The 52915-nt window shown below is 36.4% G+C and carries 54 protein-coding genes and 7 pseudogenes; 40 read left to right on the top strand and 21 right to left on the bottom strand.

Annotated features, from left to right (window positions below; genetic code table 11):
- Window positions 1–244 precede the first annotated feature (244 nt).
- From thrA to L950_RS36315, 6 genes are all read left to right on the top strand, one after another.
- Entirely contained in the window at window positions 245–2692 is a 2448-nt protein-coding gene (thrA, locus tag L950_RS06910) for a bifunctional aspartate kinase/homoserine dehydrogenase I (RefSeq protein ID WP_031289915.1), read from the top strand.
- Between the two features lie 55 nt (window positions 2693–2747).
- Window positions 2748–3728: a homoserine kinase gene (locus L950_RS06905; RefSeq protein WP_021192494.1), complete on the top strand. Its 981-nt coding sequence runs from the start codon at window positions 2748–2750 to the stop codon at window positions 3726–3728.
- Window positions 3729–3735: 7 nt separating this feature from the next.
- Entirely contained in the window at window positions 3736–5043 is a 1308-nt protein-coding gene (gene thrC / locus L950_RS06900; RefSeq protein WP_021192493.1) for a threonine synthase, read from the top strand.
- 141 nt (window positions 5044–5184) lie between these two features.
- Window positions 5185–6372: a class I SAM-dependent rRNA methyltransferase gene (locus tag L950_RS06895; RefSeq protein WP_021192492.1), complete on the top strand. Its 1188-nt coding sequence runs from the start codon at window positions 5185–5187 to the stop codon at window positions 6370–6372.
- A 46-nt stretch (window positions 6373–6418) separates the two neighbouring features.
- Window positions 6419–7270: an MFS transporter gene (locus L950_RS06890; protein WP_316930559.1), complete on the top strand. Its 852-nt coding sequence runs from the start codon at window positions 6419–6421 to the stop codon at window positions 7268–7270.
- Window positions 7267–7620: a hypothetical protein gene (locus L950_RS36315; RefSeq protein ID WP_316930558.1), complete on the top strand. Its 354-nt coding sequence runs from the start codon at window positions 7267–7269 to the stop codon at window positions 7618–7620. The genes L950_RS06890 and L950_RS36315 overlap by 4 nt, the downstream gene beginning before the upstream one ends.
- A gap of 51 nt (window positions 7621–7671) precedes the next feature.
- On the opposite strand, the gene L950_RS06885 is transcribed toward L950_RS36315, so the two are convergent.
- From L950_RS06885 to L950_RS06835, 11 genes and pseudogenes are all read right to left on the bottom strand, one after another.
- Window positions 7672–8433, bottom strand: a complete 762-nt coding sequence (locus tag L950_RS06885) for an SGNH/GDSL hydrolase family protein (RefSeq protein ID WP_021192491.1) — start codon at window positions 8431–8433, stop codon at window positions 7672–7674.
- A gap of 35 nt (window positions 8434–8468) precedes the next feature.
- A complete protein-coding gene (locus L950_RS06880) occupies window positions 8469–9656 on the bottom strand; it encodes an aspartate aminotransferase family protein (RefSeq protein ID WP_021192490.1) in 1188 nt (395 codons plus the stop codon).
- A 56-nt stretch (window positions 9657–9712) separates the two neighbouring features.
- Complete coding sequence (locus L950_RS06875) at window positions 9713–10141, bottom strand: hypothetical protein (RefSeq protein ID WP_021192489.1); 429 nt, start codon at window positions 10139–10141, stop codon at window positions 9713–9715.
- Window positions 10141–10935: a hypothetical protein gene (locus L950_RS06870; protein WP_132770952.1), complete on the bottom strand. Its 795-nt coding sequence runs from the start codon at window positions 10933–10935 to the stop codon at window positions 10141–10143. The genes L950_RS06875 and L950_RS06870 overlap by 1 nt, the downstream gene beginning before the upstream one ends.
- A gap of 64 nt (window positions 10936–10999) precedes the next feature.
- Entirely contained in the window at window positions 11000–11545 is a 546-nt protein-coding gene (locus tag L950_RS06865; protein ID WP_021192487.1) for an RNA polymerase sigma factor, read from the bottom strand.
- 26 nt (window positions 11546–11571) lie between these two features.
- Window positions 11572–12524: pseudogene (locus L950_RS06860) on the bottom strand (transketolase family protein).
- A gap of 114 nt (window positions 12525–12638) precedes the next feature.
- Window positions 12639–13487, bottom strand: a complete 849-nt coding sequence (locus L950_RS06855) for a transketolase (RefSeq protein ID WP_021192485.1) — start codon at window positions 13485–13487, stop codon at window positions 12639–12641.
- Between the two features lie 358 nt (window positions 13488–13845).
- Entirely contained in the window at window positions 13846–14400 is a 555-nt protein-coding gene (locus tag L950_RS06850; RefSeq protein ID WP_021192484.1) for a NifU family protein, read from the bottom strand.
- A gap of 74 nt (window positions 14401–14474) precedes the next feature.
- Window positions 14475–15822, bottom strand: a pseudogene (purB, locus tag L950_RS06845) (adenylosuccinate lyase).
- A 125-nt stretch (window positions 15823–15947) separates the two neighbouring features.
- Complete coding sequence (locus L950_RS06840; protein ID WP_021192480.1) at window positions 15948–16166, bottom strand: hypothetical protein; 219 nt, start codon at window positions 16164–16166, stop codon at window positions 15948–15950.
- 148 nt (window positions 16167–16314) lie between these two features.
- Complete coding sequence (locus L950_RS06835; protein ID WP_021192479.1) at window positions 16315–16539, bottom strand: hypothetical protein; 225 nt, start codon at window positions 16537–16539, stop codon at window positions 16315–16317.
- Window positions 16540–16772: 233 nt separating this feature from the next.
- On the opposite strand from L950_RS06835, the gene L950_RS06830 reads away from it, so the two are divergent.
- Window positions 16773–18122 carry an acyl-CoA dehydrogenase family protein gene (locus L950_RS06830; protein WP_021192478.1) on the top strand — a complete coding sequence of 450 codons (1350 nt, stop codon included), beginning with the start codon at window positions 16773–16775 and terminating at the stop codon, window positions 18120–18122.
- 192 nt (window positions 18123–18314) lie between these two features.
- Here L950_RS06830 and L950_RS06825 read toward each other — a convergent pair whose 3' ends face one another.
- From L950_RS06825 to L950_RS06805, 7 genes and pseudogenes are all read right to left on the bottom strand, one after another.
- On the bottom strand, window positions 18315–19010 hold the full coding sequence (locus L950_RS06825; protein ID WP_021192477.1) for a ZIP family metal transporter: 696 nt from the start codon (window positions 19008–19010) through the stop codon (window positions 18315–18317).
- Between the two features lie 588 nt (window positions 19011–19598).
- Window positions 19599–20278, bottom strand: a pseudogene (locus L950_RS35115) (cation:dicarboxylate symporter family transporter).
- Between the two features lie 20 nt (window positions 20279–20298).
- Window positions 20299–20790 carry a cation:dicarboxylate symporter family transporter gene (locus L950_RS35110; RefSeq protein ID WP_021192474.1) on the bottom strand — a complete coding sequence of 164 codons (492 nt, stop codon included), beginning with the start codon at window positions 20788–20790 and terminating at the stop codon, window positions 20299–20301.
- Window positions 20791–21432: 642 nt separating this feature from the next.
- A complete protein-coding gene (gene arr / locus L950_RS06815) occupies window positions 21433–21843 on the bottom strand; it encodes an NAD(+)--rifampin ADP-ribosyltransferase (RefSeq protein WP_021192473.1) in 411 nt (136 codons plus the stop codon).
- A gap of 177 nt (window positions 21844–22020) precedes the next feature.
- Complete coding sequence (locus L950_RS06810) at window positions 22021–22350, bottom strand: aminoacyl-tRNA deacylase (protein ID WP_021192472.1); 330 nt, start codon at window positions 22348–22350, stop codon at window positions 22021–22023.
- Between the two features lie 14 nt (window positions 22351–22364).
- Window positions 22365–22505, bottom strand: coding sequence for a hypothetical protein (locus L950_RS32280; RefSeq protein ID WP_021192471.1), 141 nt, complete (start codon window positions 22503–22505; stop codon window positions 22365–22367).
- A gap of 697 nt (window positions 22506–23202) precedes the next feature.
- The gene (locus L950_RS06805) at window positions 23203–24258 is read right to left on the bottom strand and encodes an outer membrane beta-barrel protein (RefSeq protein ID WP_021192470.1); all 1056 of its coding nucleotides are present in this window, start codon (window positions 24256–24258) and stop codon (window positions 23203–23205) included.
- A 328-nt stretch (window positions 24259–24586) separates the two neighbouring features.
- Here L950_RS06805 and L950_RS06800 point away from each other — a divergent pair.
- The 11 genes and pseudogenes from L950_RS06800 (at window position 24587) to L950_RS35100 (ending at window position 31843) form a co-directional block, all read left to right on the top strand.
- Window positions 24587–25889 (top strand): annotated as a pseudogene (locus tag L950_RS06800) (ammonium transporter).
- A 312-nt stretch (window positions 25890–26201) separates the two neighbouring features.
- The gene (locus L950_RS06795; protein WP_021192469.1) at window positions 26202–26426 is read left to right on the top strand and encodes a hypothetical protein; all 225 of its coding nucleotides are present in this window, start codon (window positions 26202–26204) and stop codon (window positions 26424–26426) included.
- Between the two features lie 89 nt (window positions 26427–26515).
- Window positions 26516–27178 (top strand): histidine kinase, encoded by a 663-nt coding sequence (locus L950_RS32275; protein ID WP_231576943.1) that lies wholly within the window; start codon window positions 26516–26518, stop codon window positions 27176–27178.
- Window positions 27175–27591, top strand: a complete 417-nt coding sequence (locus tag L950_RS32270; RefSeq protein WP_021192467.1) for a hypothetical protein — start codon at window positions 27175–27177, stop codon at window positions 27589–27591. Before L950_RS32275 ends, L950_RS32270 begins: the two co-directional genes overlap by 4 nt.
- Entirely contained in the window at window positions 27566–28204 is a 639-nt protein-coding gene (locus L950_RS06785) for a LytR/AlgR family response regulator transcription factor (RefSeq protein WP_231576942.1), read from the top strand. Before L950_RS32270 ends, L950_RS06785 begins: the two co-directional genes overlap by 26 nt.
- The gene (locus tag L950_RS32265; protein ID WP_316930560.1) at window positions 28144–28320 is read left to right on the top strand and encodes a LytTR family DNA-binding domain-containing protein; all 177 of its coding nucleotides are present in this window, start codon (window positions 28144–28146) and stop codon (window positions 28318–28320) included. Before L950_RS06785 ends, L950_RS32265 begins: the two co-directional genes overlap by 61 nt.
- A gap of 612 nt (window positions 28321–28932) precedes the next feature.
- Entirely contained in the window at window positions 28933–30174 is a 1242-nt protein-coding gene (locus tag L950_RS06780; RefSeq protein ID WP_021192466.1) for a glycine betaine/L-proline ABC transporter ATP-binding protein, read from the top strand.
- A gap of 2 nt (window positions 30175–30176) precedes the next feature.
- Window positions 30177–30332, top strand: a complete 156-nt coding sequence (locus L950_RS32260) for a hypothetical protein (protein WP_231576941.1) — start codon at window positions 30177–30179, stop codon at window positions 30330–30332.
- Complete coding sequence (locus tag L950_RS06775; protein WP_231576940.1) at window positions 30326–31003, top strand: ABC transporter permease; 678 nt, start codon at window positions 30326–30328, stop codon at window positions 31001–31003. The genes L950_RS32260 and L950_RS06775 overlap by 7 nt, the downstream gene beginning before the upstream one ends.
- Before the next feature lies 1 nt (window position 31004).
- The gene (locus L950_RS35105; protein ID WP_021192465.1) at window positions 31005–31340 is read left to right on the top strand and encodes a glycine betaine ABC transporter substrate-binding protein; all 336 of its coding nucleotides are present in this window, start codon (window positions 31005–31007) and stop codon (window positions 31338–31340) included.
- A 44-nt stretch (window positions 31341–31384) separates the two neighbouring features.
- Window positions 31385–31843 carry a glycine betaine ABC transporter substrate-binding protein gene (locus L950_RS35100; protein ID WP_021192464.1) on the top strand — a complete coding sequence of 153 codons (459 nt, stop codon included), beginning with the start codon at window positions 31385–31387 and terminating at the stop codon, window positions 31841–31843.
- A gap of 93 nt (window positions 31844–31936) precedes the next feature.
- Here the strand turns inward: L950_RS35100 and L950_RS06765 are convergent, their stop codons facing one another.
- The 3 genes from L950_RS06765 to L950_RS06755 all read right to left on the bottom strand — a co-directional run bounded on the left by L950_RS06765 (window position 31937) and on the right by L950_RS06755 (window position 36226).
- Window positions 31937–34348, bottom strand: coding sequence for a TonB-dependent receptor (locus L950_RS06765; protein ID WP_021192463.1), 2412 nt, complete (start codon window positions 34346–34348; stop codon window positions 31937–31939).
- Between the two features lie 450 nt (window positions 34349–34798).
- Window positions 34799–35332, bottom strand: a complete 534-nt coding sequence (locus tag L950_RS06760; protein ID WP_021192462.1) for a dihydrofolate reductase family protein — start codon at window positions 35330–35332, stop codon at window positions 34799–34801.
- A gap of 180 nt (window positions 35333–35512) precedes the next feature.
- The gene (locus tag L950_RS06755; protein ID WP_021192461.1) at window positions 35513–36226 is read right to left on the bottom strand and encodes an SDR family NAD(P)-dependent oxidoreductase; all 714 of its coding nucleotides are present in this window, start codon (window positions 36224–36226) and stop codon (window positions 35513–35515) included.
- A 425-nt stretch (window positions 36227–36651) separates the two neighbouring features.
- Here L950_RS06755 and L950_RS06750 point away from each other — a divergent pair, with 425 nt between their 5' ends.
- From L950_RS06750 to L950_RS06650, 22 genes and pseudogenes are all read left to right on the top strand, one after another.
- Window positions 36652–37074 (top strand): lipocalin family protein, encoded by a 423-nt coding sequence (locus tag L950_RS06750; RefSeq protein ID WP_021192460.1) that lies wholly within the window; start codon window positions 36652–36654, stop codon window positions 37072–37074.
- Window positions 37075–37360: 286 nt separating this feature from the next.
- A complete protein-coding gene (locus L950_RS06745) occupies window positions 37361–37750 on the top strand; it encodes a hypothetical protein (protein ID WP_156169574.1) in 390 nt (129 codons plus the stop codon).
- 100 nt (window positions 37751–37850) lie between these two features.
- Window positions 37851–38198, top strand: a complete 348-nt coding sequence (locus L950_RS06740; protein ID WP_021192458.1) for a hydrogenase maturation nickel metallochaperone HypA — start codon at window positions 37851–37853, stop codon at window positions 38196–38198.
- 6 nt (window positions 38199–38204) lie between these two features.
- Complete coding sequence (gene hypB / locus L950_RS06735) at window positions 38205–38927, top strand: hydrogenase nickel incorporation protein HypB (RefSeq protein WP_021192457.1); 723 nt, start codon at window positions 38205–38207, stop codon at window positions 38925–38927.
- Window positions 38928–38937: 10 nt separating this feature from the next.
- The gene (locus L950_RS06730; RefSeq protein ID WP_021192456.1) at window positions 38938–39420 is read left to right on the top strand and encodes a hypothetical protein; all 483 of its coding nucleotides are present in this window, start codon (window positions 38938–38940) and stop codon (window positions 39418–39420) included.
- Window positions 39404–39778 carry a hypothetical protein gene (locus L950_RS29635; protein ID WP_197086294.1) on the top strand — a complete coding sequence of 125 codons (375 nt, stop codon included), beginning with the start codon at window positions 39404–39406 and terminating at the stop codon, window positions 39776–39778. Before L950_RS06730 ends, L950_RS29635 begins: the two co-directional genes overlap by 17 nt.
- Window positions 39706–40404: an ABC transporter substrate-binding protein gene (locus L950_RS06725; RefSeq protein WP_197086293.1), complete on the top strand. Its 699-nt coding sequence runs from the start codon at window positions 39706–39708 to the stop codon at window positions 40402–40404. The genes L950_RS29635 and L950_RS06725 overlap by 73 nt, the downstream gene beginning before the upstream one ends.
- A 2-nt stretch (window positions 40405–40406) precedes the next feature.
- Window positions 40407–41417: a FecCD family ABC transporter permease gene (locus L950_RS06720; protein ID WP_021192455.1), complete on the top strand. Its 1011-nt coding sequence runs from the start codon at window positions 40407–40409 to the stop codon at window positions 41415–41417.
- Between the two features lie 88 nt (window positions 41418–41505).
- Entirely contained in the window at window positions 41506–42192 is a 687-nt protein-coding gene (locus tag L950_RS06715; RefSeq protein ID WP_021192454.1) for an ABC transporter ATP-binding protein, read from the top strand.
- Window positions 42192–42755 (top strand): GNAT family N-acetyltransferase, encoded by a 564-nt coding sequence (locus L950_RS06710; RefSeq protein ID WP_021192453.1) that lies wholly within the window; start codon window positions 42192–42194, stop codon window positions 42753–42755. The genes L950_RS06715 and L950_RS06710 overlap by 1 nt, the downstream gene beginning before the upstream one ends.
- A gap of 79 nt (window positions 42756–42834) precedes the next feature.
- On the top strand, window positions 42835–45273 hold the full coding sequence (locus tag L950_RS06705) for a TonB-dependent receptor (protein WP_021192452.1): 2439 nt from the start codon (window positions 42835–42837) through the stop codon (window positions 45271–45273).
- A 123-nt stretch (window positions 45274–45396) separates the two neighbouring features.
- The gene (locus L950_RS06700; RefSeq protein ID WP_132770926.1) at window positions 45397–45783 is read left to right on the top strand and encodes a hypothetical protein; all 387 of its coding nucleotides are present in this window, start codon (window positions 45397–45399) and stop codon (window positions 45781–45783) included.
- Between the two features lie 177 nt (window positions 45784–45960).
- Complete coding sequence (ureA, locus tag L950_RS06695; RefSeq protein ID WP_021192450.1) at window positions 45961–46263, top strand: urease subunit gamma; 303 nt, start codon at window positions 45961–45963, stop codon at window positions 46261–46263.
- A gap of 21 nt (window positions 46264–46284) precedes the next feature.
- Window positions 46285–46590 (top strand): annotated as a pseudogene (locus L950_RS06690) (urease subunit beta); the annotation flags it as partial.
- Window positions 46591–46655: 65 nt separating this feature from the next.
- Window positions 46656–48377, top strand: a complete 1722-nt coding sequence (gene ureC / locus L950_RS06685; protein WP_021192448.1) for an urease subunit alpha — start codon at window positions 46656–46658, stop codon at window positions 48375–48377.
- A 61-nt stretch (window positions 48378–48438) separates the two neighbouring features.
- Window positions 48439–49029: a hypothetical protein gene (locus L950_RS06680; protein ID WP_021192447.1), complete on the top strand. Its 591-nt coding sequence runs from the start codon at window positions 48439–48441 to the stop codon at window positions 49027–49029.
- Window positions 49030–49031: 2 nt separating this feature from the next.
- Window positions 49032–49529 carry an urease accessory protein UreE gene (locus tag L950_RS06675; RefSeq protein WP_021192446.1) on the top strand — a complete coding sequence of 166 codons (498 nt, stop codon included), beginning with the start codon at window positions 49032–49034 and terminating at the stop codon, window positions 49527–49529.
- A 5-nt stretch (window positions 49530–49534) separates the two neighbouring features.
- A pseudogene (locus L950_RS37145) lies at window positions 49535–50223 on the top strand (urease accessory protein UreF).
- A 14-nt stretch (window positions 50224–50237) separates the two neighbouring features.
- Window positions 50238–50852 carry an urease accessory protein UreG gene (gene ureG, locus L950_RS06665; RefSeq protein ID WP_021192445.1) on the top strand — a complete coding sequence of 205 codons (615 nt, stop codon included), beginning with the start codon at window positions 50238–50240 and terminating at the stop codon, window positions 50850–50852.
- Between the two features lie 24 nt (window positions 50853–50876).
- Window positions 50877–51667 (top strand): annotated as a pseudogene (locus L950_RS37140) (urease accessory protein UreD).
- Between the two features lie 50 nt (window positions 51668–51717).
- Window positions 51718–52614, top strand: coding sequence for an urea transporter (locus tag L950_RS06655; RefSeq protein WP_021192444.1), 897 nt, complete (start codon window positions 51718–51720; stop codon window positions 52612–52614).
- 106 nt (window positions 52615–52720) lie between these two features.
- Window positions 52721–52915: hypothetical protein (locus L950_RS06650; protein WP_031289906.1), on the top strand; the 195-nt coding region annotated here is incomplete at its 3' end.

Raw genomic sequence — 52915 nt, 5'->3', positions numbered from 1 at the left:
TTTGATAGTTTGATAAATAATGCATTATATTTACGAAGTAAGCAACAGCAATGAAAAATTCTATAATTATTACATCGATTATTATTACCACCGGGATAAAACTTAGGAGGAGGTAGTTTCGTTGTATAGAAATGTAGACAAGATATTTCATAAACGCCTTCCTCTCAGAGTGAAGCGTTTTTTATGCTTAAAACAAACAAACAAACAAACAAACAAACAAACAAACAAACAAACAGTATATATTATGAAGATTTTAAAATTTGGAGGAACGTCGGTGGGCTCTGCAGCTAGTATCAAAGCAGTACTTAGCATTGTGAAGAAATCGTACAACTCTGGAGAGCAACCGTTGGTCGTCTTGTCTGCCATGTCAGGAGTTACTAATTTACTTTGTAAAATGGCTATTGATGCTTCTGAAGGCAAGTCTTTCCAAGAAGATTTAGCTTTGATAGAAACTAAGCATTTCGATGTTATTAAGGCATTAATAGTTGTGCGACACCAAAATCCTGTTTTTACTAAACTCAAATTGTTTTTCAACGAGATCGAAGAATTATTGCAGGGCATCTATGCATTAAGAGAGTTAAGTGAGCAAAGTAAGGATTTGATTGTAAGTTATGGTGAACGTTGCTCTACCTTCATGGTATCTAAAATTTCGGAACAGGATTTAGAAGCATCTTTATTTGTTGATGCATCTCATTATATTAAAACAGATTCTCATTTTGGACATGCTCATGTTAACGATCAGTTGACAGAACAACTTGTTAAGTCATTGTATTTAACAAACAATGATAAACTTATGTTCGTCACTGGATTTATAGCTTCTAATGAGAACGGACGTATGACAACCTTAGGTAGGGGAGGATCAGATTATACTGCCGCTATTTTTGGTTCTATTTTGAATGCTACTGCAATCGAGATATGGACAGATGTTAATGGTATGCTGACTGCGGATCCACGGATTGTAAAAAAAGCATTTTCGTTGCCTGTTCTTTCTTATACAGAAGCTATGGAGCTTTCTTATTTCGGCGCCAAGGTCATCTATCCGCCAACGATGATTCCTGCTTTTCTAAAGAAGATACCTATTGTGATACGTAATACGTTTGAGCCAGATTTCGCAGGTACTTTTATTCAGTTTGAAAGTGGAAAAACAACTTTACCAATTAAAGGTATTTCTTCGATAGGAGAAATATCTGTTATTAACCTGAGCGGTTCAGGAATGATCGGTAAATCTGGATTTAGTGGCAGGTTGTTTACTTTATTAGCGAGAGAGCAGATTAATGTGGTCTTAATCACCCAGTCTTCTTCCGAACATAGTATCACTTTTGCGGTCAATCCAGAAGATGCATTACGTGCTAAGAGTTTAATTGAAAATGAATTTGAACTGGAAATACAGGCTAATAAATTAATCAATCCGGAAATCGAAAATGACCTGTCTGTATTGGCTATTGTTGGTGAGAATATGAAGAAAACTCCAGGTATGTCAGGAAGATTATTTTCTTCATTGGGCCGCAATGGAATTAATGTGCGTGCAATTGCACAAGGATCTTCGGAATATAATATATCTGTTATTATTTCGAAGAATGATTTATCAAAATCCCTGAATGCTGTTCACGATGCTTTTTTTGCTGAACTTAAGAAGACACTTTATGTTTTTAATCTGGGAACTGGAAATATTGGTTCTACTTTATTCAAGCAATTGGAGAGTCAATACGATTTCTTGCTTAGTAAAAATGATCTTGAAATCAAGGTGGTTGGTATTTCAAACAGTAAGAAAATGTTGTTTAATCTAGATGGTATTGATTTGGCAAATTGGGACAGTGAACTTTTAGAACAGGGCGAGGATGCGGATTTAGCGGTATTCGTAGAACGTATGAAAGGTTTCAATCTTCCTAATTGTGTATTTATAGATAATACTGCTAGTCGATTGCCTTCTAGTTATTATGAGGGTATTTTCCAATCTAATATTTCAATTGTTACCTGTAATAAAATTGCTAATTCAGGAAAATATGAACAATACAAAACATTGCGGGAGACGGCTCATAAGCATGGTGTTGATTTCTTCTATGAGACCAACGTTGGTGCCGGTCTTCCGATTGTGCGTGTTTTGAAAGACCTGATGTTAAGTGGTGACCGTATTGTTAAAATCGAAGCTATACTTTCTGGAACAATCTCTTACATCTTTAATAATTTTAAAGATGAGGTATCTTTTTATGATGTGGTAAAACAAGCGCAGGCTCTAGGTTATACTGAGCCGGATCCTCGTGATGATCTAGGTGGAGTTGATTTTATGCGTAAAATGTTGATTTTAGCACGTGATGCAGGTTATCCAATCGAAGCTGAAGATGTCAATTTAGGCGCAATATTACCTGAACCATGCTTGAAAGCAGATTCAGTGGAGTCTTTTTATGAAGAGCTTAAAAACGAGAACAGTTATTTTGAAGCATTAAAAGAAAAGGCTCGTCTTGAAAATAAAGTGATCCGTTATATTGGAAAATTAGAAGATGGAATTGTTTCTATTTCTGTACAGATTGTAGACGACAAGCATCCTTTTTATGCACTGTCTGGAAGTGATAATATTATCTCATTCACGACAGAACGTTATAAGGAAAGACCACTGGTAGTCAAAGGACCTGGTGCCGGAGCTGAAGTAACAGCTGCAGGAGTATTTGCGGATTTAGTAAATGTTGGCGCATAATCAAAAGTTTCACTAGACCTGTTATTGCATTGGATAACAGTAATAAATATTAAATATGAAAACTTCTCTATCGAAGAAAAAGATAAATCTGGATAATATGTTGGATCACATTCATGTTTTCGCTCCGGCGACAGTCGCGAATATGATTTGTGGTTTTGATATTTTGGGCTTTGCTTTAGAAGAACCAGGAGATGAAGTAATCATGCGAAAAACGAGTGTACCAGGAGTTGTGATCACTAAAATCACAGGTGATGATGGACGTCTTCCGGTGGATGCCGACAAAAATACGGTGTCCGCTTGTGTACAGTTTCTATTGCAGCATCTGGGTTTAGAAGATCGAGTGGGAGTCGAAATTGAATTACATAAGCATATGCCTATTGGATCAGGTTTGGGATCAAGTGCTGCGAGTACTGTGGCAGGTCTATTTGCTATTAATAAAATGCTGGGCGATCCCCTTTCTAAAGAAGAACTATTACCTTTTTGTGTGGAAGGCGAACGATTAGCATGTGGACATGGTCATGCTGATAATGTTGCTCCTTCTTTATTTGGCGGTATTACCTTGATTAGAGGACATGATCCTCTGGATCTCATTCCTTTGCCTGTACCGGAAGAATTAGTTGCTGCTGTGGTATTTCCACAGGTTGATGTTCCTACCCGTGACGCACGCCAATTGATTAAAGAAAAGGTGTTGTTAAAAGATGCCGTAATTCAATGGGGGAATATTGCAGGACTTGTAGCAGGGCTCTTTAAAAATGATTATGATCTCATATCGCGAAGTATGCAGGATGTATTGATCGAACCGACTCGGGCCATTTTGATTCCTCAGTTTTATGAAATGAAGCAAATTGCATTAGAAAATGGTGCATTGAGTTTTGGCATTTCTGGCTCAGGTCCTTCTGTTGTGGCAATCACAAGGGATAAGGCTATGGCGAAGCAGATCGTTGAACAGATCAAGGCTCATCTAGCTGAATCAGAGATTGAAAGTTATGGATATGTATCGGGTGTTAATGTTGATGGACCTAAAGTATTAAATTAAGATTATTATGAAATTTTACAGTACCAATAATAAAGCATTACGTGTTTCTTTTAAAGATGCAGTTTTTAATTCACTACCTGCAGATAAAGGACTTTATATGCCTCTGGAGATTCCACAATTGGATCCCTATTTTATCAAAAATATACAACAATATTCGCTTCAAGAAATTGCATTTACAATAGCTCAAGCTTTTATTGAAGATGATATCCCTGCTGATGTGCTTAGAAATATTATAGCCGATGCTATTAATTTTGATGCTCCTGTTAAGTTTTTGAGTTCTGATACTGCGGTATTAGAATTATTTCATGGGCCTTCTTATGCCTTTAAAGATTTTGGTGCGCGCTTTATGAGTCGTGTTATGGCGTATTTTTCGGGTGCAGATGATAAGTTATTGGATGTACTGGTTGCGACATCTGGAGATACGGGCGGAGCAGTTGCTTTGGGTTTCTTGGGTGTTGCAGGTACACGTGTTACCATTTTGTATCCAAAAGGTAAAGTGTCTGATATTCAGGAGTTACAATTAACTACTAATGGCCAAAATATAAGAGCCATTGAAATTGATGGAACTTTTGATGATTGTCAAGCATTGGTTAAACGAGCTTTCAATGATCCGGAGCTTAATGAACAACTGAGATTAACATCGGCTAATTCCATTAATATTGCACGTCTGATCCCGCAGACATTTTATTATTTCTATGCTTATGCACAATTGAAAGCGCAAGGCTCGGACAGAGTTGTGTTTACGGTGCCAAGTGGTAATTTTGGTAATATCGGTGCCGGCTTATTGGCTTTCAAAATGGGACTTCCTGTAGAGCAGTTTGTTGCGGCTACAAATGCAAATGATACTGTTCCACGTTTTATTAAATCTGGAAAATATGAACCCAAGCCATCTGTACAAACTTTAGCAAATGCGATGGATGTCGGTGATCCGAGTAACTGGGTTCGTATTCAAGATTTATTTGATTATAATCTTGATAATTTAAAAGGCATGATCACCACATACACGTATACAGATAAGGAAACTCGGGCAGCGATGGAACAGTTGCACCATACTTATCATTATGTGGCTTGTCCGCATACGGCTATTGCTTGGTTGGGATCACAGGCTTACCGTGGTGAACATCCAGGTTCTTATGGATCTGTATTTTTATCTACAGCACACCCTTGTAAATTTCCAGATGCTATTTCGGAGCAGGTATTCAGTAAAATTAAATTGCCTTTAGGCGTTGAACAATTACACAATAAAGATAAGGTTGTAGAAGCTTTTCCTGTTGATTATGCTGTTTTTAAAAATTACTTAATCACGCATAAATAGTTGAATAGGCTCATTTAAATGGGCCTATTTAATTTATATTCTTTTTTTGAAGAGTTTTAGATAAACATCGAGATTTAAACTTATGATAAATTTAGGTGGCAAGATGTTTCAAATAAGTTGAAAACCTGTACTTTTGTTCCGATGAAAAAAATTATTCTGAATAAAGGAAAAGATAAGGCAGCTTGGCAACTTCATCCTTGGGTCTTTTCTGGTGCAATAAAGCGTATAGATGGTGCACCCGATAACGGGGATGTTGTTACTGTTTTTAATGCAGAAAATGAGTTTATTGCTTTCGGACTTTTTCACGATTCATCTCGTGTAGCTGTTCGTTTATTAGAATGGCATCCTGATCAACAGATCAACGAACAATGGTGGCGCAAGCGTATTCAAAAGGCTGTTGAAGCACGCCGTCATTTATTGATTGAAGGAAAGAATGATACTGCAAGGTTGATTTTTGCTGAGGCAGATTTTGTTCCTGGATTGATTGTGGATAAGTATGCTGATTATATCTCAATACTAGTGCATGCTGCAGGAGTTGAGAGAATCAAGGATGTGGTTATTGATGAGCTGAATAAATTATTAAGTCCTAAGGGAATTTATGAGCGTTCAGATCTTAAATCACGAGAGCATGAGGGATTGCCGGATACAAATGGTTTACTTTTTGGAGAACTTCCACCTGAGTTTGTTGAGATTATTGAAAATGGTATTCGTTATCAGGTGAATATTATAGATGGTCAAAAATCAGGCTTTTATTGTGATCAAAGAGAGAATAGAGCTTTAACAGCTCAATATGTGAAGGGTAAAAAGGTGCTGGATTGCTTTTGTTATTCTGGCGGTTTTACTTTAAATGCTTTCCATGAAGGTGCGGCAAGCGTTACTTCTGTGGACAGTTCCGCTTTAGCAATTGAAACGTTGAGACGTAACATTCTGTTAAATGGATATAGTGAAGAAGCACATGTTGCTATCCAATCTGATGTGAATAAGCAATTGAAAGTATTTGCTGAAGAGCAGCAAAAATTTGATGTCATTGTATTAGATCCACCAAAGTATGCTCCTTCAAGATCTTCGTTAGAACGTGCTTCACGTGCGTATAAGGATTTGAATAGGAGAGGATTACTGCTTTTGGAATCGGGAGGTTTATTGGCCACTTTTTCATGTTCTTCTGCTATGGACATTGATACTTTTAAGCAAGTATTAGCATGGGCAGCATTGGATGCCGGCAAAGAAATACAGTTTATTAGACAATTTCATCAACCAGATGACCATCCGGTAAGAGCATCATTCCCAGAAGGGGAATATTTAAAAGGATTATTAGTAAGAGTTATTTAAAAAAATAAAAGAGGTTTCTAAATGTGGGGAACCTCTTTTTTACGTTATGGAAGTACAAAATAATAAGATTAGGCCCGAGTTTTCTATTTTACTCGCAGTTAGTTTCGCTCATTTATTAAATGATATGATTCAGGGTGTTATTCCGTCAGTTTATCCTTTATTAAAAGAAGAACATCATTTGAGTTTTTCTCAGATTGGAATTATAACGCTTGTATATCAGATCGCGGCATCTATTTTTCAACCTGTTGTAGGGTCGTTTACAGATAAGCGACCAATGCCTTATTCGCAGATTATCGGTATGACTTTTTCGATTTCGGGCATGGCACTTTTTGCTTATGCGCCAAGTTATGCTTTGATTTTGTGTGCTGTATTTTTGGTTGGGATAGGTTCTTCGATATTTCATCCTGAATCTTCCCGAGTTGCTTATATGGCATCTGGCGGGAAACGAAGTATGGCACAATCTATTTTTCAGATCGGAGGTAATGCAGGTACTGCTCTGGCTCCAATTATCGTCGCATATCTTGTTTTACCGAAAGGACAATCATCTATTGCCTGGTTTTGTGTGATTGGAATCATAGGGCAGATTGTTTCTTATTATATTGGCAGTTGGTATAGTGAAAAGCTTAAAAATAGAGCTAAAAATGCAAGTGCTGGTATGCGTATACCGGATCTATCGGAAGCTCGTGTGGTGCTAACAGTTGTTGTCCTGATGCTATTAATTATCTCGAAGTACTTTTACATTGCTAGTATTACTAATTATTTTCAGTTTTATACCATGGAGAAGTTTGGTTTAACGGAAATTCAAGCGCAAGTGTATCTATTTTACTTCTTAATTGCTGTTGCGGCGGGCACATTGTTAGGTGGAATTTTTGGTGACCGTTTCGGAAGAAGTATGTGATTTGGTTTTCAGTTTTGGGAGTCGCGCCTTTTTCTTTACTATTGCCCTATGCAGATTATACCATGACTGGTGTATTAGTGGTTATTATAGGTTTAATCTTATCATCGGCATTCCCAGCTATCATTGTTTATGCACAGGAGCTGTTGCCTAAAAAATTAGGTATGGTTTCTGGCTTATTCTATGGTTTCGCATTTGGTATGGGTGGTTTGGGATCAGCGTTATTAGGCTGGCAGGCGGACCATACATCGATTGAGTTTATTTATCATGTATGTTCTTATCTACCGCTTATTGGCGTCGTTGCATATTTCTTGCCGAATCTACAAAAAACACCTTATAAAGATGTTATGTAAATCTTCTTTGCTTTACATAAAATAAATAAAGTGCTCCATGGAGCGCTTTATTTATTTTATAACATCGAGCCATCCTTTTGCCATTAAACTGGCTCCAGCTAACGAAGTGTGAACTCCATCTGTTGTCCAATAAGAGCCTGAGGCCTTTTGTTCGGCATTATCAAATATTGATTGATATGGAATTAATGAAGCATTAAATTCTTTTGAGATATCAACACAAGCTTGTTGGTAACCTGCGAAGTCGGGAAACCAGTCCTCTGTAACATGTTGTACATTTTTAACGCCGAATGGCTCTCCTATAATCAGCTTTACGTTCGGTAATTTTGATAGCGTCTGCTGTAATAAAGTCTGGTATTGTTTCTTAAACTGTTCTGGTGTATTTGTTGCACCACTATCCTTTGTTCTCCAAAAATCGTTTACACCGATCAGAATACTTAGAATAGTGGGTTGAATATCGATGGTATCTTCTTGCCATCTATTTTGCAAATCTGGTATTCGATTTCCACTGATACCGCGATTGTATATCTTGAGATTTTTATCGGCATATTTTTCTAACAGCACCGCGGCGGCTAGATTTGCATAACCAGAACCTAACGCCCAGTTGTCATTTGCATTTTTATTTTTTCTATCCCGACCATTATCCGTGATTGAGTCTCCTTGAAATAAGATTACATCGTCTTTGCTTATACTTATTCTTTTTGATTTATTTAGGTTGTCCAGGCTTTCAGCCTGAGCAGAAAATAAATTGGCGTTAGTTAATAAACTAGCGCCAATAATACTTTTTGTAATAAATGATCTGCGATTCGTTTTCATATTTAGTTATACGTTGATAGACTAAATATAAAAAACTAAGTATATTTTTCTATACCATCAAGGATAATTTTACAAGATTTTTCAATTTCATCGTTTGTGATGGTCAAAGGAGGAGCTACACGCAATGCTGTTTCACAATGTAAATACCAATCAATCATGATTCCTTGTTGTGCGCAATAATTACTCACATTATAAACCTGGTCAAAAGTTTCAAGCTGTAGACACATCATCAATCCTTTTCCTCTAATTTCTATAATTTTAGGATGTTGTAATAGTGTTCTGAATAGTTGTTCTTTCTCAGCAACTTGTTCTACCAATTGATTTTCTCTGATGACTTCTAAAGATGCTTTTGCGGCCGCACAACTAACAGGATGTCCGCCAAAAGTCGTGATATGACCGAGCATCGGATTGTCTTTGATTACATCCATCACTTGCTTCGATGCAACGAATGCTCCTAAAGGCATACCGCCACCAATACCTTTGGCAAGCATGAGAATATCAGGTACGATATCATAATGTTCGAATGCAAATAACTTTCCAGTTCTACCAAAACCTGTTTGAATCTCATCAAAGACTAGCAATGTTCCTGTTTCATTACAACGTTTACGTAGAGCCTGCATATATGAAATATCAGGAACACGTACTCCAGCTTCTCCTTGTATAGCTTCAATAATTACAGCTGCAGTCTTTTCTGTGATCAGCGATAAGTCATCACTATTATTGAATGTTATGAATTCTATTTCGGGAAGTAATGGTGCGTATGCAGTATGATATTCTTCATTTCCGATAAGGCTTAATGCTCCCTGTGTACTGCCGTGATATGCTTTTTTTGCTGCTATAATCTGTCTTCTTCCAGTAAAGCGCTTTGCTACCTTCATACTTCCTTCGACGGCCTCTGCGCCTGAATTGGTAAAATAGACTGATTCAAATTGTTTTGGAAGTACAGCTAATAAGTCAGTTGCAAATTCAACTTGTGGAGCTTGTACAAATTCACCATATACAGTAACATGTAAGTATTTTTCAAGCTGATCTTTGATTGCCTGGATAACTTTTGGATTTCTATGCCCAATATTACTGACATTGAATCCTGATACCAAATCCATATATTCTTCACCATTTGGTCCATATAAATAGACTCCTTCTGCTTTTGCTATTTCAATCATCCTTGGTGAATTTGATGTTTGAGCCGTATTTAGCAGAAAAAGTTCCCGATTATTTAGCATCTTATTAGTTGTTTAAAAAAAAGAAGAAGTCTTTTGGACTTCTTCTTATATGCGTATTAATTATTGTTTTTTCGATTATTGAGCGATTTAATCAAGTATTCTCGAAACTCCTGTTCGACTTGAAAAAATTGAGAGGAGCGTGAAGTTCCAATAACTTTGGAAAATTTTTCACGATAATTTTTCTTGATCTCTAGTTCTTTTGCATCATAAGCGATAACATCGCGAGAATTTCCACGGAGATTATTTCTCGAAGGACTATTTCCTGTTTTAGCTTTTTTAACATTCCACATTTCCTTTGAATATTCATTATAAATAGGAAAAAAATCTTGAGCTTCTTTTCGTGATAGATTTAATTCTCTTGTAATAAAAGCAATTTTTTCATTTTCAATGATTTGAAAACGTTCATTGTCCTGTGCATAAGTGGTTGATAGACCTACAATACAGAAACAAAATATGATAATTATATTCTTAATCTTTGACATCATTATAACGTGTATTTAAGATAATCCTCAATATCTTTGTCCTTAATTTTACCATTTGTTCCTACTATGTCTTCATCATCGATATATTTTGCAACATATAATAAATCATCACTATTTCCTGTTTGTGCTAGGTAATTAATGATTTCCTGGTCTGACACATGTGTAAGATTCTTCTGTTCTTGAGTGCTATTTTGGAATCCAAAATAACTTCCAATACCCAAAATGGCCACTAGAGATGCTGCTACAGCATATTTATTCCAAGGAATTTTCCTTTTAATAGAATGAATAGGAACTTCAGCTGGAAGATCTGATGGCAAGCCTGCATGAATCGATTTAGTAATTTTAGCAGTTAATGATTCAAAATATTTATTAGGAGCTTCAAAACCATCTGTAATAACTACTTGTTTTAAATTGTCCGTAATTATTTTTGCGGCTATCTGCTCGTTAAATTCATTGAAATATAAAGATGGGGTTTCAAATCCATCTTGAGTCACTTTAGATTTTAAATTATCTTCTGTTACTTTTAGTAATATATTATTTTGTAAAGACGAAAAGTAATCATCTGGATGACTAAAGCCATCGGTTTTAATCTGATCTTTTAGCTTTTCTTCAGCTACTTTGCCTAAGATATTTTGTTGAAGTTTTTCAAAATAGCCAACGGGTACATCTCGGATTTCTTTTGGTGATGATTCCAATTTGACTTGAGCAATCAAAGATTCATTTAAATCTTTGAAGTAATCTTTGGGCACGTCAAAAGGATTTACACGCAGTGAATCGGGTAGATTATTAGCTTCCATTCCCTCATGATATGTGTTATTTTCCTTCATTATAAATCATTAGAGTACCTAAATCAAAAAAGGTTTAATCGTTGTTATGAAAAAAAGCTTCTATTTTTTTTACAGCTAAATGATATGATGCTTTCAAGGCACCAACACTTGTTCCTAGTACTTCTGAGATTTCATCATATTTCATATCATCAAAGTATTTCATGTTAAAAACAAGTTTTTGTTTTTCTGGAAGTGTTAATAAAGCCTGTTGTAATTTCATTTGTGCTTTATCACCACTAAAGTAACTACCACTTGATAAAGAGTCTGCTAAATAAGCAGAACTATCGTCATCCAACGATACGTTCTGCTTAAGTTTTTTCTTATTCAAGAATGTAATACATTCATTGGTCGCAATGCGGTACAGCCAAGTGTATAATTGGGAATCCTCACGGAAGTTCGCCAAATTTCGCCATACTTTAATGAATATGTCTTGGACAACATCATCAGCATCATCATGATCAATGACCATTCTTCTCACATGCCAATATATTTTTTGCTGATATTTGGTCAGCAGCTGATTAAATGCTTCTTCGCGCGTACTTTCGTTAGCAAATTTTGAAATAATTAAAGCATCTTCCATATATTGACGTTGTGATGTTTGTTTTTTTATTTTCTGTTAATAACACGTTGTGCTGCCGCAACAATTGCTGCCGCATTCAAACCATATTTTTCCATTAATTGAGCAGGAGTACCTGATTCGCCGAAGCTATCATCTACTGCTACAAATTCTTGGGGAGTTGGTAAGTTTTTAGCTAAACTTGAGCTACACTATCTCCCAAACCGCCTAAACGATTGTGTTCTTCTGCAGTTACTACACATTTTGTTTTAGTAACTGATTTTAAAATAGCTTCTTCGTCTAAAGGTTTAATGGTGTGGATGTTGATGATTTCAGCATCAATGCCCAATGCTGCTAATTGCTCACCAGCTTGGATAGCTTCCCATACCAAATGACCTGTTGCGATAATTGTTACATCAGTTCCTTCGTTTAATGTTACTGCTTTTCCAATTATAAATTCTTGGTCAGCCGGAGTGAAGTTAGGAACTACTGGACGTCCAAAACGTAAGTAAACAGGACCTTCAAATTTTGCTGCTGCAATTGTTGCAGCTTTAGTTTGATTGAAATCACAAGGATTGATAACTGTCATTCCAGGTAACATTTTCATCAAACCAATATCTTCTAAGATTTGGTGTGTAGCACCATCTTCACCTAATGTTAATCCGGCGTGTGAAGCAGCAATCTTAACATTTTTGTCAGAATAGGCGATAGATTGGCGAATTTGATCGTAAACACGACCCGTTGAGAAGTTTGCAAATGTTCCTGTAAAAGGAATTTTACCACCAATTGTCAAACCAGCTGCGATTCCCATCATGTTTGCTTCAGCAATACCAATTTGGAAGAAACGCTCTGGAAATTCATTTATAAAATCGTTCATTTTTAATGAACCGATTAAATCAGCACATAAAGCAACAACATTTTCGTCTTGTTTACCTGCTTCTAATAATCCAGCACCAAATCCTGAACGGGTATCTTTTGATTCTGTGAAAGTATATTTTTTCATTTTTTACTAGTATGGAGTAGTTAGTATAGAATAGCTCGTACTTAGATTTCTTCAAATGACGTTTGTGGGTCAATTTCTAAATACTAATGTTTTAAATACTAATATCTAATATAATTAATAATCGCCCAAAGTTTCTGTTAACTGACCTAAAGCCGAAGCTAATTGATCATTATTTGGAGCAACACCGTGCCATTTGTGAGATCCCATCATGAAATCAACACCATTCCCCATTTCAGTATGTAATAATATAATTACTGGTTTACCTTTACCTGTATGAGATTTTGCTTCTTCAAGTCCAGCAACTACGGAGGTCATATCATTACCTTTTGCTACTTCTAATACATCCCATCCAAAAGCTTCCCATTTAGCGCGAAGATCACCTAATGAAAGAACTTGATCTGTAGAACCATCAATTTGAGCACGGTTATAATCAACCGCTGCAATCAGATTGTCTACTTTATTATGAGGAGCATACATTGCTGCTTCCCAAACTTGACCTTCTTGCAATTCACCATCACCCATTAAAACATAGACTAAATTTGTGTCTTTGTTTAATTTTTTAGCTTGAGCAGCACCAATTGCAGCAGAAAGTCCTTGGCCTAGTGAACCAGATGCAATACGAATTCCAGGAAGACCTTCGTGTGTAGTCGGGTGTCCTTGAAGACGAGAATTGATTTTTCTGAAAGTAGCTAATTCGCTTACTTCAAAGTATCCTGCTCGTGCAAGTGTACTGTAGAAAACTGGCGAAATGTGACCATTTGATAAGAAAAATAAATCTTCACCGATGCCATCCATATCGAAAGATGGATTACGTTTCATTGCATTGAAATAAAGAGCAACTAAGTAGTCCGTACAACCTAATGATCCACCTGGGTGGCCAGATTGGCAAGCATGTACCATACGTACGATGTCACGTCTTACTTGTGATGCAATTTGTTCTAGTTTATTGATATCTGCACTCATTTTAATATATTGATTTCACAATTAGCCGTAAAGTTAGTCATTTTTAATAGAGTAGGGGTTATAAATTGTAAATTTTAGGGACAAAATAACGATTCAAAATTGTCTTCTAGTTTATTCTATTTAGAAGATGTGTTTTTTCTTTAACTCATGAGTCATAAATAAAGAACTTATCCAAGTATGTATGTGTGTTATAATAGTTATCAGCTTGATTGTATGGTGGCTATGGTTTATTTTTTTATAAGCAAGAATTATATCGCATGCATATTTTATGGATATGAATATCATGTTTATAAATTAAGAATTCAAAAAAAAAGCCGTTCTATTATGAACGGCTTTTTACTTGATATAACTGTATCTTTTACATAGATTCAGCTACAACTTCTTCGACTTCAGGAACCATACGTTTTAGTAAGCCTTCGATACCAGATTTTAAGGTGATACTTGATGACGGACAGCCACTGCAAGATCCGCGTAACTCAACAGTTACAACGCCATCACTAAATGATTTATAAGCGATAGCACCACCATCTTGTTCAACGGCAGGACGTACATAGTCATGTAATACCTGTTGAATTTTAATTTCAATATCAGAACCTTCAAAAGCTACATCTTCGGTATGTTCAATAGGTTTTACTGCAAGTTCAGACTCTACTGCACCTTTTATAAAGTCTTTTAATAATGCTTCAATATCAGTCCACTCAGCATCTTCACTCTTGGTTACTGTAACAAAGTTGCTTGCGAAAAATACACCGTTTACAAAATTAAATTTGAATAATTCTTTTGCAAAAGCTGATTCTTGTGCTTTATCCTTATCCGCATAATCCAAGCTGCCGTTGATCAATAACTTATTGACCAAAAATTTCATCGTCGATGGATTCGGAGTGGATTCAGTATATACGTTAATTGTTGCCATATTAATCTTTGTCTATTTCGAATGACAAATATAAGTTAAAAATCAGGTGATGTTAGTCATTAAAGCGTAAAAGCTTATAGACTTACACCTGTGTAACTAGAAGGGCTTATTGATTTTAGTTCAGCCTTAACTTTATCTGTAACATTTAAATTGTCCACAAATTCAGCAATTGTTTCTTCCGTTACATGCGTGTTTGTACGTGTTAAATCTTTTAGAGCTTCGTATGGTTTAGGGTAGCCCTCTCTTCTTAATACTGTTTGAATTGCCTCTGCAACAACTGCCCAGTTATTATTTAGATCTGCTTGCAATGCCTGCTCATTTAATATCAATTTTCGTAAACCTCTTAAGTAGATTTGATTGCAATTAGTGTATGCGCAAAAGGAACGCCGATATTACGCAATACTGTTGAATCTGTTAAATCCCTCTGTAAACGAGAAATAGGTAATTTTGCTGCTAAGTGTTCAAATAATGCATTTGCAATTCCTAAATTTCCTTCTGCATTTTCAAAATCAATCGGATTTACTTTATGTGGCATTGCTGAGGATCCTATTTGACCAGCAGTAATTTTTTGTTTGAAATATTCCATTGACACATAAGTCCAGATGTCGCGGCACAAATCAATTAATATCGTGTTAATGCGTTTGAAAGCATCACAGCTTGCTGCAAAATTGTCGTAATGTTCAATTTGGGTGGTTGTTTGTGAACGACTTAGGCCCAGAGATTCATTAACAAATTTATTTCCAAAGGCTACCCAGTCTGTCTGTGGGTATGCAACATGATGTGCATTGAAATTACCAGTAGCTCCACCAAATTTTGCGGAGTAAGGCACCGCTTTTAATTGATCAAATTGGCGTTGGATACGTTCCACGAAAACTTTGATTTCTTTTCCTAAACGTGTTGGGGACGCGGGTTGTCCGTGTGTACGTGCTAACATGGATACATTGGACCAATCACTAGATAATGTTGTTAATTCTTGGATCAACTCTTCTATCGCTGGTGTATAGACAGCTGCGATCGCATCTTTCCATGAGTATGGAATAGCCGTGTTGTTTATATCTTGAGAGGTTAAGCCAAAATGAATAAATTCTAAAGAGTCATGTAGGCCAAGTTTTTCAAATTGATCCTTTAAAAAGTATTCAACTGCTTTGACATCATGGTTCGTTACTTTTTCAGTATTCTTTATCCAAATAGCGTCTTCTTCAGTAAGTTTCTATATAGATCACGTAATTTTTCATTCAACGAGCCGTCAAAATGACTTAATTGTTCAATTCCTGATTGAGAAAGAGCGATGAAATATTCAACTTCTACTAAAACCCGATATTTAATTAAGGCAAATTCTGAAAAATAAGCGCCTAATTCTTGCGTTGCGTTATGATAGCGACCGTCTACTGGAGATACGGCGGTAAGTGATGATAAGGCCATAATACATTTTTGTTTGTGCAAAGGTAAAAAAATGAGAGGAGCTTATCAATTTAAATGCGAGGTATATAACAAAAAAAGCCCCAACATGTGGGGCTTTTAATATTTTTAAAATCAGTTCCCTGAAATTAGTGAGCAGCTTTTGCTGAATCAATAGCAACTTTAGCTGAATCAACTACAGTTTTAGCTGAATCAATAGCTGTGTTAGCTGAATCGATAACTGTGTTAGCTGAATCGATAGCAGTTGAATCAGAAGCAGTTTCTGATTTGTTTGCAGTACCATTACAAGAAGCGAAAGCTACAGTTAAAGCTAATCCTAAGAAAGCGAATTTGAATGAATTTTTCATTTTGATTTTATTAAATTTTATTAAAATTTCTTTATTTAAAGGTTTATACCTTAAAATTGAAAAGGTAACCCGTTTATTTTATCTTTTTTTTAAAAGAAAGCTTACATCGTTAAAATGCAAGCTTTTATGTCTTCGGACAGTACTAAAATTATTTTTTAGTAACAGCAGAATCAACTTTCGCAGCAGCAGAATCAACTTTTGCAGCAGCAGAGTCAACTTTGTTAGCTGCAGAATCTAAAACAGTAGCTGCAGAATCAACTAAAGCAGCAGCTGAGTCAGCAGTAGCATTAGTTTTAGTTTCAGCACCACCACAAGAAGCGAAAGCTACAGTTAAAGCTAATCCTAAGAAAGCGAATTTGAATGAATTTTTCATTTTGATTTTTCTAAATTAATGGAAACAAAATTGTTATTTAAACATTAATACTTAGAAAGTTAAAAGGTAACCTGAAAAAAATATTATTTTTTTAAAATTATGTAATGACTTGTAAATCAGTTTTTTATTTTTAATTATTATTTGGTCTTTTTCGATGTTATAGAACATTCTGTTTTAAATAGTGTATATTGAAAAGACAAATTGTAGACAACTGTTACTAAAAGAATGATGCTATGTTTGATAAAATGAAAAATATACTAGATCTGCTAAAAGCTGTTGATTTAGAACAATTGCAAAAGATTTCTCAAAAAATTGACTTGGGTCAGGTATTGAATGCTGTTTCGAAAATGGATGATAATCAATTGAAGGGTGCTATGAAATTACTGACGGCAACAAGCAAGAAAAAGGAGTTGCCTCCGATCAATGGAGATTTTTATCATATTGAAGAAAAATTATCGACCGCTGATAAGATTACGCAATTGAAAGTTCGTGATTTTATGGAGAAGGAGATCAGTCCTATTGTTAATAACTATTGGTTACGGGATGAGTTTCCTTTTGAAATTATTGAAAAGTTTGCAGCTTTAAATATATGCGGATATACTTATGATGGATATGGCTGTGCTGGAGGAAGTTCTTTGATGGAGGGCGTTATTGCAGCAGAGATTGCCCGGGTCGATGCGTCAATTGCGACATTTTTTGGGGTACAGAGTGGATTGGCAATGGGGTCAATATATATATGTGGATCTGATGAGCAAAAGCAGGAGTGGTTGCCACGTATGCAGCAGATGAAGGTGATCGGAGCTTTTGGACTGACCGAACCTGAAGTAGGATCCGGAGCTGCGGGGGGATTGACTTGTACTTGTAAAAAAACTGAATCTGGCTGGGTTTTGAATGGTCAAAAGAAATGGATAGGAAATAGTACTTTTTCAGATATTACGATAATTTGGGCTAGAGATCTGGATGATGGACAAGTGAAGGGCTTTATCGTGCGAAGGGAAAATCCAGGTTTTGCTGTCGAAAAAATAAAAGGAAAGATGGCTTTGCGAATCGTTCAGAATGGTTTGATTACATTGACGGATTGTGTCGTTCCTGAATCGGACCGATTGCAGCATGCTAATAGTTTCAAAGATACTGCTAAAGTGTTGCAGATGACACGTGCTGGAGTTGCCTGGATGGCGGTAGGTTGTGCACGAGGAGCTTATGAAAATGCGCTTGATTATACCCGAAAGCGAGAGCAATTTGGAAAACCTATTGCATCTTTTCAGTTGATTCAAAATCATTTGGTTGAAATGCTATCTAATTTAACGGCTATGCAGACGTTGGTTTATCGTTTATCTGAAATGCAGGATAACGGCGACTTAAAAGATGAGCACGCATCACTTGCAAAAGTTTTTTGCTCATTAAGAACACGTGATATTGTATCTAAAGCTAGAGAGGTGATGGGGGGGAATGGAATTTTACTTGAATATAATGTTGCTCGATTTTTAGCAGATGCGGAAGCTATCTACTCATATGAGGGGACTAAAGAAATTAATTCATTGATTGTAGGACGTAGCATTACAGGTTTTAGTGCTTTTGTATAATAATTGAGAGTCATGTTTAACTGTGAATTCTTTTACCGTAGATTTTATTCAAAATTCGATTATTTAATTATAACCTATGATCTTTAGCTTAGCTGTGGGTTATTTTATCCTATTTTCATTGAGATTTCCGGTGCTACAATAAAAAAGGATCAAAATTAATTATTTTGATCCTTTTTTATGCTTAACTGAATTTTATCCTAGGGCCACATCTAAAGTCATCATTAAAATGAAACCTCCTATAAATCCGATTGTTGCGATGTCTGAATTTTTATTTTGTTGCGCTTCAGGTATAACTTCTTCTACGACTACAAAGATCATGGCTCCGGCCGCAAATGCTAGTGCATAAGGAAGTATGGGTGTAAAAGTAACTACTGCCATTGCTCCCAAAACACCGGCAATTGGTTCTACAATTGCGGATGCTTGTCCGTAGAAAAAACTTTTTCGTCTGCTCATGCCCATTCTTCTTAGTGGCATTGCGACTGCAATACCTTCAGGAAAATTTTGTAAACCTATTCCAATCGCCAAGATAACAGCCCCGGCAATTGTCGCCTCTGGAATCCCTGCAGCAACACTCCCGAAAAGAACACCTACCGCAAGTCCTTCAGGGATATTATGAAGTGTAATGGCTAAAATCATTAAAGTTGTTTTTTGCCATGGGGTCTTTACTCCTTCCACTTTTTTAAAATTGATATGTAGATGAGGTAAAACTTTGTCTATACTAAATAGGAATGCCGCGCCAATTAAAAATCCGACCACAGCTGGGACGACTTGTGCAAAACCAGTGCCTTCGCTCATGTCGATGGCGGGTATGAGGAGACTCCAGACACTTGCGGCTACCATTACCCCGCCCGTGAATCCCAACATGCCGTCCATGACATTTTTATTCATTTTTTAAATAGGAATACAAATGAAGCGCCCAAAGCAGTGACTAGCCATGTAAATAATGTTGCATACAGAGCGGCTAAAATAGGTCGATGCTTTCTAGGTACGTAATAACTGATTCAATCATAGTTTTGATATTATTTCATTATTTATTCATCTTTGAAATGTGCTCATATTTTTGCGATATCCACACTTAATATTTCAGGATTGGATGGATCATCTACCATTAATGGGGCTGTGTGTTTTAAAATATGATTCGTTAGAAGTTAAGCAAGTCTAATCTTAGATGGTATGCAACAAAAGTAATAAGTTAGATTGAACTAACAAATATATTTCTAACATTTTTGTTAGTATATGCTAATAATTTTTAGTTTATCTGTTTCTGTTTGAATAGCCGTCTGTTATCTTTAGTGCTGATCTGTATTTAAGAATTGAGTTGGAAGTAGTCAGCTCTGTGCGATAACTTGGTTTTATGCTTTATTATTTACAAGATGGGCTGAAAAATTTAACCAGCCCACTTGTACAACTTTCTATTAAGGGGTAAAGAATAGGTGGAAATTCTCATTCTAAATTGTTTATCACGATTAATTCTCCTTAAGCATTAGCTTTTTCTTCTTTATTCTTTTCTTGTTTTTTAAAAATAGCATTTAATAGAATTGCTATAGCACCATCACCTGTTACATTACATGCTGTTCCGAAGCTATCCATTGCGATGTATAAAGCAATCATTAAAGCTTGATTCTCGACATTGAAACCGAGCATACTACCGATTATACCTATTGCTGCCATAATTGCTCCACCCGGTACTCCTGGTGCTGCGATCATTGTTACCCCTAACATGCAGATAAATCCCATCATTGTACAAAGTCTATTGGTATACCTTGCATCATCATAAGTGCAAGTACACATGCAACGATTTTCAGCGTACTTCCTGCAAGATGTATTGTTGCACATAGTGGGATGCTGAAATTAGCGATGTCTTCATCAACACCGAGTTTTTTGGCTTGCTTTAGTGTTACGGGGATCGTTGCTGCAGAGGACTGTGTTCCTAAGGCTGTAAAATAAGCAGGTAACATACCCATTAATAATTTGAATGGATTTTTTTTAGAGGCTATCCCTGCGATGATAAATTGAATTACAAGCAAAAGGATATGGATGACAAAGATAATCCCGATAATTTTTATGAAGACATGGAGTATTGTGAATACCTTACCTGTGTATGTCATATCGTAGAAGATTCCTAGGATGAAAAACGGTAATAAGGGGATAATCATTTTTTCGATGATAAAACTGATTACTTTTCAAAATCGATAAATACCTTTTCTAATGTCGAATTTTCTAATTTTGACAAGCCAATACCGATACAGAATGCAAGCACTAAGGCGGACATGACGTCGAATAGGGGTGGGAACTCAATTTTGAAATAGGGACTCAGTGTTCTGGTGGTTTCGGTAATTAGATCTGTATTGATCTGGTTTTGAAGTAAAGCCGGGAATATACTCATGCTGATCGTGTACGAAAAAAGTCCAGCAAATAAGGTTGAAGCGTAGGCGATCAATACAGTTGTCAATAATAATTTTCCTGCAGTCTTTCCTAGTTGAGCAATTGATGGAATGATTAATCCAACGATAATTAGGGGAATCAAAAATTTTAAGAATTGATCAAAAAGAAAATTATATGTGGTTAAAATTCTTCCTAATGACTCAGGGAGATATAGGCCGAGTAGAATACCTGATATGATAGCGACGATTACTTTAAAGAGGAGATTCTCAGTAATTTTTTTCATTGGATTTGTTTTAGTATATGATGTGTTATCCTTAGGATAATACGTTTATTTCATTTATAAAATAATTTATCATCTCCATTCTTTAAAAAAGAAGTCAATAGATGATCCATTTTGTTCTTTGCATTGAAGAAAAGTATATATTTAATTATCTGGAATGATTCATATTCTTGACATCTGTATGGAGTTTAATCTGTTGAGAAAAAAAAATGTCATCAGTAAAGATGATTTTGATACATTGTTGCTCCTTGAGTCTGTTCTAAAAATGTCGACCCGATAAAAAAAATATATTACGAAAATAGGAATTAATAACTGATTTATTTTGAAGAGTCCTCGTGTTTAGGTATTTGTATGGTACGGTCTCCAGTTGCTTTGTTTGGGGTATTGTTTTGTGGTGTAGCTTGTTAATGCCTTTTTAATGGTGTTGTTTGTTGTTAAATTAAAATGGATTACTTATCATATTTTATTGCTCAGGGACTGTTTTTTATAATGTAATATTTCGGTAATGTGAATTTAGGTTTTTAATGGAAATCAACATTGTGTGTCATAGTGTGATTTTTTGAAAACAAAGCTGTGATCAAAATAATGGACTGTGATGTTGTGCTAATTGATGTTTGTAATGAGGTTGGATTTCTCATTCTTTGATTAGTCTTCAATTGCTTCAATGCCCTCTTGTTCGAGTTTTTTGAGATGTGATTTCATTGCTACTACTTGCTCTAAGGAGTGACCTTGCCGATCTTTTATTTCTCCGACAACACGTAAAAAATATGCTGTTCGGTAGGATTTTGTCGGATTGCCGGGGAATTTTTTATTTGTGAGATTAGGATCATCTTCGATAGGGCCAGACGGATCTACTAAATAAATCCTTTCAGGGGTATCTCCCTGTGCTAATTCAGCTCCCCATATTGCGGCATCTAAAGTTGCAGTTAAATATACATATTTAGCATGTTTTCGTTTGCCATAATTAGAAGGATGGCCTGGCTCAATCAGGTCTCCTAGTTTAAGATCAGTTTTAGTGCCATGATAAAACTGGTCTAAGGGTTTATTCTTGCCCATGATTTACTGATAGTTATCCAAACTATTTATGTTTATACAAGATCGTGTTTTTTTGTGTATATCAATTGCTTTTCATTAAAAAATATCTAATTATAGCCAGATATTGAGTTCTTTTTTTGTCTATTCTATTTGTTGTGATGCTTTTTAATGTTGAGGATTAAAGATGCTTATGCTTCTTTATGCGCCAATGATAATATCGGCAAAGATTGCGTTTGTAGCTTTGATAAGGTCCTGAGGATTTATTTCAATCTGAAGTCCTTTTTTACCAGCGCTAATGACAATTTTATTTTCCAAGGAAGCGAGTTCTTCTATGTATGTTGGAAATATTTTTTTCATTCCTATAGGAGAGCATCCCCCTCGAATATATCCGGTTATGTGCTGCAAATCTTTCATAGGAAGCATTTCACATTTTTTATTACCTGATATAATTGCTAGCTTTTTCAAATCTACCTGTGCATTTCCTGGTATGACAGCAACAATGTAAGGATCTTTTTGTCCGGTGAGCACGAGGGTTTTGTAGATTATTTCTTCGCGATTCCCAACGCCTCAGCAACATCGGTAGCGCTTTGGTGTTCACCCACTACTTCGTAAGTTCTTAAATTATAAGTAAACTTTAAGTTGTCCAGGATGCGGGCAGCATTAGTTTTTGTTATTTCTTTCATAAATCTGTATTCTTAATAATCTCTTCAGTGCGCTGATGAATGATTTGGTGTAGATGAATGTAATGATGATTTTATTAAAAAGCAATATGAAATTCTATGATGTTTAATTAAATATGTTACTTCAGGATTTTGTTCTATATGAAGTGTGTTTCTAATAATTGCAAGAACGATGTTCTTACCTATAGGACAACCTATAGGGCTGGTAAGGGTTTTAATGTGTCTGTCCTGTGTATAGAAGGTGCATAGAAAGGTTGTTTGTTGTGTGTGCTAAGGGTCGGCCTATAATTCAGATTGTGTGTTTCTAGTCTCGTTCTTGTTTTGTTCTTGTGCGAAGCTAGGTTATTTCTTGTATGCTTGTAGGGTGATTGTATAGTCATTGTTGTGTGTTTGCAGGCTTTGCTAGGTTTATCATTGTGTGATGCTGGGCTCGGATGGGATTTCATAAGAAGAATTAATGTCTTTGCTTGTTTTATTATTTATGGCTATTTTCTATATACTAATTGTAAATAATATATATTAGTTTCGTCGAGATGGTGATACTTCAATATTAACAAATGGAATTATTCATTTTTATTGAATAATTCCTTTTGTTAGTATTGCAGATAGTTTCCTTATGCTGTGATCCGATTTCTTTTATAAAGAACAGTATCTGTTATTTATAATCGATTTTATTGAATTTTAATTTAGTTGTTATTTTTTAAAAGGCATATACTAAGGCAAGTGAAAATTGTCCGGCATTTTTTGTTGGAGATAGATCTTGTTTTACAAACATCTGTGCTTCACTGTTATCAAATCTAACTTCAGGGATAAAAGTAAAGCCATGATGTTTGAAGTTTGCTGTTAACGTAGTGGAAAAGATTTCATTACTGGTAACTTCAGCTACGGGCATGTTTTTAGTTTTATAATATTCACCACGGATTCCTATACCAATATTTTCATTTATATTCACTTTTGGGTATAATGCTACTCCCGAATAGCCACCTTCTCCTTTTCTGCTGTAGTCGGTCGCATTTGCACCTAATGAAAATAATGGAGAGAATGAATAATTTCCTACAAAATCGATCAAAGTTCCTGAGCTATAATTGCTGGCGCCGCCTTGTGAAGATCCTGTCAGAAAATTAAGGAAAAAGCTCGATTTGTCATTTGGTGCAACTGATAATTGTGATCCAAAGTGTGATACACCGTTTAAATCTTGGTAGACATTCCAATCATTAAAGATTCCGACCATAAGCCCTACTTTTTCAGAAAAAGCATATTGTGCTTTTAGTCCTGCATCCTGGAAAGGTCCTGCGCCAAAAAGATATGAGGTTGAGTAGTGGAAATTGAATGATGGACAGATGACTTCATAGCCTACAAAAGTCCCCATAAAACCGGCTGTTAAACTTAATTTTTCTGTCAGTGCATAGGAAATGTAGAGGTTTTGAATGTGGAAGCTATTTTTGTCGTCCCCATTTTGACCGTCTCCATTAATTATGGAGCGGTACTGTCCTCTCGGCCCAAATGATAATTCACCTACAAAAGATGCTTTTCCAGTTTTTTTCTTCAGAGCAAGATCAACCATTCCAATGGATACTGAATTATTGTCTTCAGTAAAATAGGTGTTTATATTCGGTTGTTTTTGGAAATCATATTTCCAATATGTATCCACTGATCCGGATATTTCTAGATCTAATAAATCATATTTTTTTGTTTGTGCATATATTTTGCTGCTTACTATTATTAAAATTAGTGTTGTTAAGATGATTTTTTTCATTTTTTCATGTTTTTAAATGTTTGTTTTTATTTTTTAGCATTCAAAAGCACTTAAACATCTAGTTTTTTTTAAGATTTGATGTAAATATTATTGTTTTTACTCTTGTTTTGTTGTTTTATTAGCATTTAATCTAGTTGTTTTTGTGTTTTTAGGTTGATTTATTTAGGATCCTGATGTAAATATATGATTTTATTTAATATTTTATTGATTTTTTAATTAATTGAACTTATATTTGATCGAAATCAAATTTATAATAGTTATTTTTGATTGTTTTTCACTGATAAACACATTTTGTTATGAAATTATTAAACTTAAATCTGGAAATATTATGAAAAAATTCATTCCGCTTATTATTTTGGTTTGTTTAGCGATTATTGGCTTAGTTACACCCTCATTAGAAGTCAGTAATGTTGCAGGTGTGGAGATCGACACCGGAGATACGGCTTGGTTACTCGCTTCCTCGGCTTTGGTTTTGATTATGACTCCAGGTTTGGCATTCTTTTATGGTGGAATGGTGAGCAAGAAGAATGTTATCTCCACGATGATGCAAAGTTTCATCTGTATGTGTATTATTTCTGTCCTTTGGGTTATTTTCGGTTTTAGCTTAGCTTTTGGCGATGATATTGGGGGTATTATTGGAGATCCTCGCACGTTCTATATGATGAAGGGGATGTTGGGGAATGTGAGTTGGTCAGCTCTACCTACTATTCCACTGGTATTATTTGCTATGTTTCAGCTTAAATTTGCAATTATTACTCCTGCTCTTATAACAGGAGCTTTTGCAGAGCGTGTTCGCTTTAATTCATTTATGGTATTTATTATCTTGTTCAGTATTTTTATCTATATGCCACTGGCTCATGCCACTTGGCATCCTGAAGGTATCTTGGCCAAATTCGGTGTTTTAGATTTTGCAGGTGGTACAGTTGTTCATATGTCGGCAGGATGGGCTGCTTTGGCATCAGCTATCTATCTAAAAGGCCGTAAAAGCTACGCATTCTCCAGCTCGGATTAGTTACGTGATTTTAGGAACTGCTCTTTTATGGTTCGGATGGTTTGGATTTAATGCAGGTTCTGCAGGTGGGGCTAATAGTCTTGCCGCTTATGCTTTTGCAACCACAACTACTGCGTCAGCTGTAGCTTCAATTGCCTGGATATTTGTTGACCTGATCCGAGGTAAAAAACCATCTGCTATGGGAGCTTGTATCGGAGCTGTTGTTGGACTAGTTGCTATAACACCGGCAGCAGGATTTGTGACGATCTCACATTCGATCGTTATAGGGCTTGTAGCGGCTTTAGTTAGTAATTTAGTTGTATTCTTACGTAGTAAAACCAGTATTGACGATACGTTAGATGTATTTCCTTGTCACGGTGTAGGCGGTATGGTCGGTATGGTGCTTACTGGGGTTTTTGCAAATAGTAGTGTCAACAGTGTTGTTACGACGAATGGTTTATATTTTGGTGAGACAGGTCTATTTGTAGCACATATTGTTGCGTTGATTGCAGTTTCTGTTTTTGCATTCTTTGGATCTTTCCTTTTGATCAAATTAACGGATTTAATTACACCACTTCGTGTTCATGAGGTCGAGGAAGAGCTTGGTTTAGATATTACCCAACACGACGAGGAATTGTAGAATTGATATTTATACTACCAATATTAACCCTTGATAAGGTGTGGCTTTTGCCGCACCTTACTTGTTTTATGGTACTTTTTGCACTAGTTTTTATAAATATATAATTTGTAAAATCCAGTTTATTAGGGTACTTGTCCTCAACTTCTTTTATTGGTTATTTTGCTATTATTATCTCGATCTTCACGCTTTTTTGTACTTTGAATAAAGAGATTATTCTTTTATTCGGTTCAGTATGCATTTAGTCATATTCAGTTACAAAATATGATGGTTGGGACTGAATATCTTGTTTATAGTATTTCATAAAAACGATCTTTGTTAAAAGAAGAAAGAAATGGGCATCTTTGTAAGGACAAAGAGTTTTTTAAACTATGTGGTTTTTATTTTTTTATTCTTGAAGAAACTATTAATGAGTTTGATACCCGGATAGATAAAAAAAATCTATTTGATTACTATTTGTCATATTGCAAATTTATATCTGATAGAAAAAAGCTTGTTGAACTATATAAAGATGGCCAGAATCGTGATGGCAAATATTGAATTAGATTTTATTTAAAGATGGAAAAATCAAATATATTTCTGATAAAACAAAGCGATTATTACCGACTCGTTTTAAACGAATGTTCTTGGTGATTTTTGCATTTGTTTTGCATTATTTGGTTTCATATATCTTAGATCCTTATTCTGAATTTTGGCAAGATTATTTTGGAAGGAGCTTTTCTGAACTTTTAACGGAATGGGGGATATCATTTTTATTTTGCTTTTTAATTTCTGAAGCAAGTATACTTATACATAGGAGGTTAAATCTGCGGGTTCCTTGGCCACAAAATAAGTCTAAAAGACTTTTTCTTGAGATTACGCTCAATTTTTCGGCGGTTATGATTCTTATTTTGATGAATATGGTCTGTTTCGCGATTTTAGATCCTCAATCTGCGAAGGTAGAATCCGTTCCATCTATTGAAGAAATAAAAGGTATGTTACAGTGGATTGTGGTTAGTTTGGTCATTTCTTTTATGATTATTTCTATCAATACCATGAGTTATCTGATTAATAATTGGATTGAAACAGCTACGGAAATGTCCGAACATAAGATAAAGGCAGCAGAATTGAGGCAAGCATCAGTAGAAGCAGAGCTAAATGCATTGAAGATGCAATTGGATCCTCATTTTATTTTTAATAATTTGAGTGTACTTTCTGAGTTAATTCTTGAAGATCAGCAGCTTGGTTTTGAGTATTCTGAAAATTTTGCCAAGGTCTATCGTTTTTTATTGGTCAATAGTAAAAAAATATGATCACGCTTGATGAGGAGATTAAATTTTTAAATGCTTATATATTTTTAATTGAGCACCGTGTTGGTAGCGGTGTTAATTTTACAATTAACATTAATGACCATAGTCGTGGTATGTATATCCCATCACTAACTTTGCAGTTGCTTATTGAAAATGCAATTAAACATAATACCACAAGAAAGAAGCGACCTTTAATGATTACTATTTCCAATGATGAAGTAGGTCGAGTTGTGATTGAAAATACGTTATCACCCATGGACAATCCTGAGATTGTATCGACGGGTATTGGGCTTAATAATATAATCAGTCGTTTTCAGCTCTTAGGAGAGAAGGTGCCTGAAGTTATAAAGGATCAGCATATTTTTAGGGTATGTATTCAATTAGTAGCATATGATAGAGAAAATAGTAATAGTTGAAGATGAAAAATTAAATGCCGATCGTCTTAAACGTTTAATTGGGGATATTTATCCAAATGCTCAGATCGTAGCTGTTTTGGATAGTGTTACTGATACGGTAGACTGGTTTCGAAATCAAGAAATTCCAGATGTAGTTTTAATGGATATCCGACTTTCTGATGGAATCAGTTTTGATATTTTTGAAAAAGTGACGATCGATTGTCCTATTATTTTCACTACGGCGTATGATGAATATGCTGTACAGGCATTTAAATATAATAGTGTCGACTATATCTTGAAACCTGTTGAAAAAGAGGAATTATCAACTGCATTGCGAAAGGTTGAGGGTTTAGGATCAATGATGAATAACCAAATATCTATTGATAAATTACTTCATTATGTAAAACCTAAAGATTATCGGTCCCGCTTCTTAGTTCCTTTTCGTGATGGTTATCAAACTATATTAGTTAATGAAGTGAATTGTATTTATGTCGATTTGAAATTGACAAAAGCACGCCTTAAGAGTGGAAAAGATGTTGTTCTTAATCAAAGTATGGATGATCTAGAGAAGCAATTAGATCCAAGAATTTTTTTAGGGCAAATCGTCAGTTCATTATTCAGATTGATGCTGTAAGTCAATTGGTTCATTATTTCAATCGTAAATTGAAAGTTGTTCTTTTTAATTCTGAATTTGATATTATTGTCAGTAGAGAAAAATCGGTTTTATTAAAAGAATGGTTAGATTCTTGATTTTTTAGGCATGTTTGCATGATGTTAAATTATAAAGCATATCCTAACTTTTTTTGTTAAAGAAATATGTGTTGACCGTGATCAATACTTTTCATAACGGTCATCCTATATTAACTTTTATAGTTAATACAGGAGGCAAACTTAGTGGCATAAAAACCGAGTCGACTGCCTGATTTTATTTTTAAATGATTGGTTATTAGGTTTGTTTTGATGGCTCTGTCGTACAGTGTGTTAACGCTAATAAATGTTGTTTATTTTATTTTTCGTACCTTTGTACCGTCATATGACACGGATGCATCGGTTTGTTCCGTTATTTTATAGCTCTTTTTTGAGCTGTTTCTGAGTTGTTCGCGATATACTTGTTATAGTATTTTAGAGGTGTTTATTAATATCTCGTCTTTTAAAAGATTCATTTCTTTTTCATGATTGCTCTTCATCGAACTAAGAGTAAAGTGTGTTAAATATCAAGTTGATTGAACAAGAAGGAGTTCTTCGGTCGAACTAACTCAACTTTAGAAATTGTTTTTTATGTTATTAAAATAACATGAAGGTGTTTTCTATTGAATATACCATCTGTGCCATGACAATTCGTTTCATACCAAAAAATTAAAAATGGATAAAAACAGAAAAGTTAAAATAAAAGTCGAGGACTTAACGATTGTTTTCGGTAAACAAAAGAAATTGGCGCTTAAATTACTGAATGAAGGTTACCCAAAGAAAGAAATACTAGAAAAAACCGGCTGTACAATCGGTATCAATAAAGCTAATTTTGAAATTTACGAAGGAGAGTTTTTTGTCATTATGGGACTTTCTGGAAGTGGTAAATCTACTTTACTACGTTGCCTGAACCGATTGAATGAACCTACAATGGGTAAAGTCTTTATCAATAATGATGATATCACAAGTAAAAACAATAAAGAGCTTCTGGAAGTGCGTAGAACTGAAATGAGTATGGTGTTTCAGAAATTTGGATTATTACCACATCATACTGTTTTGACTAATGCCGCTTTTGGTTTAGAAATTAGAGGGGAGGACAAAGCATCTCGCGAGGCGAAAGCTCAAAAAGCGCTTGACATAGTTGGTCTTAATGGTTTTGAACAGCAGTTTCCAATTCAGCTGTCAGGGGGTATGCAGCAGCGAGTAGGGTTGGCGCGTGCTTTGGCCAATGATCCGGAAGTCATGTTGATGGATGAGGCTTTTTCAGCATTAGATCCCTTGATCAAAACCGAGATGCAGGATCAGCTATTGGAGCTTCAGGATACCTTACAAAAAACGATTGTCTTCATTACTCATGATTTGGATGAAGCTATTAAGCTTGGCGATCGTATCGTGATTATGAAAGATGGAATTATTGAGCAAATTGGTACAGCCGAAGATATTCTAACGAATCCAGCGAGTGATTATGTAAAAGCTTTTGTGGATAAGGTGGATAGAAAATCGATTATCACAGCAGGATCATTGATGACCGAGAAACCGACATTGGTTAGGTTCAAAAAAGATGGTCCTGAAGGGGCACTTCGGAAAATGAGAACAACGGGACTTGAAATACTCCCTGTAGTGGATATTCATGATACCTTCTTAGGGTTTGTCAATATCAATGAAGTTATTCAGGCTGCCAAGCGGAAAGATCCTACTGTAGAATCTATTATTCATTTGAATGTTCCTTCGGTATCTAAGGATGTTACTGTTGAAGAAATGTTACCGTTGATTTCGGAAACAAGATCGCCAATTGCAGTGGTCAATGATCAAAATAGATTGTTAGGTATTGTGACGCAAACTTCACTTATTATCGAAGCAACAAAGTTTAACGAAGAGGAAATTAACGAATTAAAAGAAAAAGCAAATAATCAGTAACAATGAGTAAAATAATAGATATAGGTCAATACATTGAAGTTGCAATTAATTGGCTTACAGAAAATTTTAAGCCTTTATTTGATTTTATAAAACATACGGGTAATTCATCCATTATTGGATTAGAGTGGATATTTTTAGCAGTCCCTTTTTTGTGGTGATCGGACTTTTTACAGGTCTGGCATGGTGGAAGTCAGGTAAAGGCGTTGCGCTAATAACCTTGTTAGGCTTGACACTTATTTACATGATGGGTTTTTGGAAGGAGACGATGGAGACTTTATCATTGGTTTTAGTTGCAACGGCGACAGCTTTGATACTTTCTGTCCCCTTGGGTATTTGGGCGGCAAAAAATAAACTAGCTGCGAAGATTATTCGCCCTATGTTAGACTTGATGCAGACGATGCCTGCTTTTGTTTATCTGATACCGGCAGTGTTGTTTTTTAGTATCGGTAAGGTTCCTGGCGCATTTGCGACTATTATTTTTGCGATGCCACCAGCTGTCCGTTTGACAACTCTGGGTATCGATGCAGTTCCAAAAGATATTGTAGAGGCTGCACGTGCCTTTGGAGCGACTAATCGACAGATTTTGTTTAAGGTTGAGCTACCACTAGCTATGAAAACTATTCTTGCGGGTATAAATCAGACCATATTATTGTCACTTTCTATGGTCGTGATTGCCGGAATGATTGCTGCGGGTGGTTTAGGAGAGAAAGTACTTGAAGGAATTAATAACCTAGATATAGGACTTGGATTTGAAAGTGGCTTATCTGTTGTGATCTTAGCTATTATCTTGGATAGGATAACGCAGGGTTTTGTACAGAATAAAAAATAATATGAAGAACATTAAAATAGCTTTAATCTGTTGCGTTATCGTATTTCTTAGCGCTTGTCAACCAGATGGTAATAAAAAATATATCAATGTAGGTATGGTCGATGGTTGGGCCGAAGGGGTCGCTATGACCTATGTTGCTAAAGCAGTTTTGGAGGAGATGGATTATCATCTGGTCATCCAACGTGCTACACCAGATATGATCTTAGCTTCTATGAATAATGGTGATACGGACCTCTATATGGATGTTTGGCTTCCTTTAACTCATGGTTCTAAAATTGCAAAATTTCCTAATCTTGTTGATATTGGTACGAGTTATGCGCACGCCAAAATGGTTTAGTTGTACCCGATTATGTTCCAATTAATTCTATTGAAGAGTTAAAAGTGCACGAAGATCAATTTAAGCATCAAATTATGGGGATTGAAAAAGGAGCTGGTATAACAGCTGCGGTAGATCAAGCCATAAAAGACTATGATTTAAATTATCGTCAGGTAAATTCATCTACAGTGGCGATGATTACTGAATTGCAAAATGCGATTAAGGAAAAACGCTGGATCGTTGTCGCAGCTTGGCAACCACACTGGATGTTTGGTAAGATGAAATTAAAATTTCTGGAAGATTCTCGAGAATCTTTAGGAACTGCAGAGCAGATCAAGATTTTTACTCGAAAGGAATTTCCTGCTGACCAACCCGAATTGACCCGCTTCTTTTCTCAGATTCATTTTGATGTAGCCACCATGTCTAACTTGCTGATGAAAATGCAGGAAAGTAAGGATAAAGAAGCTACAGCGAAACAATGGGTAGCAGATAATAGATCTTTAGTGGCTTCATGGTTGAAATAATTGGTTTTGTTTAATTTTCTGGATGCAGTTACAGCATCTGTTGTGACCAATTAAAAAAGGAAGAATCTATTTATAGATTCTTCCTTTTTTAATTTAAAAGTGGTAAGCAATACTACCTAAGATATTTCTCGGCATTTGCGGATTAACTGTTGTCCAACCTTTAAAGTAAGTCTGGTTAGTCAGATTATTTGCCTTAACAGCAAACTCCATATTTTTGTAACTGTAAGAAAGACTACCATTAAGTAAAGTATACGAAGGAAGTACAAAAGTTCCTGTCGGGATACTATTTGTAATGATATTTTCACTAGCATGATTGATTCCAAGACCAATACCTACACCTTTTAACGTTCCTTGTTGCAAAGTGTAATTTGCCCAGATATTGGCTAGGTGTTTTGGTCCAGCTTCGGTTGGGCGAAGGTTGTTCACATTAGCGGCCGCTTTTGTTGTTTTACTATCGTTGAAGCTATAGCTTAAGATCATATTTAATCCTTGAATAGGGGCTGCTGTTAAGTCGAAATCGAGACCACGGCTTAGGCGTGTACCATCCTGTACACTAATATTGTAGCTTTTACCATCAATTTCTATTGTTTCAGGACGGATCATATTGTCTACACTGATATCGTAGTAGCTGGCAGTAAGACCAATTTTATCTTCAAGCAGATTGAATTTTACTCCTGCTTCCCACTGTGATGCTTGTTGCGGTTTGAAATCGCCGGATACACTGGGGTGAGGCTGTACTACTGGTGAAACATTTTTAAAGCCATTCTGATAGTTAGCAAAGAATGAAACTTGATCTTTTATGGCTTCATACACGAGACCTACGCGCGGTGAGAAGGCTGTTTGGTTGAATTTTCCAGTAGTGGTATCTTTATCAATGTTGTATGTTCCTTTATTATTAAAGTAATCCATGCGCAGGGCAAGGTTTAAATGTAATTGTGAAGTTACATCTAAGACATTGGAAACATATGCTCCAAATACCTGTGTACGGCTACGGTTGTTGGTCTGTGCACCGTTGGAAGCAGCAATTGCCGCATCGATGAAAGCTGCGTTAAATTTATAGTAATCTGGATCATCGTATGACGTATTGATTTGATCTGTCTGTACATAAGGAGAGTTGTGCGTTTCCGATTTTTGGGAAAGGAGATCCAGTCCTATAAGTAGTCTATTGCGCATACCACCGATGTGGAAATCTCCAATAAAATTCTGTTGTGCATTGATGCTATTGGCTACATAATTTTGCAGTGCTGCATATCGGTTGATCAATGTGTCATTTGCATTTTGCAAGTACATGATATATTGGAAGTAACCATCAGATTTACGTCTATTATAACTAACAGTTGTATTGGATGTCCATTGCTCGTTGATGCGGTAATTTACATTTCCACGTAAGTTGGTACTTGGGTTTTTAAAAGTAACATCATTGTTGGTATACGATTTGTTAAAGTCAAATTGCAATTCATCGGGAGTTCTTGCAAACAATTGACGGGAACGATTGAGAAATACCATCATTGGATTGGTCGCTTTGCTCTGATAAATTTCAGCATCCAATTGAATGTATAATTTGTCATTCGGTCTGTATAGTAATGAAGGAGCAACAAAAATTGATTTGTTAAATCCTGCATCCTGAAATGTTCCTGTATGCGAATATGCTGTGTTGATACGGCCTAAAAGTTTTTTATTAGCTGTTAGCGGTCCGTAGACATCAGCTGTTACACGGTGCTGTGCATAACTGCCAAAGATATAATTGATCCGTCCACCTATGGTATCAAGCGGTTTTTTAGTGACATTATTTATCAATCCACCAAAACCAACAGCAGCGCCACCATATAAGGAGCCAGAAGGTCCTTTGATAACCTCGATGGTTTCTAAGTTGGCCGGATCTGGACTTGTGCTAGCAATACTCACGACGCCATTGACCATCGCGGCTTGTGTGGTGAATCCTCGTAATGTGTAATAAGAGACTCCATCTCCAGGACGTCCAGTGGATGACCATAATTTGTCTATACCAGAAACGTTTGCCAATGCGTCATCATAATTTGTATTTACCTGGCTTTTAAGTAACTCTTTGGTAACGACAGCATAAGATTGAGAGTTTTCCATATTACGAAGTGGCATTTTGGAAACGTATAAACTTTGTTTTCGAGTATACTTATTCTTGCTTGCTCCGTTTATTACAATTTCGTCTAAAGTGGACTGGTCTTCGGTGAGATAGATATTGGAAATGATATTTCTTTTTTCTTCTAGCTGGATGTCGCGGATTTGAGATTGGACTCCTATAGCTGAGATGTGGATTTGTGCAGGACCTGGTTTCAAGGATTTGAGGAGATAAGAACCATTGGCTTTCGTTGAAACACTGATGTCCTGAGGAAGCAGTTTGACCGTGATACCTTCTACAGGCTTTCCATCGGCGGAGAATATTTTCCCATATATTTCCGTTTTTTGTTGTGCTTGAGCTTGGAGAGAGCATGGAAGCAACAACATAAGGTAGATGATAAATTTATTCATAGTGTTTATTGATTTTATTTAGATTAATTATAAACAGTGCAAATATATTATTCATGTTACACTTTTCAAAACTATATTTTCAATCCTTTAAAAAGAAGTTTGATGTTGATTTTGAACACTATCTGTGTCGCTTCGGGGATAAATGCTCTTGTACTGGTAATAGATTGTTTTTACTATTCTTGAACAATTTCAAATAGACCAATTATTCTATTTTTGTGGTTTATCTCCTTGGAAAAAGGGTTTTTTTTCAAGAAAATAAAAAATAGGATGTTATTGACTAACCTAAAAAAGATATTAGGTTGTACTGCAATTTAGAATTACATTTGATGGCGCTTTAACTAAAAATAGAATTTACTAATGGTCCATCGCTATCGTGCTACTTTAATTTGTGGACACAGATCTGACTCTATTTTTTAGTTAAATACGGCATGAGAAGAATTGAAATGTCAATCAGTTATCAATTCGCTTGTAATGAAGTTGTGTCAGTCCAGTCTCAAACTGTTTTGTTGAAATAAGTGTTAATTTTTGCTCCGGTCTTCCATCTTTAAAAAGTTTTACTCCGTCGCCTAATAGTATTGGTATAATTGAAATCACAAATTCGTCAATTAAATTTTCTTTTAAAAGTTCATTAACAATTTCTGCACCACCATCAATGAAAATATTTTTGCCGGTTTCACTTTTCAATTTTAAAATAAGGTCTTTTAAATCTTCGGTGTAGAACGTGATATTACCTTCATCTGGTCTAGCAGTTCTGGTTATAATATATGTCTTTTTATCAGCATGATGAAATTCTGGAACATGGGCAATGATCCAGTCATATGTTTTTCTGCCAAGAACTACTGTATCTACTGATTTTATAAATGAAGCATAACCATAGTCTTCTCCTTCTTTTTCTACTATTGATAAAAAATCAAGGTTATCATTTGGTTTGGCAATATAACCATCCAAGCTTGTTGCAATATATAAGATTACTTTTCTATCCATATTTATTTTTAGTGATTATTTTTTGTCAGATTATATTCTCATTTATAAAAGAAACGGATGGTAACTCAAGTTGTAGATGATCCTGTATCAGTTTTTATCGGTCACCGGGGACAGCTAGGTGACTTTTAGCTTCGACAGTACCGACCTGTAAAAGAATATTTATTATTAATTGAGCCTAATTTAATCAAAAAAGACCGTTTTGATCGGGTTTTTCTTAACAAAGTTTAACGTTGTAGCATCGGGAAATATACGTTCTTCTTCATTTTCAATGCCTTTGCAAATCTCATAAGCTATTTCTTCAGGTTCTGATTTATGTGATTTCGTTTCTTCTTTTGTCATTTGCGTATTGACATACCCCATGTAAGCACCGATAACTTTGATTCCTAAAGCTTCGAGTTCTTCACGGATTGTTTCTGTCAAAATATGAGCTGCAGTTTTGGAGGCACAATAGGTACCTAATCTTTTTATAACAGCTAAACTTCCTATTGAAAGAATATTGACGATGCAAGTGTCTTTATTTTTTTGAAGATGTGGGATAAAGTTGTTAATCATTTCGATTACACCTATATAGTTCACTTTCATCTCAAATAAAGCAGTTTTTGCGGCTTCTTCTTTTAGAAAAGGAATTTTAAGTTCTATCCCGGCATTATTAATCAGTATTTCTGTATCGTTGCAATTTAGGGCTGCCGCTTGTATACTTTCCGTACTTGTTACGTCAAGTTCTAAAAGTTCAACTCTGTTGTCATAATTCTGAAACTGATTTTTTAAATTTTGTAATTTTAAGCCTGTTGCATATACTTTCTTAACGTTTCTACTGATGAGTTCTTGTACTAGCGCTGTTCCGAGACCTCCATCGGCTCCTGTTACTAAAACTGTTTTATCTTTTAAAATCATTGTTCTACTCTATTGGTTCTATTATTCTGAATGCTTAAAATGAGCTTAAATTACCTAATTTTCTTTCATATCAACAAGCTTTTTTTATTGATATTATTATCTGTAGAGAAAGATTCTGATCATCGTGCACTATGGGATAGGACTGTAGATGGATACTGGAAATACTTTAGGTTAATAATTTTCTGAAAGCGAACGAATAGTTATAAGTTAATTGATAGCATGATCATAAAACTATCATTAGGTGGCTTATAAGCCACAATTTCCAGGGTTTAATTTGTACAGGAACATGCTTTATTTAATTTTGTGACTTTATCGCTTTACATGATACCTTTGTACAAGATAAACTTTATTGTTTCTTGATGACGGAAATTTGTATTATTGGATCTTCAGTTAGCTTTTTGTTAAATTTTAAATATAAATTATAGATGAAAAAAATAGTAGCCATTATTTTCCTTTTTGTTACTGTGTTTGTTGTGTCCTGTTCAAAGGAAGATAACAATATGGGAGAGTCTAATAGTGTAACTGGGCGCTGGGTTCTCCAAGAGATGATCGAATTAAATACGATGAAGGAAGTTCCTTATACAGATGGTATTGAATATACATTTAAAGCAGACGAAACGTTTACAGGTATTAGTGTCGATATTGATTTTGATGGTAGTGATGTTGTTACTAAAAAGATTGCGATTTCTGGTACATATGTGCTTTCTGATAATGGTCAGAAAATAACAATAAGACAGAATGGAGGGCAGACATTGGTATTTGATATTTATGATCTTACCTCAAAAAAGATGATACTGAGGGGTAAATTTCAAAACTTTCAGGTTGAGTCTACGTTTAGTAAAAAATAATTATTCGAATTTTCTTCATCCAACGCATCCTCCCTTACTATAAGGAGGGTGTGTTGGATTTTATTATTGAATATTGATCTAGTTACTTCCGTTGACTTTACGAATAGCTGTAACTATGGGTTGTTAATAACTACATAAAATAGCTAGGGATCTGTAATTGCATAATGGAGAAATAAGAAATTACCCTATTTCGTGAAATAAAATTCAAGATTTGTGCTATTTTACTAGTGCTTTTTTACCGTAAATTTGTTGGGTTAAAAACAATAAGTTTTTAAATTCGCTATTTATGATGTTGAGACTGGTTATTTTTGTACTGTCAATCTGGTTTTTTCCTTTTCAATCATTAGGATCAACCTCACTTGCTACAGTACGGAATCGTGCTAATTCATCTACATTTCAAAGAAGATTTGATCCTGCTGATCAGCTTGTCGAAAACGGCGATTCCCATTTGTCGGATAAAAGAAATTCACTTTTTCAACAGATGTATTTTTGGGATATCGATTTAGATCTTGATAAAGATTTCAAATTGGACACATTATTCGCAATTTACGATCTAACGGTTCATTTGTTATATCCTAATCAAACAGCATATGTGGATTCCTATACATCCTATGCTGATCTACCGGTTCAATCTCGTAAATTTCTCCTTTTCGAGCAGATAAAGATACCTCTTTAATCTCCCTTCCATTCACTTACTTTGTAAGTGGTAGAGTCAGGTATATCCTGTCTGCTACTCACATGAAACAATTCTATATTATCTAAGATTAAACACTATTATGCACGAGCTTAGTATTGTAAAAGATATCTTCGATACTCTGGAGGGCCATTATGGTGCCAAGGTTGAAGATATCCAAAAGATTCAAGTAACTGCGGGTCTGCTTTCAAATGTGCAGCCTGTCTTAATTCAAAATGCCTTTGATGCTTTTATTTTAGATAATAATGGCTATATGGATATGGAACTTGAGGTTGTCGTCAACGAGATCATGGCTTACTGTGAACATTGTCAAAAAAATTTTCCGGTGCTTTATCATCGTTTTGTATGCACCTGTGGTCAACCTTCGTCCACAATCGTTCAGGGAAATGAATTATATATATCAAAAGTAATTTTTAAACAAGAAAAATAAGAAATTATGTCAACTAACACATCTAGTCCAAAAAGTGCTGGAAACCGCGTCGGTTCTGTACAGTGTGATAACACCACATTACATTTATTAAAAGCCAATGATTATGTTGCAAATGCTATCCGTGAACGTTTAAAAGACGTTTGTGTGATCAATGTTTGTTCGTCTCCTGGTTCAGGTAAAACAACTTTAATGCAAGAAACAGGTAAGCTACTTGCAAATGATCTTAATATTTCTGTATTAGTGGGTGATCCTGAAACGGAGCGCGATGCGATCAGAATGCGTGAAGTTGGCATCAACGCGTTGCAGATTGTAACTGGTGGTATGTGTCATATCGAAGCGCAGATGATTTTGCAAGCACTTGATCATATTGATATTACAGGTACAGATCTTTTATTTATTGAGAATGTGGGGAATTTACTATGTCCTTCTGCTTTTGATTTAGGTGAAGATTATCGTGTTACATTATTAGCAACCACTGAGGGTGATGATAAACCTAAAAAGTATCCGCGTATGTTCTTAACGAGTGAGCTGATGCTAGTTTCAAAATCTGATTTATTGCCGTATGTGCCATTTTCAGTAGATGCTGTAACTAAAGATGCCCGTGAAGTAAATCCGAATATTGAAGTGATTACTATCAGTACATTGAAGAATGAGGGTATTGATGAGTGGTGCACCTGGTTGAAAGAAAAGGTTAAGCAAAAAAAGAATCAAGACTTCAAGCTGAAGTAAAATAGGAGCTATGCAAGCAGAGTTGGTATATATTGATGCTGTGCTGCCGCAGGGAGCGTTTGCTCAGGATACTGTATCGCTACTTCAGCTGGAATGGTTTGAAGTGAATAAAAAAAGATTGACAAGAGCTACTACTACTGGGCAAACTTTATTGATGGAGCTGGAAAAAGGTCGTGAATGGTGCTCTGGAGATGGTCTGTTCCATGAAGGAAAATTGATTGCTACTATTGCAATTAAACCGACATTGACCATTTGTTTTAATCCCGTTAATACAGTACAGGCGGCTGACTTTTCTTATTATTTGGGGAATAGGCATTTACCATTGTTTATGGAGACCGATCGCGCGATGTATCGTGTTCCTTATGATGGTCGTTTATATGAGCAGCTGCTTGCAAAATTTCAATCTCAGGTACAGTTGGAAGATGGGATATTACTGTCAGAAAATCTAGTAAAGCGGTTGATAAAAAAATTAAGAAATGAAAATGAGTTATAAATTATTTTGCTTAGTAGCTTTTTTATCTATAGCCACTTTTAGTGGGTGTAGTCATGTTACTAAGAATGATCTATCGAAACCGATTAGCGCAACCGATAGCCGTGGAAAAGTGATCAAGTTGAACGATGTTGCCAAACGGGTTGTCGTTTTATTTCCTTCGTTGCTTGATGAGGTGTATATGCTTCAAGCCGGTGATCAGGTTGTTGGTATTCCACAACAGGTATATCAAATGGAAGATACTTATGCTTTTTATCGAAACTTGATTCGAGGATTGCCTCCAAAACATTGCCAACCCCAACTTATGGTGGGCAGTCCAGTAATGTCGAGAGTATTATTGCGTTACAACCTGATTTGGTGATTACCTTCAATACCGATCAAGATAATATAGAACAATTAGAAGGTCTTGATATCCCTGTTTTTACCTGTTCCTCGGCAGATGACAAAAGTATAATGGCGGAATTGCTGGGGATGGGAACGCTTGTTGGAAAACAAGAAAGAGCACAGGAAATTGTTGATTATGTTGATGGGGAGCTCGATCGTATGCAAGTTCCATCGATTGAAAATGCGAAGTCTGTTTATTATGCTTGGTCAAAAGGCCGTGTCATGTCTACTTCTGGAAAAGGAAGTCTTATTGATATGGCGATTCGTCTTTCTGGAGCTGAAAATGCATGTCCTCTACCTATGGAAGCTCCAAATATCAGTGCAGAAACGATGTATAAGTGGAATCCCGATTTAATAATCTTGTGGAACTCTAAATTGTCGGATGTTTATGATCTGAAAGAGTTAGCAGATCTTCCTGCTGTGAAAAATAAACAGGTTTTTGTCATGTCACCATCGTTTCCTTTCGATCCACATACTGTTAAGTTTTTATTGTTTGCTAAACAAGTTCGTCATTGGAGCTTTCCAAGCTATTCGGAAGAGCAATTGAAAAAAGAAATGCAGGGAGCTTTTGAAGTCATGTACGGTAAAAAGGGTTTACTATAATCATGAAAAATATAAAAATCATCGTCCTGTTGATCTTATTTCCACTGTCGCTTTTTGTGTTGTCGCTTACTATTGGTTCTACACAACATGTCGGTCTGGTCGAATTGTTTCAGCGGATGTGTTTGCAATTAGGTTTGATACAAGATCAACATCTGCTTTCGGATGCAAGTTTAAATACCATTATATGGCAGGTGAGATTGCCACGGGTGTTATTGACTTTTATGGTCGGTGCAGCTTTGGCTTCGTCAGGAGGAGTTCTACAAGCTATTTTCCGTAATCCAATTGTAGATCCGTTTACATTAGGTATCTCTTCGGGATCTGCTTTTGGAGCAGCACTCGCAATGTTGTTTCCGATTATGTCTGTTAATCTCTCTGCTTTTATTTTTGGAGTTTGTGCAGTGGGGCTGACTTATTTGGTTTCTTACTCTGGAGCAAGGACTTCTATTGTAGGGATGGTATTGGCTGGGATGGTGATTTCTGGGGTTTTTACTGCTCTTTTAACTTTATTGCAGTATTTAAGTGATCCTTATAAACTTCAAGCTATTGTTCAATGGACAATGGGCAACTTACATACTGCTTCTTGGTCTAAGGTATATAGCGCTATGGGACCAATTTCAGTTGGTTTATTTGTGATTGTGCTCTATCGTTGGAAGCTGAATCTATTGTCTCTCGGTGATCAGGAAGCTTTAGCCATCGGTGTCAATCCCAGAATCATTAAATTGATTCTAATTGGAGTTGCGACGATGATTACAGCATCTGCAGTAGCTGCGGTAGGGGTGATCAGTCTGTTTGGATTGATTATTCCACATATTAGCCGAATGATATTTGGACCTAATAATAATATTTCGGTGTGGGCTAATATCAGCATCGGCGGTAGTTTCCTACTTTTAATCGATGATTTTTCTCGTGCTGTCATGCCTTTCGAAATTCCGATCGGTGTGTTTACTATGATTGTGGGAGCGCCCTTATTTATTTACTTGATGCGTCGAAACGCGATGAATTGGAACTCATGATAGCTACTATTTCAACAAAGCAATTATCTTTCTCTTATGGAAATGATATCGTATTGCGTGATGTGAACGTCTCTTTCCAAAGGGAAAATTGTCGATCATCCTAGGACGCAATGGCAGTGGGAAATCAACGTTGTTTAATGTGATCGCAGGCTTAGAAAAACGCTACGATGGTCAAGTGACTATCGGCGATGTAGAACGTAGAAAGATTAAGATCGGTAGTAGTAGTCAGTTGCGCTTGGGTTTTCTCAATCAATTTCATCAGATGACTTTTCCCTATAAAGTGTTTGATGTGGTTTTGACTGGAAGGGCTTCTTTTTCACGATTCTCACCAAGTAAAGAAGATCATGAAGCTGTACATGCGATTTTAAAAAAGTTTGATCTTGAACATCTTCGTGATAAGCCTTATACCGAATTGTCTGGAGGAGAAAGGCAGTTGATCTTATTATGCCGTGTACTGGTGCAGCAACCTGATGTCCTCATGTTGGATGAACCTACTAATCACTTGGATCTAAACTATCAAATGGCTGTTTTGCGAACAGCGAAAGAGCTGGTTAAGGAGGGGACGACAGTTTTATGTGTTATGCACGATCCTAATCTGGCTTATATGTTTGGTGACCAATTTTACCTAATGCGTGATCAAAGTGTTCTTGATATTAATGGTCTGGAGCGCGAAGAAGTGAAAAATTTGTTGGAAGAAACTTATGAATTGTCTTTGTTGAGTATAGAGAAGCAAGGAAAATGGATGTTTATTCCGATGATTAATGAAAATCAATAATGAAAAATATTTCGATATATCATGTTGGATCAGAAGATGTGGTAGAAGTTCTGCCTTATGTTCTGGATTTCAGAAGAAAACTATTTCCGATGTTGGATCCGAATCAGGTGCCTAAAGATTTAAAGGCGTTTGAACAGGTTTATTTACAGAACCGCGCTGGTACTTTTCTACAGGCAAGAACCGCGGATGGCATATTAATCGGGGTGATCGGTATGCTTAATTATGATTACCGGTTCCCTCACTTGGACATTGATGCAAAGAAGACCGTTGAAGTAGCCCGCTTATTTGTGGATCCCAAATATCGTAGGACTGGACTGGGGACAGAGCTGTTTCAAAGTTTACTCGTGGTGGCGCAGGAAAAACAGATTGAAAGACTTTATTTACATACCCATCCATTTTTGGAGGGTGCATATGAATTTTGGTTGCAGCAGGGGTTTCAATTGATAGAATACCGTGATGAATCTGGATTTCTCACTATACACATGGAACTGATGGTTAATGAATCGGAAAGTGCTGTGATATTGGAGAACATTTTGGAGCAGGAAAAACACTCCACAATTTGAGCTTGCAAGCTCTGTAAAATAAAGACTATGCATTTATGCATAACAGATAATTGAACAAACAATAGATAATTGTATTCCAATGAAATATAATATAAAGACCTTGGCTTTTGCAATAGCCTTAGGTACTGTTTTCCCAGTGGCTGTACATGCGCAGAATAGTACAGCAATTTTTGGAAAAACTTATGATGAGGTTGGAGATATCGTCTCTGGCGTAACATTGACAATAAACAGTTCAAAGCAGGTGACAACTTCCAACGAGTCAGGGGAATTTACTTTTTCTGAAGCGATTAATTTTCCAATTGTCATCCATGCTTCTGCAATTGGTTATATCGATCAAAAAATAACACTTTCGGCGAGTAACTGGAATGTAAAAAAAGGATTATCTCTTGTCTTGATTAAAGATAATAAAACTTTGGATGAGGTGTTGATCACAGGGAGACGTAACAAATCTTATCTCACCAATGATCTGGAATTGGGGGGTAAGTTTTCTGGGAAATTAAAGAATCTACCGCAATCTGTTTCTGTTTTAAGCCGGGAGTTTATCGAAGATAAGCAAGCTTTTACGACAGGTGCATTGTTTCAAGATCTGGCAGGGGTGACGGAAGCTTCTTCTTATGATGATGTGGTTATCCGTGGTTTTAAAAGTGGATATGAAACGGGTGTGCGTTTGGTCAATGGTTTACGTTCGGGTTATGGTTATGGTAATAGTTACTACAATACACCATTGACATTGAACTTGGAAAGTCTTGAAGTCTTGAAAGGTCCAGGAGCTTCTTTGTTTGGTGATGTGGTGCCAGGTGGTACGGTTAATATGACCACAAAGAAACCGTTGGACAGTTTTAAGGGGAATATCGGTTTTGCATCTGGAAGTTTTCAGACGATGCGTACAACACTGGATCTGGGAGGGCCTTTGGATAGCGCTAAGCGTGTTTTGTACCGTTTCAATGCGGGTTATGAGGATACTAAAACTTTCCGTGATGTCAATCGTCAAAAAAGAATTCTTGTTGCACCATCTTTTACTTTTAAACCTGCAGCTGGTACGCAGGTGGACGTTGATGTGGTTTATAACCAATTTAATGGTTATCTCGATCGGGGGATGGGAATTAAAGCAAATGATTTTTATGCTTTACCTCGATCATTTACGTTAAGTCAACCTTCCGATTTTTATAATTCGAAGACATTTTCACTGAGCGGTAGGTTGTCCCAACAGCTTACGGAGAATTTAAGCTTTCACTTGAGCTATATGAAATCTGTGTATGAAGAAGATGTCAATGAACATCGGACGTTGAATACATTTGCTGATGCTCCTAAAAATACGATCATGAATATGCGTTTTTTTGATCGTCATGGTAAAGATTATACGGATAATGTCGTTGGTTATTTTAAATGGGACCATTATGGTGCTGTTGTAGATCATCACATTGTAGCAGGAGTTGATTTTGCGGAGTATAGAGGTGATCAGGAAAATCAGTTGCGGGAAGCTAGACAAAAGACGGTGAACGGACAGGTTGTACCTCTGACATTTGATTTGAACAATCCAACTTATACGACACATGATCTAACTTCTTACGTCTGGCGAGAGCATGTAGCTTATCCATTTTTAAGTCCTTATAAAACTACAGGAAAATACATACAAGATCAGATGTCGATTGCTGATAAACTTAAAGTTATCGTAGGATTACGTCACGAACATTATGCTTCCGAGACTATCGACGGGCAGAAGCGTTATCAAGCTACACAAAATGCCTGGCTACCTAGAGCTGGATTAACGTACGAATTGAATAAGCAGATCAACTATTTTGCGAGCTATTCTCAGGGTTTCGTCCCGGTAGGTGCAAGTTTTATTCAAAATTACCAAGATTATGGTGCAGATAAACCTTTTATTCCGGAACGCAGTTTTCAATTAGAAACAGGTTTTAAAACTGGTTTTTTTAAAGATCAGTTGCAGATGGATCTTTCCTTATTCCGTATAGAACGTCAAAATATGATGATCGCAACTGGTGTGATATTAGATTCAGGATTTTCTGAATATCGTCAATCTGGAAAAGCAATTTCTGAGGGTGTTGAATTGGATCTCCGTGGGCAGTTGACCAAAGAATTTCAGATTATGGCAAACTATACTTATAATCATACTGATGTGAAAGCATCATCGATCGCTTCTGAGGTTGGGCAATCATTACCGGGAGCTCCTAAAAATATGGCAAGTGCTTGGTTAAAATATGTGTTTTCACAACATGCTTTGAAAGGTCTTGGTTTTGGTGCAGGGGTTTATTACGTGGATAGCCGTCGTATGGATAATAGTATTGGTAAAGATAGTGATGGTCAAGCTATGTGGGGTTACTGGCCTTCTTATACTACTGTGAATGCTGCGGTATATTACCATATCGGTGCATTGAAGATGGCTGTTAATGTCAATAATGTGTTTGATAAGTACTACTTTTTGGGTGGCTTTGATTATACACGTGCATTTCCTGGAGCACCGCGCAACGTGATGGTTTCATTAGGTTATGCTTTTTAATGAAAAAAACAGCTAAATCTTAGTTTAAGATATAATATAGACTATTTTATTCAAGATTTGTGCTATTTAAAACTTGTTTTAGTTGGTACTTTTGTCTTGGAAATTTAGATGAAAATGAAAGTAATGTTTCGGAATATATTGACACTTTTTGTAATGCTGTTTGCTTTGGTTACGGCCAAAGGGAATACGTATTTACATCAGGAGGCTAGTGTTTCGAAACAGGTAAAGTTTTTATCAACAGACTATTCATCATTTGAGTTACCTGAAATCAGTTCCAATGTCCATCATTTGACGCTGTTTTCAGGTATGCTCGATGCATGGGAGTGTAACGATCCGCACGAACTCAATGAGCCGGATCAATTGCTTTATTTTACTATTATTCCTATTTGGCTATCGGCAATGGGGGTAACGTATGATAGGAAGCAGGATTTTAGTTTCCCAACTGAACACATAGGAGTAATCCTCAATCCGCGATACATACTATTCAAGTGTATCAAAATTCCAATTTAGTTTTAATATAATTTCTTTCTTTTGCCAAAAGTTATGCAGGCCAGTAAGGTTGTGCCATAAACTTTCGGGCATTATCTGCATGTTTTTTTGTTTCTTATAAACATCAAAAGAGTACGTTGTGGATCAAATAATAGTAATATAATTCTTACATATAAGTTAATATAAAATAGTAATTAGATGCATTTATTACCTAGAGAGACTGAGAAGCTGTTGCTTCATGTAGCTGGTGAACTCGCAAAAAAGCGTATGGCCAGAGGTGTCAAATTAAATTATCCAGAGTCTATTGCGTATATCAGCAGTGAGCTTATGGAGGGTGCACGAGATGGTCGGACTGTTGCAGAACTGATGCAATATGGGGCGACTTTGTTGACCCGTGAAGATGTGATGCAGGGTGTGCCTGAGATGATTCACGATATACAGATCGAGGCAACTTTTCCTGATGGTACCAAATTGGTAACGGTACATAATCCTATTCGTTAATTTAATAAGAACATTGAAAATATGATTCCTGGAGAATATTTCATTCAAGATGGCGATATCATCTGTAATGAAGGTAGAGAAGTAACAACATTGACAGTTGTCAATACGGGAGATAGACCGATTCAGGTGGGCTCTCATTATCATTTTTTTGAGGTCAATAAAATGATGGAATTTGATCGTGCCTTAGCCTTTGGGAAACGATTGAATATTATCGCGAGTACTGCTGTTCGTTTTGAACCTGGGGAATCCAAGATTGTAGAATTGGTTCCATATGCTGGAGCGAGAAGAGTATATGGTCACAACGACCTGGTGAATGGCGATACTGAAACAGAGGTAGGAAAAATGAACGCTTTGAAAAAAGCAGATGCAAATGGCTTTAAAAATAAAAAATCATGAGCTTAAAGGTTAGTAGATTAAATTACGCGGCGATATTTGGACCTACAGGGGGAGATAAAGTTCGCTTAGGAGATACAGAAATCATCATAGAAGTTGAAAAAGATTATGCTTACTATGGTGATGAGGCAAAGTTTGGAGGCGGTAAAACTATTCGTGATGGTATGTGTCAATCTTCGGTGCATACGCGTGATGAAGGTACATTGGATTTAGTGATCACAGATGCGATTATCATTGATCACTGGGGTATTGTAAAAGGTGATATCGGGATCAAAGACGGAAAAATTGTTGGTGTAGGTCGCGCGGGTAATCCGGATACGATGGATAATATCACACCAAATATGATTATTGGTGCTTCGACCGAAGTTCATGGTGGTGCTGGATTTATTGTTACTCCAGGAGGTATTGATACGCATATTCACTACATCAGTCCTACACAGACGGAAACTGCTTTATACAGTGGTATTACGACTATGATCGGTGGTGGTACTGGTCCTGCTGATGGTACGAATGCGACAACGGTAACACCAGGGAAATGGAATATCCGCAAAATGATGCAGGCTGTTGAAGCTTTACCTATGAATTTTGGTTTTTTCGGTAAAGGTAATGTGGGGACAGAACAACCGATCGTGGAGCAGATCGAGGCTGGTGTACTGGGGGTGAAAATTCATGAGGATTGGGGCGCTACTCCTGCGACTATCGACCGTGCACTTTCTGTGGCTGATCAATATGATGTACAAGTCGCAATTCATACGGATACGTTGAATGAAGCTGGATTTTTAGAAGATACTATGGCAGCGATCAATGGTCGCGTCATTCATACCTTCCATACTGAAGGTGCTGGTGGTGGTCATGCCCCAGATATCATTAAATCGGCGATGTACCCGAACGTATTGCCTGCGTCTACAAACCCGACTCGTCCGTTTACTAAAAATACGATTGATGAACATCTGGATATGTTGATGGTCTGTCACCATTTAAGTAAAGATATTCCTGAAGATGTTGCTTTTGCGGATTCCCGTATTCGTCCTGAAACGATTGCTGCGGAAGATATTCTACAAGATCGAGGTGTTTTCAGTATCATGAGTTCGGATTCTCAAGCAATGGGCCGTGTAGGTGAGGTTATTACCAGAACATGGCAAACTGCTGATAAGATGAAGAAACAGACTGGTGCGCTTCCTGAAGATGAAGGTACTGGAAATGATAACTTTAGAGCTAGACGTTATGTTGCTAAATATACGATCAATCCTGCGATAGCACACGGTATCTCTAAATACGTGGGTTCTATAGAACAGGGTAAAATAGCGGATATGGTGATCTGGCGTCCTGCTTTGTTTGGTGCTAAGCCTGAAATGATCATTAAGGGCGGAATGATTATCGCTTCGAAAATGGGAGATGCCAATGCATCTATTCCTACGCCTCAACCGATCATCTTGCGTACGATGTATGGTGGTTATGGTAAAGCATTGACAGAGACTTGTTTCAACTTTGTTTCTAAAATTTCGATTGAAAAGGGAATCAAAGAGGAGTACGGATTGAGTAAAACATTACTACCTGTGGAAAACTGCCGTAATATCTCCAAAAAAGATATGATTCACAATGATGCTACTCCAGAAATCATCGTTAATCCAGAAAACTATGAAGTGAGTGTCGATGGTGAGGTGATCAAATGTGAACCGATTGATAAGGTTGCTTTGGGACAATTGTATTTCTTGTTTTAATATGATCGCTAATTTTTATGGTGTGACACTAGGTCACACCATAAATTGTGAATAAATAATAATGAAAAATTTGAAACTATTTTTAGCAAGCTGTTTAGCAATAGCATGCTTTTCGATACAATCTGCCTACGCACAAAAAGGTGGTGTTATGCTTTATGGTTCATTTAATTACCATGAAACTGAAGCAGGTCATCAGCTAAGTGCGGCACCACTGGGGGTCGGTTATTTTTTTAATGATAATATGAATGTGGGGCTGAACTATGGTTTCAATACTTCGAAAAATAAGGCATTGGATTTTACTGATCATTTTCATGAGGTCGGGCCATTTTACAGCAATACTTGGCCTTTAGGTAAACATTTTAATTTAATTGGTCAGGTTGAGGCTCATTATATATGGGGAAATGAGCATGTTGTCAATGCTGCTAATGTGATGGCTGATGGTAGCTATAACGGTTACTTACTGAGAGCCTATCCTCTGGTTGGTATTAGCTTAGGTAAAGGTTGGGCACTTAAAGCAAAAGTTGCAGAGCTTTCTTATAAGAAAAAACACAGTAAAGATGCTTCTATCGCAAATGATCATGAAATTATCACTGGAATCAATGGTTCTACGGTTGGTCTAGGGATATCAAAAAATTTATTTATTAAGGGATAATAATGATTATTACAGAAATCACAAGGAATATCAAAAATGAGGTGGTCAGTAAGCGTTGTGATCTGCTCATTATTGAGTGGTACGAATCTACGAAACGTATTCAACGTTTGCGTACGGAGGAGGGCATGGATATCGCCTTTAAATTATTGGGGAATACTTCTCAATTGCATAATGGGGATATTCTATATGAGGATGCTGACAAAATTGTTGTAATTGCTATTCGTAGTTGTGATGTAATCTGTATAGAATCGTTGAATTTTTTGGAGATTGCTTTTATTAGTTGTGAAATAGGAAATAAGCATTTGCCTCTATTTATTGAGGGGAATGAATTGCTTATCCCTTTTGAACGAACGATGCAAAGTTGGCTGAATAAGCAGGGGATTCGCTACACGCTTGCTTCTCGTCAGTTATTAAGTCAGTTGAATGCTAATGTCGATGCAAATTATCATCGTGAGCTCAAATTTTCGACAAAGGGTATCCCTTTATTTATTAAAGCATAAAATATATGGAAAATAAATTTCTAGGCAAGCTTCTTCATTTGTCAGATCCGACGTTACCAATCGGTGGGTTTACCCATTCGAATGGATTAGAGACCTATGTGCAGAAGGAGATCGTACATAATAAAGCTACTGCAGAGTCGTATGTGAGACACAATTTGTGGTACAACTTGAAGTTTAATGATGCAGCTTTGATGCGTCTTGCTTATGACGCTACTCGAAATGATGATTTGGATTTGTTGCGGTCTTTGGATGAGGAGTGTACGGCATTGAAGAGTCCGAAGGAAATCGTGAAGCGAGTAAGAAATTGGGTGTACGCTTGTATAAGATTTTTTCGCGATATCAGGAGCAACCGATATTGATTTGTTGGGGTGAGTTGATTAAACAGAAGAAAGTGGATAGTCATTATTGTTTGGTGTATGGTATGTTGGCTGCTTTATTAGACATCCCGATTCGGGAAGCTTTGCATGGTTACTATTACAATGCTGCTATCACGATGGTGACTAATGCTGTAAAATTAGTTCCTCTCGGACAGTTGGATGGGCAGGATATCTTGTTTTATCTGCATGATGACCTGATGACTTTATGTGATGAGACTTTGGAGGTGGATCGTGATCTGATCGGTTTATGTAATGTTGGATTTGATATCCGGTGTATGCAACATGAGCGGTTGTACACACGGGTTTACATTTCTTAATTAAATACGAACAAATGGAAAATAGAAAATATGTTAAGATAGGTGTGGGTGGTCCGGTTGGATCTGGAAAAACTGCACTGTTGGAATGTTTATGTAAACGTTTGAAACATGAATTGAATCTAGCGGTTATTACCAATGATATTTATACGAAGGAGGATGCCGAATACATGGCTAAAAACAGTACGTTGTCTCCTGATCGTATTATTGGAGTAGAAACAGGTGGTTGCCCGCATACGGCTATCCGTGAGGATGCGAGCATGAATCTAGAGGCTGTGGAAGAACTTGCTGAACGCTTTCCAGATCTTGAATTGATCTTGATTGAGAGTGGCGGTGATAATTTGACTTCAACTTATAGTCCTGATCTTGCGGATATCACCATTTTTGTGATCGATGTGGGTGAGGGCGAAAAGATGCCCCGTAAAGGTGGACCGGCGATTACCCGATCAGATTTATTGTTGATCAATAAGATGGATTTGGCTCCTTATGTTGGTGCTAGTCTGGAGGTGATGGAGCATGATGCTCGGAAAATGCGAAAAGGGGCACCGTTTTTATTTTCGAATTTGAAGACAGGAACGGGATTGGATGAAATCATTGGATGGATCAAAAATATGCATTACTGCATGATGTAGCTGAACCTAATTTATTGCGTTAATATGATCTGTTCTTTAAATATCAACGTTGCCCATCGTGAAGGCAAGTCTTATCTCAAGGATGCTTATGTCACACAGCCTTTTCGTATCGTTCCAGTAGGACAATACAGGAGGGATAAAGGGGCATACTTGATGATTATGAGCTCATCACCGGGGTTATTGGATGGTGATGATCATCGTATCCAAATTACGATAGATCCTGGTGCTAAATTGCAATTGCAGACTCAAGCGTATCAGCGTCTTTTTCATATGAAAGGTAAATCGGTACAAAAAACGCAAGTTACGCTCGGCGAAGGTGCGGTGTTTTCTTTTGTTCCGCACCCTATTGTTCCTCAAAATTCTTCTCATTTTCTCAGCCATAATATTATCCACATGCAAAAAACTGTCACCTCATCTTGAGTGATATTGTGACTTGTGGACGGAAACTGTCGGGAGAGATTTTTGAGTATAATCATTTTCAGAATCTGACTCAATGTTATGTGGATGGCCGACTGATATTGAAAGATAATGTACTGTTGCAACCTGATAAATTGCCGATACAGGATATCGGGATATTGGAAGGTTTTACCCATCAGGGAACGTTTATTTATCTCAATTCTGCTGGGAAAGCTGTTGGGGGCTGGATTGAAAAATTCCATCAACAGTATGAACATGTCACGGATATCGAATTTGGAATCAGTGCGCTTCAGTATGATGGGTTTATGATCCGAATATTGGGTTATGGTGCCGAGCAGTTGTTTACTATTTTTCAGGAGATCCAGCAGGAACTGTGGGATGCTGAACTCCTTATTTAATCATTTTAATGAGACTATATTTTAGTCTTATCTTATCAATTTATCTCAAAATGAGGGATCAAGTTTTAGCTTATATAAAAGCTTTTTTTAGAGGTTTCGGACAGATCATGTTGCAAGGTAATGCTTGGACAGGCATATTATTTATTGGTGCTATTTTATATGACTCGACCTTAATGGGCTTTGCGGGTATATTGGCTAATGTTGTAGGGGTTGCAACAGCTAAAATACTGAAATATGATGAAGATCATATTGATAATGGATTATTTGGTTTTAATGCTTCTTTGTTTGGTGTAGCGCTTGTTTTTTACTTTGAAGCGAATATCTGGATCTGGATGACATTGATTCTTGGTTCCATGTTAACCACTCTTATGATGGGTTTTGCGCTCAAAAGAAATTTACCTGCTTTTACTTTTCCTTTCATAGCTGTTACCTGGATTTCACTGTATATCCTGAGTATCCCACAGCTTGCAATGCCTACTGTATCACAACATTTTGTTGATATCCAAGAAATGGATGATTTCTTGATCGAGGGACATGCTTTCGGGCAAGTGATCTTTCAAGGAAGCCTGATTGCGGGATTGATCTTTTTCCTTGGGGTATTTATGAGCAATCCGATGGCTGCACTTTATGCTTTCGCCGCTGTGATTATCAGCATTTACCTATCTCATTATGGTCATGAATCGGAAACTATGATCAGCAACGGAACGTTTAGCTTTAATGCTGTACTCTGTGGCATTGCTTTAAGCGGTACTCGTGTGCGGGATGGATTATATGTCCTTATTGCTGTCGTGATTGCTACTTATTGTGATCATGTGCTTGTGCACTATGGGTGGACGACATTGACTTTTCCGTTTGTAGTGGCTATGTGGGCAATGGAACCTGTTAAACGTCTGGATAAATGGATCGTGGGGCGGTTTGAAGAAACTTTTAAAAGCCGATTGTCCTAAAACAATAAAACTTAGCTGCTATACAAACTGATCAATGGTTGAGTGGCCATTGATCAGTTTGTACTGGTATATAATAGAACAGTGGTCATAAAAAACTATATAATCGATGAAAAATACTCTTTATAAAATATTATCCTTACTCTTTCTTGTTATCAGTCCATTTTTATTACTTCATGCTCAGATTAGTCCTCCTGGATTGGGAAAAGCAAAAACGGCCTCCTGGTCTGCCATTGGTCTTAAGAGGCAACTGGATAGTACTGGTACGAAAGAAGCTTTAACTTACCTCGGCCTAGGAACCAAA

The sequence above is a fragment of the Sphingobacterium sp. IITKGP-BTPF85 genome (assembly GCF_001006065.1).
Taxonomy (GTDB): Bacteria; Bacteroidota; Bacteroidia; order Sphingobacteriales; family Sphingobacteriaceae; genus Sphingobacterium; species Sphingobacterium anhuiense.
This window is presented reverse-complemented; position numbering and strand designations above follow the sequence as displayed.

Excerpts from the sequence above, each read along its gene's own strand:
- thrA (WP_031289915.1), top strand. The coding sequence starts at position 245 with ATGAAGATTTTAAAATTTGGAGGAACGTCGGTGGGCTCTGCAGCTAGT.
- L950_RS06905 (WP_021192494.1), top strand. The coding sequence starts at position 2,748 with ATGAAAACTTCTCTATCGAAGAAAAAGATAAATCTGGATAATATGTTG.
- thrC (WP_021192493.1), top strand. The coding sequence starts at position 3,736 with ATGAAATTTTACAGTACCAATAATAAAGCATTACGTGTTTCTTTTAAA.
- L950_RS06895 (WP_021192492.1), top strand. The coding sequence starts at position 5,185 with ATGAAAAAAATTATTCTGAATAAAGGAAAAGATAAGGCAGCTTGGCAA.
- L950_RS06890 (WP_316930559.1), top strand. The coding sequence starts at position 6,419 with ATGGAAGTACAAAATAATAAGATTAGGCCCGAGTTTTCTATTTTACTC.
- L950_RS06885 (WP_021192491.1), bottom strand. The coding sequence starts at position 8,433 with ATGAAAACGAATCGCAGATCATTTATTACAAAAAGTATTATTGGCGCT.
- L950_RS06880 (WP_021192490.1), bottom strand. The coding sequence starts at position 9,656 with ATGCTAAATAATCGGGAACTTTTTCTGCTAAATACGGCTCAAACATCA.
- L950_RS06875 (WP_021192489.1), bottom strand. The coding sequence starts at position 10,141 with ATGATGTCAAAGATTAAGAATATAATTATCATATTTTGTTTCTGTATT.
- L950_RS06870 (WP_132770952.1), bottom strand. The coding sequence starts at position 10,935 with ATGGAAGCTAATAATCTACCCGATTCACTGCGTGTAAATCCTTTTGAC.
- L950_RS06865 (WP_021192487.1), bottom strand. The coding sequence starts at position 11,545 with ATGGAAGATGCTTTAATTATTTCAAAATTTGCTAACGAAAGTACGCGC.
- L950_RS06855 (WP_021192485.1), bottom strand. The coding sequence starts at position 13,487 with ATGAGTGCAGATATCAATAAACTAGAACAAATTGCATCACAAGTAAGA.
- L950_RS06850 (WP_021192484.1), bottom strand. The coding sequence starts at position 14,400 with ATGGCAACAATTAACGTATATACTGAATCCACTCCGAATCCATCGACG.
- L950_RS06840 (WP_021192480.1), bottom strand. The coding sequence starts at position 16,166 with ATGAAAAATTCATTCAAATTCGCTTTCTTAGGATTAGCTTTAACTGTA.
- L950_RS06835 (WP_021192479.1), bottom strand. The coding sequence starts at position 16,539 with ATGAAAAATTCATTCAAATTCGCTTTCTTAGGATTAGCTTTAACTGTA.
- L950_RS06830 (WP_021192478.1), top strand. The coding sequence starts at position 16,773 with ATGTTTGATAAAATGAAAAATATACTAGATCTGCTAAAAGCTGTTGAT.
- L950_RS06825 (WP_021192477.1), bottom strand. The coding sequence starts at position 19,010 with ATGAATAAAAATGTCATGGACGGCATGTTGGGATTCACGGGCGGGGTA.
- L950_RS35110 (WP_021192474.1), bottom strand. The coding sequence starts at position 20,790 with ATGAAAAAAATTACTGAGAATCTCCTCTTTAAAGTAATCGTCGCTATC.
- arr (WP_021192473.1), bottom strand. The coding sequence starts at position 21,843 with ATGGGCAAGAATAAACCCTTAGACCAGTTTTATCATGGCACTAAAACT.
- L950_RS32280 (WP_021192471.1), bottom strand. The coding sequence starts at position 22,505 with ATGAAAGAAATAACAAAAACTAATGCTGCCCGCATCCTGGACAACTTA.
- L950_RS06805 (WP_021192470.1), bottom strand. The coding sequence starts at position 24,258 with ATGAAAAAAATCATCTTAACAACACTAATTTTAATAATAGTAAGCAGC.
- L950_RS32270 (WP_021192467.1), top strand. The coding sequence starts at position 27,175 with ATGATCACGCTTGATGAGGAGATTAAATTTTTAAATGCTTATATATTT.
- L950_RS06785 (WP_231576942.1), top strand. The coding sequence starts at position 27,566 with ATGATAGAGAAAATAGTAATAGTTGAAGATGAAAAATTAAATGCCGAT.
- L950_RS06780 (WP_021192466.1), top strand. The coding sequence starts at position 28,933 with ATGGATAAAAACAGAAAAGTTAAAATAAAAGTCGAGGACTTAACGATT.
- L950_RS32260 (WP_231576941.1), top strand. The coding sequence starts at position 30,177 with ATGAGTAAAATAATAGATATAGGTCAATACATTGAAGTTGCAATTAAT.
- L950_RS35105 (WP_021192465.1), top strand. The coding sequence starts at position 31,005 with ATGAAGAACATTAAAATAGCTTTAATCTGTTGCGTTATCGTATTTCTT.
- L950_RS06765 (WP_021192463.1), bottom strand. The coding sequence starts at position 34,348 with ATGAATAAATTTATCATCTACCTTATGTTGTTGCTTCCATGCTCTCTC.
- L950_RS06760 (WP_021192462.1), bottom strand. The coding sequence starts at position 35,332 with ATGGATAGAAAAGTAATCTTATATATTGCAACAAGCTTGGATGGTTAT.
- L950_RS06755 (WP_021192461.1), bottom strand. The coding sequence starts at position 36,226 with ATGATTTTAAAAGATAAAACAGTTTTAGTAACAGGAGCCGATGGAGGT.
- L950_RS06750 (WP_021192460.1), top strand. The coding sequence starts at position 36,652 with ATGAAAAAAATAGTAGCCATTATTTTCCTTTTTGTTACTGTGTTTGTT.
- L950_RS06745 (WP_156169574.1), top strand. The coding sequence starts at position 37,361 with ATGATGTTGAGACTGGTTATTTTTGTACTGTCAATCTGGTTTTTTCCT.
- L950_RS06740 (WP_021192458.1), top strand. The coding sequence starts at position 37,851 with ATGCACGAGCTTAGTATTGTAAAAGATATCTTCGATACTCTGGAGGGC.
- hypB (WP_021192457.1), top strand. The coding sequence starts at position 38,205 with ATGTCAACTAACACATCTAGTCCAAAAAGTGCTGGAAACCGCGTCGGT.
- L950_RS06730 (WP_021192456.1), top strand. The coding sequence starts at position 38,938 with ATGCAAGCAGAGTTGGTATATATTGATGCTGTGCTGCCGCAGGGAGCG.
- L950_RS29635 (WP_197086294.1), top strand. The coding sequence starts at position 39,404 with ATGAAAATGAGTTATAAATTATTTTGCTTAGTAGCTTTTTTATCTATA.
- L950_RS06720 (WP_021192455.1), top strand. The coding sequence starts at position 40,407 with ATGAAAAATATAAAAATCATCGTCCTGTTGATCTTATTTCCACTGTCG.
- L950_RS06710 (WP_021192453.1), top strand. The coding sequence starts at position 42,192 with ATGAAAAATATTTCGATATATCATGTTGGATCAGAAGATGTGGTAGAA.
- L950_RS06705 (WP_021192452.1), top strand. The coding sequence starts at position 42,835 with ATGAAATATAATATAAAGACCTTGGCTTTTGCAATAGCCTTAGGTACT.
- L950_RS06700 (WP_132770926.1), top strand. The coding sequence starts at position 45,397 with ATGTTTCGGAATATATTGACACTTTTTGTAATGCTGTTTGCTTTGGTT.
- ureA (WP_021192450.1), top strand. The coding sequence starts at position 45,961 with ATGCATTTATTACCTAGAGAGACTGAGAAGCTGTTGCTTCATGTAGCT.
- ureC (WP_021192448.1), top strand. The coding sequence starts at position 46,656 with ATGAGCTTAAAGGTTAGTAGATTAAATTACGCGGCGATATTTGGACCT.
- L950_RS06680 (WP_021192447.1), top strand. The coding sequence starts at position 48,439 with ATGAAAAATTTGAAACTATTTTTAGCAAGCTGTTTAGCAATAGCATGC.
- L950_RS06675 (WP_021192446.1), top strand. The coding sequence starts at position 49,032 with ATGATTATTACAGAAATCACAAGGAATATCAAAAATGAGGTGGTCAGT.
- ureG (WP_021192445.1), top strand. The coding sequence starts at position 50,238 with ATGGAAAATAGAAAATATGTTAAGATAGGTGTGGGTGGTCCGGTTGGA.
- L950_RS06655 (WP_021192444.1), top strand. The coding sequence starts at position 51,718 with ATGAGGGATCAAGTTTTAGCTTATATAAAAGCTTTTTTTAGAGGTTTC.